This is a genomic window from Peptostreptococcus russellii, assembly GCF_003012055.1.
Taxonomy (GTDB): Bacteria; Bacillota; Clostridia; order Peptostreptococcales; family Peptostreptococcaceae; genus Peptostreptococcus; species Peptostreptococcus russellii.
Map to the genome: position 1 here is coordinate 173,015 of NZ_JYGE01000007.1, position 57,671 is coordinate 230,685.

A 57,671-nucleotide genomic window follows, 5' to 3' on the forward strand; every position below is an offset into this window, starting at 1 on the left:
GAAGTAAATGAAGTAAATGAAGTAAATGAAGTAAATGAAGTAAATGAAGTAAATGAAGTAAATGAAGTAGAGATATTTAGGGATATATTGAAATTTGATTATGTAGCATTGGGAAGAAGTGCGTCTATACCAAAATTCTTTAACAGAATAGAAGTAGATGACTTTAAAAATAGGGGACATCAATTTTTAAAAGTTGAAGATAATCAAAAGGTATACACTCCAGAGCACTTAGGAGAAGCTGCAAAAAATATTATAAGACACGTTCAATTTGAGGAATTCAGATATAATGTTATAGAACTTAAAAATAACCCAAATGCAAAGATAGAGAGAAAACAAAATACTGTTCTTTTCTATTATGATATTGACAAAATTTTTGAGAAATCAAAAGCATTTGCAGTGAAAATATAAGAGATAAACTTAAATATATAAAAGTATTTAAAAAAGAGTTTGAAAAAGAAACAATAAAAAACTATTTAATTTAAATAGAAACTATATAAAAGTTTTGTTTTTAGGTGGAATAGTTGTTTTATAAAAAATATTGAAGTCAAAGGTGATTTTACTAAAGAAAATAATTGTAAAAAATGATGTTACAGTTATAGAGTGTTTGGGTATACTCTTATTAGCCTCGACTTCATTTAATGAGTTAGACTATAAATTGAAAGAAGGAAATTATATGAAAAGTAAAATAGAAAAATATATATTGGATAAATCTGAGGAATTGGTTTTTATCACTATAGATAAAGAAGGAGATATTGATCTAGAAGGATATGTACTTCCAGAAAATGGATTAAAAGTACCTATAAAAAGCGATGTTTTAGTCAAAAATATAAAGGATAATACAGCACAAGAGTCATTAAATATGATGTCTATGGTAGATGCAATGCTTTATATTCAAGGTATTGACTCTAACTTTGCATTTAATACTGAATATGATAAATTTATAGATGCATTTTCTAAAAAAGTAAAGTTTGATTACTTCCCATACTTGGGTTATATGTCAAATAAAAGCTATCAAGAAGGTGAGACTAGAGATGCACTTGTCTATATTAAATCATTTTTAAGGAGAAATCCAGACGATGTGATGGCACTATATCAATATTCAATAATATGCCAAGAATTAGCTTTAAGATATCAAAAAGACGGAGATTTACAGGCGACAAATGACTTTTTAATGGAAGCATTAGCGAGCCTAGAACATATTTTAGATATAGATGATGAGTTTTCTTTGGCCTACTATCAGCTAGGATTTCATTATTCAAATCAAAATCAGTATATCAAGGCAAAATATATATGGGAAAGAGCTTTAGAGCTAGGTATTGATGATGATATGCTTGCAGAAATTCAAGAAAATCTCAACAATATAGATTTTAAAGTAAGGTATGAAGAAGGTTATAATTTGGTGTTTCAGGGAAAGGCAGATGAAGGCTTAAAAAAGCTATTAGCAATTGAGGAGGAGCATCCTGATTGGTGGAATCTGTTATTCATCATAAGTCTAGCATACAAGTCATTAGGTGAAATTGGAGAGGCGAAAAAATATCTAGAAAAGATACTTATAATTAGACCTACACAGGTAGATACTTTAGTAGAAATGGCTCTTTGCCTTGCAGAAGAAGGAAATCTTGAAGGTGCAATAAGTTATTTATCAAAGGCTGCTAAGATCAGAAAGGATGATCCTGAAATTCTTTGTAACCTAGGAATGGCATATTTAAATAATGGAAATCTAGATGATGCAAAGTACTATATAGAAAGAGCCTATGAGATAGATCCAATGGATGAAGTGACTATAGCTTGTATGAAACAGTTATAGAATATATAAAGTAGCTAAAAAGTGTAGTTCTCTTAGTAGGTAAAATGAGAGGATGTGGGCGATATAAATTCATTAGGATTGGCAAGTAGTATTAGTTTTGTGATGGTATTTATAGAGGGATTGGTGTCGTTTTTTTCACCTTGTGTAATACCCTTGATACCCTTATATATGGGATATTTGGCAGGTGGAGCCAAGGTAGTTCAAGAAGATGGAAGTGAAATTTATGAAAAAAAGACAGTAATATTGCATACGGTATTCTTTGTATTAGGAATATCAGCAGCATTTTTTATACTAGGTCTTGGATTCTCATCGCTGGGATCAGTGTTTAGAGAATATAGAGATATAATGGCTAAGCTTGGTGGAGTATTGATTATAATACTTGGCTTAAATCAGATGGGTTTATTTAAAATCGCATTTTTAAATAAACAAGTGAAAATTAGCAATAAAACATCGGGCAAAAAAATGAATCCACTAGTAGCTTTTGTAATGGGATTTGGATTTAGTTTTGCTTGGACACCTTGTGTAGGACCAGCTTTAGCTTCTGTTTTGATAATGGCATCAAATGCAAGTAGTGTTTTGGAAGGTAATTTATTGGTTCTAATATATGCACTTGGATTTTTGATACCATTTGTAGTTTTAGGAATTTTTACGGGTCAAACATTGAACTTTATTAAGAAAAACCCTAAGATTATGAACATTATTGTAAAGATAGGTGGAGTAGTTCTAGTTGCTATGGGGCTTATGCTTCTTTTAGGAACTTTTGAAAGATTTGAGTCATTATTTAATGGCAATCAGTCACCTCAAAAAGTGGAAGAAAGTATAGAAGAATCTCAAAAAGAAAGTGAAGAAAATAAATCTAGTAAAGAAAAAGCAGAAGAAAAAATTGAAGATAAGGAAGAAGCTTCTGGAGAAAGACAAAAGATGCTTTCAATTAATTTAGAGGATCAAAATGGTAATACAGTAAATGTAGAAGATTTTAAGGGAAAAGTAGTATTTATTAATTTCTTTGCAACATGGTGCCCACCTTGTAAAGAAGAAATTCCTGATATAGAAAATTTATACAAGGAAAATGGTTATAATAAAAATGATGTAGTAGTTATAGGTATAGCCGCTCCGAATCAGGGCAGGGAACAAGATGAAGAAGGAATAAAAAACTTTATAAAAGAGTACAATATTACATATCCAGTACTAATGGATAGGACTGGAGAAATATTTGGACAGTACGGTGCTTATTCTCTTCCAACTACATTTTTAATAGATAAAGAAAGTAAGGTCTATGGTTATGTATCTGGTGCAATAGCAAGGGATACAATGGACAAAGCGATAGAAGACACTAAAAACTTAAAATAAGAAATTTTATAAAAATTTAAAAAAAGGCTTGACACTTTATTGAAAAGTTACTATAATAAACTCAATCGAATAATTACTGTTGACGAAGAGAGTAACTCAAATGAATTTTCAGCGAGCTAGAGTATGGTGTGAGTCTAGTATTGAAGTTTGAAGTGAAAAGAACTTTCGAGGTTGCTGGAGGAAAGTAAGTATTCTAGCAGGTTTCCCGCCTTAAGGGTTTAAGAGGATAGTCTATACTATCAATAAGAGTGGTAACGCGGAATTTTCGTCTCTTGAGCAATTTGCTCAAGGGACTTTTTTTATATCTAAAAATCAATATAAATTATAGTTAATTTATTTAAGAAGTTAGATATAAAATTTGCATACAAAATTCTAGTATCAGGATTATTTTGTGTTTTATAGATTATCAATAAGAGTGGTAACGCGGCAATTCGTCTCTTGGATATATATCCAGGAGACTTTTTTATTGGAAAAATAAGTGCACATATTTTATCCAGAAAATTGGCAATAATTAAAAAGTATTTAAGGGAAAAATTAAAAATCTAGATGAAAAGTTATTAATTAATAGTTTTATTTTTGCTTTTTCAAATAAGAAACTAAAAATAAAATTATAAAAGAAAAATACTAGTATTTTAAAGATTTTTTAGAGTTAAAAGAAATATCAAAAATTAAGAAAGAAATATCAAAAATTAGGAAAGTATAACTACAGAGTTTAAAGATTATGAGTATTAGGGGGTATATCAAATGAATTATTTATTAAATAAAAAAAATAAATCGATATTAAAAAAAATATCAGTGCTTGCTATAGTAATTTTATTTGCAGGTGTAAGTATGGCTTGTAGTAATAAAAAAGATTCTAATAAAACGACAGAAGTTGATAAAAACATAGATGTTTTGGATGAAATAAAAGAAAGTGGAAAAATAAGAGTTGCTACAGCACCGGGCTATCCACCTTTTGAATTTGTACAAGCTAAGAACGGAAAGAGTGAAGTTTTGGGTGCTGATATAGATCTAGCAAAGAAAATTGCTGAAAGGCTTAATCTCGAACTTGAGATAAAAACAATGGATTTTGATGCTTTACTACCAGCATTGCAAGCAGGGAAAGCTGATATTGTAATAACAGGTATGACACCGAACGAAAAAAGAAAAAAGGCAGTTGATTTTTCTGATATTTATTTTACAGGTGTAAATTCAGTAATTGTTAAATCAGATTTTGATAAGGAAATAAAGACGAGTGATGACTTGAAAAAATTTAAGGTAGGACTTCAAAAGGGATCTACTCAGGAAGAATATGTAAATAATATACTGAAGGCTGAAAATAGCAAATCTCTGACTTCTGTTCCTGACTTAATAACAGATTTAAAAAATGGAAATATAGATGCGATACTTACAAGTATGACAGTAGCCAAGATTAATGAAAAACAAAACACAGGAATTAAAGTTATAGAGGATGTTGATCTTAAAGGGACTGCCAGTGAAGAAACAGCAGCAATTGCCATAAAAAAGGGGAATAATAAAAGACTTATTTCTGAAATTAATTCTCTGATAAAAGAGTTAAAAGATAGTGGCGAGTATGAAAAAATATTAAATAAAAATATAGATTTGGCAAGCAAATAAGCTAAATCTATAAAATATAAAAATATACAGAAAAGGTAAAGATATTAGCAATAAGTATATAGAAAAAATAAAATTTAGAAAAGATATGATTAATAAAAATATAGAAATGATATAGATACAGAAAATATAAAAAAGTATCTAGTTTAAAAAATATAAGCTTATTGAATAGTAATATCAATTAAATAAAGGAATAAGTCTTATTTACCAAGTAGAGACTTATAGAGTGAATTATATAAAAAAAGATAGCAATAAAAATTATATTAATAAATAAAAATAATGGGGGAAAAATAAATGAAAAAAATAGTATTAGCATATTCAGGTGGATTGGATACTTCAGTAATTATACCTTGGCTAAAGGAAAATTATGAAGGATGTGAAGTAATAGCAGTGTGTGGAGATGTAGGTCAAGGAGATGAGACTGATATTGTATATGAAAAAGCAATAAAAAGTGGTGCATCAAAATGTTACATTGTTGACTTAAAAGAAGAGTTTGTAAAGGATTGTGTGTGGCCTGTAATAAAGGCAGGTGCAGTGTATGAAGGTAAATATCTATTAGGGACAGCAACGGCAAGACCTTTAATAGCAAAGGCATTGGTAGAAGTAGCTGAAAAAGAAGGAGCAGAATATATTTGTCATGGTGCAACTGGAAAAGGAAATGATCAAGTTCGTTTTGAGTTAGGAGTAAAAGCTTTGAATCCAGATATTAAAATAATAGCACCTTGGAGAATGTGGGATATTAAATCGCGTGACGAGGCTATAGATTATGCAAAGGCTCATAATATAGAAGTGCCAGTAACAAAGAAACGTCCTTATAGTATGGATAGAAATGTACTTCATTTAAGCCATGAAGGTGGGGATTTAGAAAACCCTGCAAATGAGCCAATTGAAGATCTTTGCTTAATATGTTCTAGTCCTGAAAAAGCTCCAGATATGGCAGAATATGTAAGCATAGCATTTGAAAAGGGCAATCCTATATCAATAAATGGAGTAGAAATGTCACCTTTAGAATTATTAGAAAAGGCCAATGAAATTGCGGCAAAAAATGGTGTAGGCATACTAGATATGGTGGAAAATCGTCTAGTAGGAATGAAGTCAAGAGGTGTGTATGAAACTCCAGGAGGTACTCTTCTTTTGGAAGCCCACAAAGCTTTGGAGAGTTTAACTCTTGATAGAGATACTCTATCTTATAAGTCTCAGGTATCACTAAAATATTCAGAGTTGGTATATGATGGATTATGGTTTACTCCTTTAAAAGGGGCATTGGATGCATTTGTTGAGACTACTCAAGAAACTTGTACAGGTGAAGTGAAGATGAAACTTTACAAGGGAAATTGTCATTCAGTAGCTATAATGTCTCCATTTTCACTTTATAGCGAAGAGTTGGCAACTTTTGGTGAAGATAGTATCTATGATCAGAAAGATGCAGAAGGATTTATAAACTTGTTTGGACTTCCTCTAAAGGTCAATGCAAAAATGAAGGCGAAAAACAATTTATAAAGTAAAAAAATTTAATAAATAGAGGATAGTATTTTATTTGTTAACTGAGGGATTTATAATCTTAGAGATGTAAGTTTTTATAAAAATAAATAAAAAATAAAAATAATAGAATTTAAGTTTAAAGTCAAAAAATCACAAAAGTTGATATGAAAATAAGAATGAATTATAGATATATAAATATAATTTTAAATTGGGAGGATAGATATGGAAAAATTGTGGGGTGGTCGATTTCAAAAAGACACAGATGAGTTGATGGAGGATTTTAACTCCTCTATTGCCTTTGATTCAAAGCTCTATGCCTATGACATAGAGGGAAGTATAGCACATGCAAAGATGCTTGGAAGTACTGCTATAATTGAAATGTCTGAATCTAAAAGTATAATAGATGGTCTAAAGGAGATAAAAGAAGATATTGAGGCTGGAAAAGTAGAGTTTAGTAAGAAGCATGAAGATATTCATATGAATATAGAGTTTTTACTTATTGAAAAAATAGGAGATACTGGGAAAAAACTACATACTGCAAGGAGCCGTAATGATCAAGTAGCACTAGATTTAAGATTGTATGCAAGAGACTCGGTAATGGATCTAATGGAACTTACAAAAAACTGGATGAAGGTTTTAACTGATTTAGCTGAAGAAAATCTTTATACAATAATGCCTGGATACACACACCTTCAAAGAGCCCAACCAATATCTTTTGCACATAATTTGATGGCTTATGCAGAGATGGCTAAAAGAGATTATCAAAGACTAGAAAATTGGTTAAAGATACATAATATTATGCCACTTGGAAGTGGAGCTTTGGCTGGAACAACATTTCCTATAGATAGAGAGATGACTGCAGGCTTACTTGGATTTGATGGACCATGTATGAACTCACTAGATGGTGTTAGTGATAGAGATTATATAATTGATTTATTAAGTGCTGCCAGTACTGCTATGATGCATATGAGCAGATTATGTGAAGAGATAATACTATGGTCAAGCCAAGAGTTTAGTTTTATAGAGCTGGATGATGCATATAGTACAGGAAGCTCTATGATGCCACAAAAGAAAAATCCAGATGCAGCAGAGCTAGTTAGAGGAAAGACTGGTAGAGTATATGGTGATTTAGTTTCAATTTTAACTACTATGAAAGGAATACCTCTGGCTTACAATAAAGATATGCAGGAAGATAAAGAATGTTTATTTGATGGAGTAGATACTTGGTCAAAATGCTTAGTTATAATGACAGCAATGATGAAAACTATAAAAATCTGTAAAGACAATATGCTTGAAGCGAGCAAGGGTGGCTTTACCAATGCCACAGATTTAGCAGATTATCTAGTTAAAAAGGGTCTGGCATTTAGAGATGCCCATAAAATTACTGGTGAAATAGTATTTGATTGTATTAAAAATAATATATCATTAGATGAGTTTCCACTAGAAAAGTATAAGAGTTATAGCCAGCTAATAGAAGAGGATATCTATGATGAAATTGATGTTAGACACTGTGTTCAGTATAGAAACTCAATTGGTGGACCAAGTGTAAATCAAGTTCAAATATCAATAGAAAACATAAGGGAGAAATATTTAAAGTAGACTATTTGTAAAGAGATATCATAAGAATCTTAAAAACATATAAGTAAATAAGAGCCTTAAAATATTAATAGTAGATAAAAGCAGTTATAGAAATATAGCTGCTTTTTTATTGTATAAAAATAATATAAGAATAAATAGGAAAAGTAGTATCAGTAACAAATGACTCGCTATGAAATAAATCCGACTCAAAAACTAATTGATAATCTTTATCAAAAATATATTGACTTTGATAAAAAGACTTGTTATAATGAAAATAAATAATTGATGATAATAAATATCAATAATAAAAGCGAAATGGAAAAAATAGAAACTCTTTTATATTTCTGTTATATTTCTATGAAATTATGCTTAATTATTGATAGCTATTCTATAAAAATTCAGATAAATGATAGGGATTAAATCCTTATCATATTTTGAAAGGAAGGTAACTATATGACAAATTCAAGGTTTGAAAATATATTGGCCACGTTTTGCTCGCCGGCTCTTATGGGGAAAAAAGTTTCAAATTTAGTGTCAGTTTCAAAGGAAGAAGTTCCAGAAGTTTCTACTTTAGTAAATTCTTACAATCAAAAACTGAACAGGCACGATATTAAAATAAAAAAAGTTTGTGAATGTGGAGAAAGAATATTATTACTTGTATATAGAGAAGAGTTACTTAGAAATCATTTACTTACTAGTGAAATTAGAGAAATTCTAATGAATTATGGATATTCAAAATCGAATACAATAGATGAAGATCTAGAAATTTTAAGCAGGAAAATGCAAAAGATTAAGTTTCCTCATGAAATTGGTGTATTTTTAGGTTATCCATTGTCTGATGTGCAAGGTTTTATAGAAAATAAAGGACGTAACTACAAATACTGTGGTTACTGGAAAGTATACAAAGATACACAAGAGGCTCAAAAGATATTTTTAATGTACGATGATTTGAAAAATTTTATGATATCAGAGTTGGATTATGGCAGAAATCTGGATAATATAATAGGCCAGTTTCAAAATATAAACATAGCATAGGAGGATTTAGAAATGAAAAAGGTTGGAGTATTTTATTGGAGTGGATCAGGCAATACAGAGGCAATGGCTAATGCAGTTGGGGAAGGACTTTCAAAGGCAGGTGTTGAATTTGATCTTATAAACATTTCTGATGGTTTAAAAGATGTAAAGGAATATGAAATGTTGATGTTTGGTTGCCCTTCAATGGGAATGGAAGTCTTAGAAGAGGCAGAGTTTGAACCATTTTTTGAAGAAGCCGAAAAGTCTATATCAGGAAAGAAAGTAGCTTTATTTGGATCTTATGGCTGGGGCGATGGAGAGTGGATGAGAAACTGGCAGGACAGAGTAGAGTCTGCAAATGCTGATTTATTTAATGGAGAAGGATTGATAGTAAACGAAACTCCTGATGATGAAGCTCTATTGAACTGCGAAGAGCTTGGAAAATCATTTGCACAGTATTAATTTATAAAAAGATATATAAGTAAGTGAATAATAAGTGAGTATGTAAATAAAATAATAAATATAAATTTATATAAGACAATCAAAGGGACTAAAAATTTAGTCCCTTTTTTATTGACTTATTTAGAAAAGTATTCTATACTATAAATATAAATATTCAAAACAATGTTCGTTATAACACGAATATTATTTCAAAAAAAGATAAAAAATAATAATATTTTAGCCTTTCGAAATAATTTATATGTCGGACTAGGAATTAAATTATTATAGAGTTTTAGTCTATTATTTCTAGTATTGAGTCTATAAAAATCGTAATAATGTGCTAAAAAGTTTAGGGGAGGTTCAAATGGGATTTAAATCAGATATTGAAATTGCTCAGGAAACAAAAGCTAAGGATATAAGAGAAATTGCCGATAAAATAGGTCTATTAGAAGATGATATAGAACTATATGGAAAATATAAGGCAAAAATAGATTATAATGTATTGGACAGAATTGAAGATAAAAAGGGAAAGCTTATACTTACTACGGCTATCAACCCAACTCCTGCAGGAGAAGGAAAGACAACTACTTCAATAGGGCTAGCTGATGCTTTTACTAAGCTTGGTAAAAATGTAATTACAGCTCTTAGAGAACCATCTATGGGACCAGTCTTTGGTATCAAGGGTGGAGCAGCTGGTGGTGGATATGCTCAGGTAATACCTATGGAAGATATTAATCTACATTTTACAGGAGATATGCATGCAATAGGAGCTGCAAATAACCTTTTGGCGGCTATGCTTGATAATCATATATATCAGGGTAATCAACTCAATATAAATCCAAAGAGAATAACTTGGAGAAGATGTGTTGATATGAATGATAGACAACTAAGAAATATTGTAGATGGCTTGGGGAAAAAGATAGACGGTGTAACAAGAGAAGATGGATTTGACATTACTGTTGCTTCTGAAGTTATGGCAACATTTTGCTTGTCAAATAATATCTCTGAACTAAAGGAAAATTTAGGTGACATAGTAGTAGCTTATAGTTATGACGGAAAAGCTGTTACTGCAAGAGATTTGCAGGCAAATGGTGCTATGGCAGCAATACTAAAGGATGCACTAAAGCCAAATTTAGTACAAACATTAGAGGGAACTCCTGCAATAATTCATGGTGGTCCATTTGCAAATATAGCTCACGGATGTAACTCAGTTATAGCTACAAAGATGGCTATGCATATGAGTGATTATGTAGTTACAGAGGCTGGATTTGGTGCAGATCTTGGTGCAGAAAAATTCCTAGATATTAAGTGTAGAATAGCAGATATAAAGCCAGATGCAGTAGTTATAGTTGCCACTGTAAGAGCTCTTAAATATAATGGTGGAGTAGCAAAGGATCAGTTGGACTCTGAGAACTTAGAAGCTCTAGAAAAGGGTATTCCTAACCTTTTAAAACATATAGAAAATATTACAAAGGTATATAATCTACCTGCAGTAGTTGCTATTAATAGATTTCCACTAGATACTGAGGCAGAATTAAAGTTTATAGAAGAAAAGTGTAATGAACTAGGAGTTAATGTTGCACTTTCAGAAGTATGGGCAAAAGGTGGAGAAGGCGGAATAGATTTAGCAAATGAAGTTATAAAGTTGATAGAAAATGGTGAAAATAACTTTAGATATTGCTATGAAGAAAATATGACTATAAAGGAAAAGTTAGATGCAATAGCTAAAAATATATATGGAGCGGATGGAGTTGATTATTCTTCTGATGCAGAGAAGCAGATAAAGGAAATAGAGGACTTAGGCTTTGGTAAATTACCTATATGCGTTGCAAAAACACAGTATTCACTATCAGATGACCAAAGTAAGCTAGGAAGACCAACAGGATTTAGAATAAATGTAAGAGATTTGAAGATATCTGCAGGTGCAGGATTTATCGTAGCACTTACAGGTGCTATTATGAAGATGCCAGGATTATCTAAGAAGCCAGCAGCTCAAAGAATAGATGTAGATAAAACTGGTAAAATATCAGGTTTATTCTAAAAAAATTAAATTAAGTAAAAATAAAAAAACTAGATACTTTTTTATGTTAAATAGCACTGATATTTCAGTGCTATTTTTTATATTTTATGATTTAAATCATAAAAAAATAAATATTTTTATTGAAAAACTAGTATTTGAATATATATTTAATGAGAAGAATATATATTCGAAATACTTTAGAAAAATAAAAAAATATAGTAATAAATTTATAAAAAAGATTTTAATTAAGCTTAGTTACATTTATGAATTAATTAAGTTGTTTTTAAGTAAAGTTTTAAGGGTATAGATTAAAAAACAAGATTTTAAATTTCTATTTATGAATTTTTTATTAATAAAGATTTAGTAAAATTTCTAATAGCAGATAAAATTAATGATATTAAATAGGCTGAAAGGGGGAGATTAATGAAAAATAAAAAATTAAAATATCTGATATAAATGGAGAAAAAAAGCTTATAAATTCAGAAGATTTTGAAAAAGAAGGAATAAAGTTAGTACCTAAAAAAGATACGAAACTATCAGATGGAGTAAAATTTATTGAAGTAATAAAATTAGAAAATGAAAATATAATATCTGATAGGGTAGAAATAGAGATTGAAAGTAAAAATGAAAGAGAGAAACAGCTATTAAAGGCAACTTTGGAAGTAAAAAAAAGAGAAAATAAACTCTTGATAAATAATATTGATCCAGATGGCAATAAGATAATAATAAAATATGGAAAAGATTTGGAAAATATTAATAAAGAGTTGCTTACTGTAATAGATAATACGGGTATATGGATGCAGGAAAAGGAAAATGTAGTTCATAGAATAAAGAAAAGCATAGTATCTTCAATAACTACAGTTGATGCAGTAGACCATATATTAAGTAAAGAGGAAGACTGTGAAGAATGTAGTGTAGAGCTTTTAGATGACTATAGAATGAAAATACATATTCCAGACTCCAAGGTTAAAAGTATAGAGGGCAACTATATTCAGGTAACTGTAAAAAATAGACCTATTCTTTCAAATGATGAAGTAAAGACAGAAAGTGTGTCTGAAGCTGTACTTTGGAATAAAAATGGTAAGAAGGAAGTTAAAGCGAATAACTCAAAACTAGAAAAAAATAAAAATATAGAAAAAACATCGATATTTAAGGAAGAAGATAGGATATGCGGTGATGATAGAATTGGGACAGCTGTAAAGTTGAGTAAAAAAACTCATAGATTTAGATCAAAATCAGCTCTTATTGTGAATAAGGATAAATTTTCAGATGCACTTGTCTCGATACCGCTGGCTCATCAACTAGATGCCCCAATATTGTTTACAGGATCAAGGGACTTACCAGAAGCTACACTTGAAGAAATAGAGAGGCTAAAAGTAAAAGATGTATATCTAGTTGGATCGAATCAATCAATATCAAAGTCTGTTGAGAGTGTACTTTCATCTAAGGTAGAAAAAATTTCAAGATTTGCTGGTGATGATAGATATGATACAGCAAGGTTAGTAGCTGAAAAAGTAAGAAGAAGTGGAAATAAAAATACTATTCTTATAGCATCAGGAGAAAACTTTTCAGATGCCTTGTCTATATCATCAGTAGCAACTAAAAAAGATGCAGCAATTTTGCTATCAAAAAAAGATGATTTAAGTAAATCTACAAAAAAAGCCATTGCAAGTTGGAAGCCATTGCAGGTAATTATTGCAGGTGGCGAGAAAAGTGTATCTAATATAGTGGAGTTTGATATAAAGTATGGATTTGATACAGGCATAGAGCATTTATCAAATGAAGTGTATAAGGGAGCAAGAGAAATAAGAAGATTATGTGGCAAAAATAGATATGAAAGTTCTGTTGAAATAGCAAAGTATCAGTATCCAAATGCGACTCTGGGAATATATGTTAGTGGAAATAATTTTGCAGATTCGATATCGGCAGGAACTTATGCAGCTAGCAGAGATCTTCCTATATTATTGATTAAGAAAGATAAGCTTGATGACTCAATAGAAGATTATGTTAAAAGTTCTAATATGAGAAGATTTACAGTTATTGGCGGTGAAGAAAGTGTATCAAATAGACTTATAAAGTATCTCAAAGAAGAGTTAAAACTTGCATAGTCTATAAAATATAGTAAATAAAAGATTAATGTGAAAGGGGTGTTGCGATGTAAAATGAATAGAAATAAAAAAGATATATAAACATCAAAGTCTCACAAAAATATATTGCGTTAATTTAAGAAATGACAAATAAGGAAAAGAAAGAAGAGAAAGAAAAGGTGGGAAAATTTAATAATCAGTACTAAAGGGCTAATGGATCAAAATATCTATTAGCCCTTTTAAATTTACATTTAAGTTGATAAGGCTTAGTTTCAAAAAAAGTACAATAGAAAGAGTAAAACTCCTATAAAAAAACTGAAAATTATGACTATATGTTACTTTTGCTGGAAAGATGGGTATAATACTAATAAGTAGTAAAATATAATTAAGATTAGTTTATAAAAGAGATTAGTAATATTTTAATACAGTATTTTTATATACTTTTAAAATATTGTGATAGGAACATTGATGTATTGCTTGGAGAGGCACAAAATAAGACAAGGATTGGTGATTGCGATGTAGAATTCAAGTCAAGATTGTATTGATTTTAGAGTGAACTTTACGCACAAGAGAAAGATGATATTGAGTACAACATCTTAATTTTTAGATAAGGAAGCTGACAAATTTGTTGGCTTCCTTTAATTTTTAATCAAAAAATGGTATACTTTTAATTACTGACGATTTTTTTACTTTTGATATAGGGGGGCAAATATGAAAACAAAATATATTGATATGACTATGCAAAATTATGCAAAAGAGCTTGCATCAAATAAGAGTATGCCTGGTGGTGGAAGTGCAGCAGCTTACTCACTTACTCTTGCAAACTCTCTAGCATCTATGGTTGCTAATTTTACTACGGGTAAAAAGAAATATGCAGAATATGAAAGTGATATAGGAAATATACTTGAAGAAACAGATAAGTTATTTTTAGAGATACTTTCTATGGTAGACGAAGATGCAGAAGCATTTTTGCCACTAACAGCTGCCTATAAGATGCCAAAAGAAACAGATGAGCAAAAAGAACTAAAGAATATCGAGATGCAAAGGTGTTTGAAAAATGCTTCTATTGTACCTATGAATGTGATTAGAAAGTGCTCTCAAGTAGTAAATATCCACGAAGAGTTATCAACAAAAGGTTCTAAGATGTTGATAAGTGATGTAGGGGTAGGAGTTCAGATGATAAAATCAGCTGCATTAAGTGCAAAATTAAATGTTCTTATCAACATAAAAGATATAAAAGACTGTGAATTTGTGGATAATATTTCAAAAGAGATGGAAGAATTATTAGAAGAAATCTGTAAAAAGTGCGATAAAATATATAGTGAGGTGTTAGAAGATGTTAGATAAAAAATTACTTTTAGGGAAAAACGTTGCTGATTCTATCACAAAAGACGTTGTTAAAGATGTAGAAGATCTAAAGAGCAAGGGTATAAATCCTACTATTGCAATGTTGAAGGTCGGAAATAGAGAAGAAGATGCAGCCTATCAAAGAGCTGCAAGCAATAGATGTTCTAAGTGTGGAATAGATGTAAGAATTATAGAACTCGATGAAAATTGCTCTGAGGAAGAATATATAAAGGCCTTGAACAGTTTAAATACTGATGAATCTATACACGGCATACTTTGCTTTAGACCTCTTGCAAAACAAATAAGAGAAGAAATAGTAGCAGATACAATCAATCCAGTGAAGGATATTGATTGTTTTTCTCCAATAAATATGGCAAAACTAATGTCAAATGATAATACTGGATATGCTCCTTGTACAGCAAAAGCAGTGATAGAAATATTAGATTTTTATGATATTAATATAAAGTCTGAGAATATTTCTGTATTGGGAAGATCATTAGTAGTTGGAAAACCTCTAGCCCTACTTCTTATGAATAGAGATGCAACAGTTAGAGTGTGTCATTCTAAAACTAAGGACATAGAAAAAATAGCTAGTGACAGTGATATTTTGATTTCTTGTATGGGAAGAGCAAAAATGCTAGATAGCAGATTTGTTAAAGAAGATGCAGTTTTGATAGATGTAGGTATAAATTTTGATGAAGAGGGAAATATGTGCGGTGATGTTGACTTTGATTCTGTTATAGACAAGGTAGGCAAAATTACACCAGTACCAAGAGGAGTCGGATCAGTAACTACATCTGTCTTGGTAAAACACTTAGTAAAAGCTTGCAAGAGTTTAAATAATTTATAATAGATCTATAAAAGAGTAAGAAATTTATAGAAAAATAATAAGATATTTATAAAAAACATACTTAATAATTGTTATATATAGATAAATTCATCAAAACTTGACTATAAAATTTTAGTCAAGTGTAGTTTAAGGAGGTAGTATGTTTTCGTGGTTGAAAAATAGTAAGGATGAAAATGTTACAAATATTCTTAAAGATAATCATGGCTTAAAATATAAAATGATAATCCATTCTTTAATTATAGGGCTTGTGAGTGGTGCAGTTATAGTTTTATATAGGATTTTAGGTCAGTATTTGCTAGGTCATTTTGTAAGTATATATGATTATGCCCACGGTAAACCATTGATAATAATGGCTGTTTTTGCTGTTTTGATTTTAATGTCAATGTTTGTAGCGTTTTGTGTAAAACAAGAGCCAAATATTTCGGGATCTGGTATTCCACAAGTTAAGGGAATAATGACTAGAAGGATTCAAGTTAACTGGTTTAAAGTACTCATATATAAGTTCTTTGGAGGAATAATGTGTTTGGCAGCTGGATTGTCTGTAGGTAGAGAAGGTCCATCTGTGCAAATGGGGGCAGCAATAGGTGAAGGTATTTCAAAAAAGAGCAATAAGATGGATTATGAACATAAGTATTTAATTACTAGTGGAGCATCTGCAGGCTTAGCTGCAGCATTTAATGCACCTTTGGCTGGTGTTATGTTTGCACTGGAGGAGATTCATAAGAATTTTTCACCTATAGTTCTTATGTCTGCTATGATATCCGCTCTTAGTGCAGATATATTAAGTAAATTTGTGCTTGGAATCAATCCAGCTCTTAGGTTTAATATGCTCAGTAAGATGCCGATAAAATATTATTGGTCTTTAATACTACTTGGAGTCTTGGTTGGACTAAGCAGCTATATATTTAATAAAGGATTACTGTATACTAAACACAAGTACAGGGATTTAAAAATTAAGACTGAGTTTAAAATAATGATTCCATTTATATGTTCAGGAATTATAGGTATGGTATTTCCAGTACTAATAGGTGGAGGTCATAGCTTAATAATGAGTCTGGGAACAGTTCATATGAGTATTTTGATGATGTTTGTAGCACTAATTATAAAATATTTATTTACATTTATATCATTTGGCTCAGGAGTTCCAGGCGGAATATTCTTCCCTTTATTAGCACTAGGGGCTTTGATAGGTGGAATATGTGGTACTATATGTATTAAATATCTAGGAATCCCAGCAAATTTTTTAGTTAACTTTGCAATTTTGGCAATGGCAGGTCATTTTGCAGCTATAGTAAAAGCACCTATTACAGGAATCATACTTATATTTGAAATGACAGGGTCTTTTGAGCAGTTGTTGCCGCTTTCAGTGGTTGTTTTTATAGCTATGCTAGTATCTGATATGCTAGGTGTAAGGCCTGTTTATGATGATTTGCTCGATGATATATTGGAAAAAGAGCATATTGAATATGAAGGCGGAGAAAATAAAAAAACATTAGTAGAACTTTCGGTTCATATAGGAAGTGAAGTAGAAGGCAAAAAAATATCAGAAATTAATTGGCCACAAAATTGCTTGTTGGTCGCCCTATATAGAGGTGAAAAAGAAATAATACCTAGGGGAAATACAAAAATGTTAGAGGGAGATTTGCTTTTAGTAATGGTAAATCAGACTGAATCGGCTGATATGTTGGATTATTTAACTGATCTAACAACATCTTCTATTGAATAATCATTAAATAACAAATAAGACCAAGGGATATCCTTTGGTCTTATTTATTATTTAAGCTAAAGATATATCTTATTTTAGGATAAAATGGCTAATTTTAAGTCAATCTTATAAGAGATGTGATAAAATGGTATAGATTATACTATGTAAAATAGATATTAAATAAATTATACTTATTAAATATATTAAAAAATATAGCTTTTTAAAAAGCATATAAAGATAAGTTGTAGTTTTTAAATAAAAGCAAGTTATGTTTTTTAAATAAAAGCAAGTTATGTTTTTTAAATAAAAGTAAGTTATAGTTTTTAAATAAAAGTAAGTTATAGTTTTTAAATAAAATATATAATATAAATAAATCAATAAAATATAAATAAATTAATAAAATATAAATAAATTAATAAAATATAATAGCTTTATTAAAGATAAGTGAAATAAAGTCAGCTAAAAGCAAGTTATACTTGTCAATAAAGTTTGAAATAGAAGTAAAGCTGGGTTTTATAAAAGAATGACTAAAAATTTTGATTTTAGAAATAAAACTCAAGAAGGGAGATATTATGGAAGAATTAAATAATAATCAAAAATTGGCTGTGAATTATATAGATGGAGCCTGTTTAGTTTTAGCGGGGCCTGGATCTGGAAAAACTAGGGTTATAGCCCATAGAATAGTAAATATGATAGAAAATCATAATATAGCAGCGACTAGGATACTAGCAATTAGCTTCACAAAGGCATCTTCTGTAGAGATGAGAAAAAAGACCTTGCAGTTGTCAAATAATGACAATATAAAAAAAGTAAACTTTGGAACATTCCATTCATCTTTTTTCAGGATTTTAAGGAGATATGCTGGAGTTAAGATAGAAGATTTAATATCGGAATCTGATAGATTCGCTCTTATAAAGAGTATTTTAAAACACTTAAAGATAGTGAATTTTAATGACGATGATGTAGCAGATGTTTTGTCAGAAATATCTCTTGTAAAAAATGAACTTATGAATCCACTTGAATTTGAATCACAGGGTTTTTCAAATGAGGAATTTCAGGATATTTTTAGACTATATGAAAAAGCAAAGAGGTCTGCAAACAAAATTGATTTTGATGATATGCTGATACTTGCATATTCTTTACTCAAAAAACAAGCAGCAGTACTAAATATTGTGAGGCAGGTATATAAATATATTCTAATAGATGAGTTTCAAGATATTAATAGGGTACAGTTTGAAGTAATCAAACTAATAGCCCATCCAAATAACAATGTATTTGCTGTAGGAGATGAGGACCAGAGTATTTATGGATTTAGAGGAGCAAGACCAGATTTTATGATGGATTTTGAAAAACACTTTGAAAATGCAAAAAAAATAACTCTAGATACAAATTATCGTTCCAAAGAAAATATAGTAGAAACATCTCAAAATTTAATAAAGAATAACAAAAATAGATATGAAAAATCTATAGTTTCAAAATCAAAGGAAAATGGAGAAATAAGGTATATCTCGCCAAAGGATACAGATGATGAGGCTATAATTATTGCTAAAGAGATAAAGACTCTTGTGGAATCAAAAAATAAATATTTGGATAAAAATAAGAAGGATAATAGCAGTGATTTTGATTATAGTGATTTTGCGGTCATGTATAGAACGAATAGGCAGGCAAGAGCATTTGTAGATGTTTTTATGGACTATAGAATACCATTTGTATTGAAGGATTTGGCAAAGAGTATATATGATCATTGGGTGAGTTTAGATATAATATCTTATATGAAGATAGCGGCAAATATAGCTACAAATAACGATTGGGCTAGAATTATAAACAAACCATTTAGATACATATCTAAATATGCTATAAAAGAGGCAAGTGAATCTAAGGATTTTTTCGAATCATTAATGGATAATGAAGATATAAAATCTTTCCAAAAAAAAGATCTTGAAGACTTAAATGATGATTTATACTATATAAGGGGACTTGCTCCAGAGTATGCAATATCATATATTAGAACGACATTAGATTATGATAGATATATACTAGAGTATTGTCATAACAGAAAAATAAAGGCAAAACAAATAGTAGATATTTTGGATGAATTAGAGACATCGGCAAAATCATATAAAACGCTATTTGAATTTTTTGAGCATATTGAACTTGTTAGAGAAGAGATGAAAAAAAGAACGGATAAGAGATCAAATTCAGCAAAAGATATGATGAATGAAGGAGTTGTACTATCGACTATGCATAGTGCAAAAGGCTTGGAATTTAACAATGTTTATATAAGTGGTGTAAATGATTCTGTTATTCCATATATAGCTTCAGATGAAGAAGAGATAAAAGATGAAAACTATGAAGAAGAAAGAAGACTTTTATATGTGGGAGTAACACGTGCAAAAAATAATTTAGTGATTTCTAGCCCATTAAAAAGATATGGAAAGAGCATATCAAAATCTAGATTTTTAAATGAAATGAAAAATGAAAAAACTAATAGCAAGAAAACTAAAAGCAAAAAAGCTAAATAGAAATAAAATGTAATATAAGGGTTAAAAGTAGAATAGCTAGATTTTCTATAAAAAGGCCAAATAAAAAGAATTTTAAAATATATTTAGAAAATTGCTTGACATTTAAAATATCTCCTCGTATAATAAGTATTATAACATAATATAAGCCGATGATAAAGAGAGTAGCTTAAATGAATTTACAGCGAGTTGGGGTTGGTGTGAGCCTGATATTGGATTTTACAGTGAAGAGAGCTTTGGAGGTTACTAGAAGAATAGAGTATTTTAGTAGGTTGCCCGCCTTAAGGGTTTGAGAGGACAGTATATCTGTCAATGAGAGTGGTAACGCGGAATTTTCGTCTCTTGGTCTTTGGACCAAGGGGCTTTTTTTTATATAAAGATCTCATTGATAGTAATAAAAAATAGATAAATTATAAGATATATGTATGTATTTCTTTTTTATTAATTTATATTTTTGATATTTAATTTACTCAGTAAATGATATTTAAAATTCTATTTTGAAAAGTTATATTTAATTGCTGTCAATAAGAGTGGTAACGCGGAATTTTCGTCTCTTGGTCTTTGGACCGAGGGGCTTTTTTTGTATCAAATTATAATATTTTAAAGAGAAGGAGAATGAAAAATGAAGTTTGGATTAAAAAAATTATTAGCATTAGGTTTAGTAGCAGTAATGGCGGTTGGAGCTGTAGGATGTGGCAGTAGTAAAGATTCTGACAAGGCAGCTTTGGATCAGATTAAAGAAAAAGGAACAGTTGTAGTAGGTACATCTCCAGACTATCCACCTTTTGAATTTGCAATATCAGAAAATGGTAAAAGCAAGATAGTTGGTGCAGATATAGATCTTGCACAGAAGATGGCAGATAAGATGGGAGTAAAGCTTGAGGTTAAGGCAATGGATTTTGATGCATTAATTCCAGCTCTACAAGCAGATACGGTTGACATGGTAATTACAGGAATGTCTCCAGATCCTACTCGTGAGAAATCAGTGGACTTCTCAGACATTTATTTCAAGGGAGAAAATGGAGTACTTGTAAAGACTGGAGATAAGGAAAATATAAAGTCAGAAGATGAATTAAAGAAGCTAAAACTTGGGGTTCAAAAGGGTTCTACTCAGGAAACATATGTAAGAGATGGACTTAAGAAAGATGATTACAAGGCTTTGGCAGCAGTTCCAGATTTAATTACAGATATGAAAAATGGAAATGTAGACGCTGTTGTATTAAACAATAAGGTTGCAAAGATAAATGAAGGAAAATATGATGGTATTAAAATGTTAGAAGGATTAAAATTAACAAGTGGTGGCGATGAGGAAGCAATGGCTATTGCAGTTAAAAAGGGTAATAATAAAACATTTATAAGTCTTTTAAATGATGAGATAAAAGAGTTAAATTCTAGCGGTGAGTACGATAAGATTCTTTCTAATGCAGTTGACTTAGTATCAAAAGAAGAAAAATAATAAGAGAGTATCAAAAAATAATAAAAAAATAGTATTAAAGTAAAAGAAAGAAGAAAAAATATACGCCACTTAAATTATAGTGGCGTATATAAATTAAGTTTATTAAATACTACAAAAATAATTATTAGTTAATAGTTATTCTTGCAGTATTTAATAGAAATTATAATATATAAGAAAGAGGAGATAAAATGGGATATATAGGAGATTATTTTGGCTCTTACCTATCAGGTACGGGCGTAACAATATTGATATCTTTACTAGCTCTAGTAGCGGGCTTTATACTGGGATTAGTAATATGTATAGCAAAGATATCTAATTCTAAGGTACTAAAAGTAATATCAGGAGTATATATAGAGATAGTTAGAGGAACACCTTTGCTAGTTCAGATAATGATTATAGCATATGCACTTCCTCAAGTAGGAGTTCAATTTCCAAGCATACTTGGTATGGGAACTGAATTTACAGGTGGTTTAGTCGCTCTTACATTGAATTCAGCTGCCTATATAGCAGAAATTATGAGATCAGGAATACAGTCGATAAATAAGGGGCAGATGGAAGCAAGTCGTTCTTTAGGATTTAATTATTGGCAGGCGATGAGGTTTATAATAGTACCTCAGGCTGTAAAAAATATACTTCCAGCACTTGGAAATGAGTTTGTAACTTTGGTTAAAGAGTCTGCAATCGTATCATTTGTAGGAATAGCAGACATTATGTTTGTTGCAAATACAGTGAAAAATTCTACATATAAAGCTTTCGGGCCATATTTATTTGCAGCTTTGATATACTTTATAATAACATTTACTTTGTCTAAGGCAATTGCTTTACTAGAAAAGAAAATGACAGTAGATAAATAAAAGTAGAAGTTGATAAAGGAGAATAAAATGAGTGAAAATAATACACTATTGGAAATAAAGAATCTACATAAATCATTTGGAAATTTAGATGTAATAAAAGGTGTAGATTTAGAGATAGATAAGGGAGATATACTAGTAATTGTAGGACCTTCTGGCTCTGGAAAAAGTACTGTGCTAAGATGTATGAATTTATTAGAGACACCTACATCTGGAGATATTATATTTGAAGGCAAAAGTATACTAGATAATAAAAAAGAAATAGATAAGGTAAGAGAAAAAATAGGTATGGTATTTCAAAGTTTCAACCTATTTCCAAATAAAACTATAATAGATAATATAATTTTAGCACCTATGAAGGTAAAGGGAAAAAGCAAGGAAGATGCTATGAAAAAGGCTGAGGAATTATTAAATAGAGTTGGCTTAATAGATAAGAAAGATGCATATCCTACACAGCTTTCAGGAGGGCAGCAGCAACGTATAGCTATTGCTAGAGCCTTAGCTATGGAACCTGATGTGATGTTGTTTGATGAGCCTACATCAGCTCTTGACCCAGAAATGGTCAATGAGGTATTGGATGTAATAAAAGAACTTGCAAAAGAAGGTATGACTATGGCAATTGTAACTCACGAGATGGGATTTGCAAAAGAAGTGGCAGATAGAGTTATATTTATAGACGAGGGTAAAATAGTAGAAGATGGAACGCCAGATGATGTATTTAATCACTCTAAGAGTGATAGAGCGAGGGACTTCTTTAAAAAAATATTATAAATTTAATGCAAAAACAGCCGACTGTCATTATGACTTATAGTCGGTTGTTTTTCTTTTTATATCTATATATATTTATAAAATTAAATTGGGTGTTTCTAATTTATATAAAATCGTATATAATAGTGGTAGTTGACTTTTTTTGGGAAGGGAATAGAAGTGTTTTAATTAGAGGGATACACTCAGATAGATAAGTTTCCAAATAAACTATACCGCCAATGTCACTATTTATTTGTGACTTATTTTTATTATTAAGAAAGGGAGAACTACTTATATAATATGAAAAGATTTTATCCATTAATAAAATTTGTAGTCTTTCTGACGGTACTTATATTTGCATTTGTAAAGATAGATCCATTTTCTAGGCTTGAAAATGATCCAGTAGATATTTTGAATCAGGATAATTTAGCTAAGAATGTTGATATTGATACAATATCACCTAGCTCAATTAAATATTCAGAGCATCTAAAGGATAAGCATGGCTCAGTAAATAGGATTGTATTCAATGAAGAAAAAGGAATACTAAGAATAGTGTATTATAGTACTTCTCATACAGAAGGACAGACAGAACTTAGGAATTTTGCCTACCAAAGTTCGGATATTTTAGAAAATTTAAGAAAAAACCCTAAAATTGATTCAATTGAATTTAGTCAAGAAATCAGTATGGGAGATGGCAAGACTGTTGAAAATGCTATATATGCATATTTTGATAGGTCAAATTTTGATAGTATTAACTATTTAAAGTGGAAGGAAGATATAAGAGAAAAAGATAATTTTATGTTGTTTTTTAATAAATCAAATAAATATATGGTAGATAGTGATTTGATTAGAGATTTGAAAGAAGATGCAGTTAAGATTATGGATTACAAAAACATGATGAAGTAAATTAAATAAATTTATAAATACATCTATCAGAATTATTCTGATAGATGTGTCTTGTTGTGTATACATTAGACAAAAAAGATAAGAGGTGTTGGTTTTGGAAAATTTTATGTTTGCATTAAATGCAACCATGCCAGTTTTTTTAATTATTGTTTTAGGAAAGTTTTTAATAAAAAGGGGTATTATAACAGAAAAATGGACGAAGGTTACTGATAAATTTGCTTTTAGAGTAGCTCTTCCTATCACTTTATTTTTAGATATAGCAGATATGCATATGGATCCTAGAAGCAATTTGAAATTGGTAATATTTTGTATGTTAGTGACTACTATTATGTTCTTTTTAACTTGGTTACTGTCATATATATTTTTAAAGGATAAGACTATGGTCGGTTCATTTACTCAAGGGTCTGTTAGAGGAAGTGCAGCCATACTAGGCATTCCTTTTGCAATGAATGTGTATGGAAGAGTTGGTATGGTTCCTTTGATGATTTTGGCGGTGGTTCCACTCTTCAATGCATATTCTGTAATTATATTAGCTATTTCTTCAAACTTTAGAAATAAGAAAAAAGACATTAAAGAAGTAAGTGATAGAGATGATTTAGAAGACAATAAATTGAGTGTTTTAGATAAAGAGGAAGATGAGAAGGCTATAAAGTTGAGTTTTGGAAAAGTATTAAAATCTATTGTAAAAAATCCTTTGATAATTGGTATAGCACTAGGGTTTCCATTTTGTATTTTTAAAATAAAGATACCATTTATAATTCACCAATCTCTCTGTCGTGTAGGTGACACAGCAACGGCATTGATGTTAATATCTATAGGAGCGGGCTTTGAGATTAAAGATTTAACAGCTAAATTTAAGCATTCTTTTATTTCGACATCTATTAAGCTAGTAATACTTCCCTTGATATTTATGCCAATAGCAGTATCTATGGGATTTAGAAATGATTCCTTACTTGCAATACTTATTATGCTTGCCTCACCAGCTGCTATATCTGCTTACGTAATGTCTAAGAGTATGAATAATGATTATGTTTTGATGTCAAATACAATAGTAATGACAACTTTATTCTCGGCGGTTACATTTACATTTTGGGTATTTGGACTAAAGTGTATGAATTTAATTTAGCTTAAGAGAAAGAAAAAATAGATTTAACTTATTTGAGTTTAGGTCAAATAAATATGGTGCTATTAGAAAAAGTCTAGTGGCACCATATTTATTTTATAAAAATTGATAGATAAAAATTGATAGATAAAAATGAAAATATAATTCTATTAAAATATTTAATACTTGGAATATCTGTGGTATAATAAAGTTTTGTAAAGGGGTTGATCTGATGAAGGTCTATTTAGACAATAGTGCAACTACAAAGCCATATAAGGAAGTTGTAGAAGAAATGATAATTTCATTGACAGATGATTTTTCTAATCCTTCTGCTGCGTATAGAGATGGATTTGAGATAGAGAAAAAAATAAAACAAATAAGAAAAAATATAGCCAGAACTCTTGGCGTTGAAGATAAATCTATAATATTTAACTCTGGAGGCACTGAAAGCAATAATTCAATAATTAGAAGCGTTGCCTCACTCAATAAAAAGAGAAAAAATCATATTATCACTACTGCAATTGAACACCCTGCAGTATTAAACACAGTAAAAAGTCTGGAAGATGATGGATTTGATATAACTGTTTTAGATGTAGATAGTAAGGGATATATAAATATAGAAGAACTAGAAGCTGCTATTACAGAAAAAACTTCTTTGGTCAGTGTAATGTTTGTAAACAATGAAATAGGTTGCATTGAGCCAATAAAGGAAATAGGAGAACTATTGAAAAAACAAAATCATAAAATATTTTTTCATGTAGATGCTGTTCAGGCTTACGGGAAAGTAGACTTTAAATTAAGCGATATGAATATTGATTTTATGAGTGTTAGTGGGCATAAGATCCACGGACCAAAGGGAATAGGCTTTATGTATATAAAAGATACCAGCAAATTCAAGCCACTTTTAGAAGGTGGTGGACAGGAGTTTAACCTTAGATCAGGAACAGAAAATGTTCCAGGGATATATGGAATTGGAAAAGCTGTAGAGATAGTATTTTCAAATCTAGAAGAAAATATATCATATATAAACAATTTGAAGAATTATTTATGGGAAAAGCTATCAGAAAATATAGATGACATAAAGTTAAATTCGGATTTAGAAAAAGGAGTATGTCATATACTAAATGTATCTTTTGCTGATGTAAAGGGAGAAGTTCTTCTTCACTATTTAGAAGGAGATAATATATCAGTATCTACTGGTTCAGCTTGCTCTGCTAAGAAAAAAGGAAGTCACGTTTTAAATGCAATTGCTTTGAGTCCAAATGAAATAGAAGGTGCTGTGAGATTTAGTCTTTGTGATATGAATACAAAGGAAGAAATAGACTACACTGTAGAAAAAATAAAGTCTCATGTGGAAATGATTAGACTTTTATCTAAAAGAAAAAGAAGATAGTAGCTCAAAACAGAGCATAAATTAAAGGGTAGAATTGAAAGGGAATGAGAAATGTACAATATACTAATAGCTAAGTATGGTGAAATAGGAGTAAAGGGAAAGAATAGATATATATTTGAAAATAAACTTATAAGAAATATTAGAAATATGCTAAAATCAATTGGTAAATTCAATGTTTATAAGGAATACGGAAGAATATATATAGACGTAGATGATAGCAATTATGAAGAGGTAATGAATGAAGTAAGAAAGGTATTTGGTGTAGTTGGAGTTTGTCCTGCTATGAAGAGAGAAAAAGATTACCAAGTATTGAAAGATACTGCACTTTTGATGCTTGAGGAAAAAGTGAAAAATGGAGCAAAGACTTTTAAGATACAGTCAAAAAGAGGAGACAAGAGCTTCCCAATGACTTCACAAGAGATGAGTATAGATATAGGTGGTTATGTACTTACAACTTTAAATAACCCTGATGTAAGTGTAGATGTTAGAAATCCAGAAGTCAAGATAACTTGTGAATATAGAAATGAACATACATTGGTATATGCAGATTCAGTAGAGGGTTATGGTGGCTTGCCTATTGGAACAAATGGAAAAGCAATGACTCTTTTATCTGGTGGAATAGACAGTCCAGTTGCATCTTGGTTAGTTGCCAAAAGAGGTGTAGATATAGAGGCTGTACATTTTCATTCTTATCCTTTTACAAATGAAAGATCTCAGGAGAAGGTAAGAGAACTTGCAAAAATACTTTCTAAATATTGCGGTCCAATAAAATTACACATGGTAAATACTTTGAATATACAAAAGGCTATAGCAGAAAATTGTAATGAAGAAGAAACAACAATATTATCTAGAAGATTTATGATGAGAATAGCCGAAAAGATAGGTCAGAGTAGATATTGTGATGCTATAATAACTGGAGAAAGTATAGGTCAGGTAGCATCTCAAACAATGCAGGGTCTAGTTTGTACAAATGCATCTGTATCTGTGCCTGTATTTAGACCTTTAATAGCAATGGATAAGATAGATATCATAAAAATTGCAGAAGAAATAGGAACATATGAAACTTCAATAATACCTGAGGCAGATTGTTGCTCATTATTTTCTCCTAAAAAGCCAGTTACTAAGCCTAGGTTAGAAAAAATAGAAAAATCAGAAGAAAAGTTAGATGTAGAAGCCTTAATAGATTCAGCAATAGAAAAATCAGTTGTGGAAACTATATCATATGAATAAATTTATTTTAAATTAAGGATTGTGCATTATAATTAAAGATTATAGTGCGCAATTTTAATATATATGGAGGTATTTGTATGGAGTTAGAAAATAATGTTAAAAATACAGCCTTAATATTTGAGGGTGGAGGAATGAGAGGTGCATTTACAGCTGGTATAGTAAATACACTTTTAGAAAATGAGATATATATTGATTATGTGGCAGGAATTTCAGCTGGTACTACTGCAACATTAAACTATCTATCTAGAGATAAAAAAAGAACATGGGACTCTTTTATAGAATTGGTTGATGATCCGAACTTTGGTGGTTGGAAATCTTTTTTTAGGGGAAATGGATTCTTTAATAGTGAATATATATATGAAGAAATTGGAAGACCTGGAGAATGGTTGGAGTTCGATTATGAAACTTTTTTAGCTAACCCAGCAAAGTATAGAATAGTAGCCTATGATGTTGAAGAAGATAGAGCAAGGAATTTTACAAATTCAGATGTAAACTCTCTTGAAGATATAATGAAAATTGCTAGAGCATCTTCGTCTTTACCAATTTTGATGCCATCTACAATAATTGATGATAAAATATATTATGATGGTGGACTTACTGGTGGAATAGCATTAGATATTGCTATAGAAGATGGTTTTGATAAATTCTTTATTGTTAGAACTCAAGAAAAAGATTATAGAAAAAAAGCGGTGAAACATCCGAAGTTTTATAGAAGACATTTTAAGGACTATCCTGGAGTTGCCGAAGCCCTTATAAATAGATCTCAAGTATATAATGAACAATGTGACAAAATAGAAGAACTTGAAAAACAAGGCAAGGCATATGTAGTATATCCGGAAGAAATGAATATAACAAATAGAGAAACAAATAAAGAAAAATTAGCATCTATATATAATCAAGGTTATGATATAGGGAATCGTGATATTGAGAAGTGGAAAGAGTTTTTATTTAAATAAGATTAAAAAGCATTTAGATCGATTAACAATCTAAGTGCTTTTTAATTTTAGTAGTTAGATTTAGGAGAATACTTTCTATAGATAGTATAAAATGATATATATCTAATATAAGTAATTTAAAATAAGTCGAAGGAATAAATATAATTTTCTGCTAAATGTAAAAAAATAATTTATAGAGTATATTAAAGTATTTTTAACATAATAAAAAGATTTTCTTGAAAATTTTTTTATAGTGTTAAATAAAAGATTATAAAATCTTTAAAAAAATAGTTTGCAAAAAATGTATTTTGCAAGTATAATAAATAGGTATTGTAAAGGAAGGAAGTTTTATGGAAATAAATAATTTTAATGAGTTAGAAATAAGAAAAGAAATAAAAATGGCGGTTGAGGATTTAGGTTACGAAAAACCATCTCCAATACAGGCAAGAGCGATTCCTACTATGTTAGAAGGAAATGACGTTATCGGTCAGGCTCAGACAGGAACAGGAAAAACAGCAGCATTCAGTATTCCTATTCTTGAAAAAATTGATGTAAGTGATAAAAAAGTTCAGGCTATAATTTTATGCCCGACAAGAGAGTTGGCTATTCAGGTTTCAGAAGAAATCAAGAAGCTAAGTTCACATATGCGTGGATTAAGAACTCTTCCAGTATATGGTGGACAGCCAATACAGAGACAGATTAAAGCTCTAAAGAGCGGGGTTCAGGTAGTAATAGGTACTCCAGGTAGAGTAATAGACCATATAAATAGAAAGACATTAAAGTTGTCTAATATAAAAATGGTAGTATTAGATGAAGCAGATGAAATGTTGGATATGGGATTCAGAGAAGATATAGAAACTATATTAACTAATGTTCCAGAAGAAAGACAAACTGCATTATTCTCAGCGACTATGCCAAAGTCAATCTTGGATTTAACTAAGAAGTATCAAAATGATCCAGTTCATATCAAGGTAGTAAGAAAAGAGCTTACAGTTTCAAATATCAAACAATTCTATATAGAGACTAGAAATTCAAACAGATTAGAAGTTTTAACAAGAGTAGTAGATGTGTATGATCCAAAGCTAACAGTTATATTTACAAACACAAAGAAGGGTGCAGATGAATTAGTATCAAACCTTCAGGCTAGAGGATACTCTGCAGACTCTCTTCACGGAGATATGAAGCAGGCACAAAGAGATATTGTAATGGAAAAGTTCAGAGCGTCAACTATAGATATACTTGTTGCTACAGATGTTGCAGCTAGAGGTATTGATATTGATGATGTAGAATGTGTTATCAACTATGACCTACCTCAGGACGAAGAATATTATGTTCATAGAATAGGTAGAACAGGCAGAGCTGGTAGAGAAGGTATAGCATTTTCTTTTGCATTTGGAAGAGATATGAGAAGACTAAGAGATATTGAAAGATATACAAAGTCTAAGATAGAAAAGCATCCAATACCAACAGTAGCAGATGTAGAAGGTAAGAAGATTAGCCAATTCTTTGATTCTATAAAGGAAACTTTAGAAGAAGGAAAGATGACTAAGCAAGTACAGTGGGTGGAAGAATTTTGCGAAAAAGAAGAGTATTCTTTGGTAGAAATCTGTGCTGCAATCGTTAAAAATAGCATCGGCGATGAAGAAAAAATGGAAATAAAAGAAGAAAGATCTAGAGATAACAATAACAATGGTAGAAACAATAGAAGAAAAAACCGTAGTGCTGCAGATATGACTAGATTATTCTTAAATGTTGGTAGAAAACAAAAGGTTCAAGCTAAAGACATATTAGGTTCAATAGCTGGAGAAACTGGTGTCAAAGGTAGTCACATTGGAAATATAGATGTGTATGATAAATATACATTTGTAGATGTTGATAAGGATATGGCCAAGACAATAATAACAAAGATGAAAAACAGAAAGATTAAGGGAAATAAACTTAATATTGAAAGAGCCAACAGAAAATCTAAGTAATAGCGTATATTTATAACTTAATAAATATAAATGAGATGACAGCATAAAAAGGAGGAATTCTTTAATTGCTGTCTTTTTTTTGCAAAAAATAAGAATTAATGTAAGATAGATATTAATAACTGGAAAAATAATGGAATTATAAAATTATAATATAAAAAAAGACGACATAACATGTCGTCTTTTTATTTTGATTTTAATAGCCTTGTCCTTGTTGAACATTTCCAGTATTAGCTGTTCCTGTTCCTGTGCCAGCGCCTGTTCCTACACCAGCAGTATTGCCTGTAGCACCACCAGTGTTAGCAGTGCCTGTATTGTTAGTAGTGCCTGTACCTTGGTTATAGTTGTTATATGACTTTCTAGTATAACCTGTATTTCTTCTATAGTTAGTAGTGCTCTTCTTTTGATAATATCCTGCACCTGAACTATATCTGTCAGGAGAAGTAGCATCTAAGAATGCAGCCATTACACCATAAGAAGCACGTCCTCCATCTATAGGGTTTATACCAGTCATGTAAACTCCATCTGGCTTTTCAAATTTCTTGTATTCTAAGTTTTCGTGTACTGGATTCATAATCTTTGCCCAAAGTCTTGAAGATGACATAGATCCACCACCTTCTATAGATCTTCTTTGCATAGTTGAACCATCATCATTTTTAATACCAGCATCATCACCAATATACACACTTCCAACATAGTATGGAGTATATCCAACAAACCATGTATCTAGATAACTATTAGTAGAACCAGTCTTACCAGCTACTGGAATTCCAGAGTTTAGAGCTGCGTTCTTACCAATACCTTCTGTAACAACTGCTTGTAGCATATCTGTCATAACATATGCCACTGCAGGATCTACAACTTTGTGAGTTTGAGGAGTATTTTTAACTATAAGCTCTCCGTTATATGTAGTAATAGTAGTAAATATTTCAGGTTCTACATAAACACCGCCATTGGCAATTGTACCAAATGCTGCAGCCATCTGAAGAGGTGTAATACCCTTAGTTAGACCACCAAGTACTAGTGAGTTGAAATGTCTATCACTTCTTTGCATACCAGCTTTATTTTCTTCCTTAAAGTCAAGGATAGTTGTGATACCAAAGTTTCTTAGGTAATCGATCATAACATCAATAGAGTCTTCATATGTAGGTCCTAATAATTCACCAGTTTTATAGGCAATAGTATTAGAAGATAGAGCCATACCGTGTCTCAATGACATAGATCCATATCCTTGTGTAGTTGTATTAGGATTATCCTCTCTATTTTCCTTAAATCTATAGCCGCCTCTTGCATCTGACATAAGAGTTGACTGAGTAACTTTTCCTGTATCAATGGCAGGAATATAAACAGATAAAGGTTTTATAGTAGAACCAGGCTGATAAGGTGTTAGAGCTCTATTTAGAGTCTTTCTAGCCTTAATATTACGTCCGCCAATTAATCCCTTGATATTTCCAGTTTTATAATCTATTACAACAGAAGCAGATTGAGGCTGACTTAAACCATTGTCTGCAACAGTATCATTAGGGAAGTTATTTCCGTTTTCATACTGTTTTTCTATTGATTCTTGTATTTTTGGATCGATAGTTGAGTTTATAATCAAACCGCCATTATAGTACATATTTCTTGCTTCTTCTTCAGTCTTACCTTGTTCCATCAAAGCATCTATAACGTCATATTCAATTAAACTCTCAACTGAGTTTGCAACTTTTTCTTTTGAATCTGGGAACTGAATACTGATAGGCTCATTTACAGCCTCTACATATTGTTTTTCAGTAATAACATTAAGTTCTCTCATTTTCTTAAGAACAGTTTCTTGTCTAACCTTTGCATCTGGGTTATTAATAGCCTTTCTTACTAGAAGCTCTCCACTTTTAAGTTGCTTATAAGTATCTTCATCTATTAAATCCCATTCATATAGATTTTCATACATATCTTTTTCAGCCTTATTTGCCTCTGCTAAACCTTCAGTAGGTAGGAAAAATAACAGTTTATGATTTAAGTCTGTCTTTGTTTCATCACCTGTTATTCGAGCAGTTGTATAAGGTGCATACTTCGATGGATTTCTTGTTACACCAGCGAGCATTGCAGCTTCTCCAAGTGTTAAATCTTTATTGTGTTTGTTGAAGTAGCCCATTGAACCGGCTTCAGCACCACAAAGACCCTTACCAACGAAATAATTATTTAGATATGTTTCTAAAATTTTATCTTTGCTTACTGTCTTGCTCATTTCAAGAGCATAGTATATATCCTTGATTTTTCGGCTAAGCGTCTGATCACTGCTAGTAAGTAGTACTTTTGAAACCTGCATAGGTATTGTACTACCACCCTGTCTCTTGCCAAGTAGTGTTTTAACTACAGAACGTCCTAGTCCCCAGTAATCGACACCACTGTGCGAATAAAAACGCTCATCCTCTATAGATACAATAGCCTTTCTTAAATAAGGCGACATATCACTTAGTGGAATAGGAGTCTTTTTATAAAGAGTTGGTGCAGTAGACATTGTCTCACCGTTTGAGTATTTAATAGTAGTTGTTTGATGAGTCAATTTATCTAAGAGATTTTCATTGACGGGTTTGATGTCTTTCAAAGACGCGAAAACAAACCCCAAACCTAGTGCAAAACATACTATTAAGGCAGCTATTATGCCACCGACAACTTTTCTCTTTCTTCTACTTCTGACTTTTTTCTGTAAAGCCTTTGAACTGCCTCTAGTAGCAGAGGAATTGTTTCTATTTCTCTTACTATTTTTATCATTTCTATTTACTTTACTAGAGTCTTGTTTTTTATTTTTTGAAACACTTACAGCCCTAGTTTTTGACGAAGGGTTCGTAGATGTAGAAGATTTCCTTGAAGTTGATGTAGGTCTAGACTTTTTTTGTGTGTTAGAACTTGATTTCTTTCTCTCTGAAGGAAGAGTAAAGTTTTTTCTAGCACTCGATCTAGAATCTGAAGAATTACGGGGAGATCTGCTATTAGAACTAGCCGATTTTCTTCTTATTTTATTTTTAGCTTCAGGATTATCTTTTTTCATTTCAGTTTTTACCTCCTTACTGTTTTTAATTATACATTAAAAATGTGTATATTACAATAATTAAGCTGATAAAAAGGCCTATCTTACAAAATTGAGAGATTGGAGAAAATAGCTATAATTAATTGTTTATATTTTAAAAATAATAATGTAATTTATACATAATATGCTATAATATTTTAGTATGTAGATTTTAAATAATCATTCTAGAAAATAAGTATGGATATGATAAATTTATATTAAATATTCACACTGGATGTGAGTGATATTAATAGAGATTTGTCTCTAAAGTTATGCAATATATAAAAATAGACAAATAGCACTGTATTTATATGAGATTTTGAGCAGAATTTTATATTTGCTAATTAATATATATAGAAAAACACTGAGAATTAAAGAAGTGATATTAAAGAAGTGATATTAAAGAAGTGATATCTAAAGAAATGACATTAAAGAAGTAATAGCAAAATTAATAATCAAGGAATAATTAATAGCTTAAAGAAAATTATGTAAATGGAGGAAAGTATGTTAGTAGTAGAAAAAGTAAGTCATGGATTTGGCTCGAGAACAATATTGGAAGATGTGTCTTTTAGAATAAGAAAAGGTGAGCATATAGCACTTGTGGGACCTAATGGAGAAGGTAAGTCGAGTTTTTTAAATATAATCACAATGAAGTTAATGCCAGACGCGGGTAGTATAAAGTGGTCAAATAGAGTAACGGTAGGCTATTTAGATCAGCATACTGTATTGGAAAAGGGAAATACTATAAGAGATATTCTTAGAGGAGCCTTCAATAATATGTATGAACTTGAAAAAGAGATGCTAGAAATATACGATAAAATGGCCGAAGCTACTGAAGAAGAGATGGAAAAGTATATGGAAGATACTGCAGATATACAGACTATGCTAGAACATAGTGGATTTTATACTATAGATGCAAAGATTCAGGAAGTTGCAAATGGTTTGGGATTAGGAGATATTGGTCTGGATAAAGATGTAGCAGACTTATCTGGTGGACAGAGAACAAAGGTACTTTTAACGAAGCTTTTACTAGAAAATCCTACTATATTAGTTTTAGACGAGCCTACAAACTATCTTGATGAAGAACATATAAATTGGTTAAGAAGTTATTTACAGGATTATGAAAATGCATTTGTTCTTGTATCTCATGATATACCTTTCATTAATGACACTTGCAATGTTATATATCATCTTGAAAATGGAGAGCTTAACAGATATAAGGGTAACTATGACGAATTTGAAAGATTAAATGAAATTAAAAAACGTCAAGAAGAGCAAGCTTATGAAAAACAGATAGAAGAAAGAAAGAAGTTAGAAGATTTTATTGCTAGAAATAAGGCTAGAGTAGCAACTAGGGGAATGGCAAATTCAAGACAAAAGGTACTAGACAAGATGGAAGTACTTGAAAGACCTAGAGAGAAGATAAAACCAGAATTTAATTTTAAAACTGCAAGAACATCTGGAAAAGTAGTATTTGAAAGTAAGGATTTAGTACTTGGATATGATGAAGCTCTAACTAAGCCTCTAAACTTTAGGCTAGAAAGAGGCAATAAGATTGCACTTAAGGGAATGAATGGTATTGGTAAGTCAACGTTATTGAAAACTCTATTAGGAATTGTTAAGCCTTTTGATGGGGAAGTCCATCTAGGAGATTATCTTGAAGTAGGATACTTTGAACAAGAAAGTTCTCACGAAAATACTAATACAGCTCTTCAAGAAGTATGGAATGAGTTTCCAGGTCTTGATAATGTAGATGTAAGAAGAGCACTAGCCAAGTGTGGGCTAACAAATGATCATATAACTAGTCAGATGAGAGTATTATCAGGTGGTGAAGCTGCTAAGGTTAGACTATGTAAAATAATGTTAAAGGAAATAAATTTCTTGGTTCTAGATGAGCCTACAAATCATTTAGATGTTGAGGCAAAGGATGAACTAAAAAGGGCTATACAAGACTTCAAGGGTACTGTCTTATTAGTAAGTCATGAGCCAGAATTCTTTATGGACATAGTAAATGATGTGTGGAATATAGAGGATTTTACAACAAAAATAGTATAAAAATTTAAAGAGAGGAGATTCCTCTCTTTTTTGTTTTAAAAGAATTTATAGTTATGTACTTTGATTTAACCTTGAGTTATAATTAAAAACAAAAAAAGGCACGGAAAAAAACCATGCCTAAATATTTTATTTATTTTTCAATTGACCAATCATCAAACCATCCAGAATCAAGTTCTGATAATACTTCTGAAAATTGACTTTCATTTGCTATCTTTAAATCTGCATTTTTCTTATAAAGATTTACCGTAGCAGTACTTTTATTTACTGGCTGAATTGTACCTGTACCAGCAACACATCCACCCGGACATGCCATACCTTCTAGTAGGTAACCGTCTCTCTTACCAGCTTTGGCCATAAGTAACATCTTTCTACAATCCTTTAGACCATCAGCACTATCTATTTTCATTTCTCTATCAGGATCTATCTTCTTTATAACATCGACAACTGCGTTTGCAACTCCGCCAGAAACAGCGAAACCTCTACCTGCACCTGTACCTAAGTTAACTTCTTCAGATGGTTCTATAGCTTCAAGGTCGATATTCTTTGCTTGGAACATACCCATTACTTCTTCAAATGTAAGAACATAGTCTACGTGGCTCTTTACAGAGTTTCTAGTAGCTTCTTGCTTCTTTGATACACAAGGTCCTATAAATACAACCTTAGCATCTTTATGTTCTTGCTTTATAAATCTGGCAGTAAAGACCATAGGAGTCATTGCCATTGAGATATTATCCTTAAATTCCGGGAATAGTTTTTTAGCCATTACAGACCATGCTGGACAACAAGATGTAGCCATAAAGTCTATTTTATTTGGGACTTTTGACAAATAATCTTCTGCCTCTTCTATAGTACATAAGTCTGCACCGATTGCAACTTCTACTACATCATGGAAACCTAACTCAAGAAGAGCAGTTTTTAACTTTTCAGGAGTAACCTTAGCTCCAAATTGACCTGCAAAAGCTGGTGCTATTTCTGCAATCACTTTTTTGCCTGATTTTATTGATTCTATAATTTGGAATATCTGTGTTTTATCTGCTATAGCTCCAAACGGACAAGATGATATACATACACCGCAAGATACACATTTGTCATAATCAATTATAGCTCTACCAAATTCATCAGATGATATTGCATCCATTCCACACGATGCCGCACAAGGTCTTTCCATTTTAACAATAGCTGAGTATGGACAGACAGATTTACATCTACCACACTTAATACACTTTGACTGATCAATAAAAGATTTTCCATCAACCATGGAAATAGCATCCTTTGGACAGACCTCCATACAAGGTCTTGCCAAACATCCTCTACAGATATCAGTAGTTTTATAAACATTATCTGGACATGAATTACATGCAAACTTTATAATGTTTACAAAAGGAGCCTTATATATTGTATTTTTTACAGAACTCTCATCTATACCAGTAGATAGTGGTGCATGTTCATTCACTGTTCTCAGTGGCATCCCCATTGCTAGTCTCACTCTTTCTCCTACTATAGCTCTTTCTAGAAATATACTTTCTCTAAAAGATGCTATTTCACCAGGGACAATATTGTATGGAATTTCTTCCAGTTTATTGTAATCTTCATCCCCTTCATATGCGAATCTAGCAACCTCTGTAAATACGTCACGGCGAACCTTTGCAATCGCGGTAAAAATACCCTTTAAGCTCATTGAAATACCTCCTAAATTTACCTTATAAACCGTATTTTAAACATCATTCTTAACAACCGTATTTTAGTATATCACAGAACATTAATAAAATAAATATGGAAAATATGTTTTTGAAATATTTATTAAAGAATGATAATAAATAACAATGGCATATTTTTGAAAATTGCTTATATTATTTTTAAAAACTAGGAAAACGCTTTACTTTATTCAAAAAAGAATAGGAAAACATAAGAAGTTTTTAAAAGATGTAATTCTATAATAAAAAAAAATAATTTTTTATTTAAAATTAATTATAGATAAAAGTAATAAGAATCTATTTATATATTTAAAAAATGTATAGGTAAATCCATAGTAAAGTGTCTTCGTGTATAATGAAGTTTAAATAATTAATGGTATAATTATATTTGATAATTAATATGTAATAATATTTATATTTAAAAGGAGGTATTTATGAAATATTTAGCTAAATTTTCAGCACTATTTTTAGCAGCAGCATTAACTCTTACTGCTTGTGGATCAAATAGTAATGAAAAAGAAACTGGCGATAATCAGGATCAAAAAATAACAGAGCAGTCTTTTGATGATATTCTAAAGGCTTCAAAAGGAACTACGGTAACTATCTATGGATGGGGTGGATCAGATCAAACGAATAATTGGATAGACCATTATCTAGGAGATAAGATGAAGAAGGATTACGATATTACTGTTAAGCGTGTAGGTATGGATATTGATGAAGTATTAAACAATATGCAAAATAGTGTACAGGCTAAAGAAGAAAAAGGTAATATTGATGTTGTATGGATAAATGGAGAGAACTTCTACACTGCAAAGGAAAACAATCTTTTGTTTGGGCCTTTTGTAGATAAATTACCTAATATGGATAAGTATGTAGATAAGACTTCAGATGAAGTGAAGTACGATTTTGGATATGAAACAAAAGGATATGAAGCACCATTTGGAAAGGCACAGCTAGTTATGGTTTATAATTCTGACAAGTTGCAGCCTATTAAGAGTGCAGATGATTTACTAAAAGCAGCAAAAGAAAATCCGGGAAAAATAACATACCCAGCCCTACCTGATTTTACAGGTTCAGCATTTGTGAGAAATATAGTGTATGAAAAGGTTGGATATGAAAAATTAAAAGATATTGATCCAAAAGATGAGAAAGCTGTAAGAGAAGCAGTTAAGCCAGCAATGGATTATTTAAAGGAGCTAAAGCCATATCTTTGGAAAGAGGGTAAGACTTACCCAACGGATTCTACTCAGCTAGACAATATGTTTGCAGATGGAACAGTTTATTTTGATGTAAGTTATAATCCGAATTTTGCATCTAATATGGTGGAAAAGGGAACTTTCCCAAAAAATACCAAGACTTCTGTATTTGACAAGGGTACAATTGGCAACACTCATTTCTTAGCAATAGCAAAAAATGCACCTAATAAAGAGGGAGCAATGGTAGTTATAAATGAGATTCTTAACTTTGAATCACAAAATGAGAAGTATAAACCAGATGTTTGGGGAGATCTACCAGTAATAGACAACTCAAAATTAAGTGAAGAAGAAAAAAAGGAAATAGAAAGTGTAAAGCTAGGAAGTGCAACTCTTACTCAGCAAGAACTTTTAAAGAAGAGACAGCCAGAGCTTCCAGCGGATATTGTTCCAGTAATAGAGAAGATATGGCTAGAAGAAATACCTAGTAAGTAGGAGAAAATATATGGCAAATAAAAAAAAGTATAAAGTATATTTGGAGATTTTTCCAGTTATGTTTATTTTATTATTTGTCTTACTAGTAGGGATATTCGGGGCTCTAATTCAGAGTCTCGGATATTTTCCTATTATGGGGATGAATGATATAACATTTAAATACTATATAGATATATTTCAGCAGGAATCATTTATAGAAAGTTTGTTATATACTCTTTATATCACAACAGTTTCATCTACTATAAGTGTTATTTTAGGAGTTTTGCTAGCTAGAATGATTTTACACTTAGAAAGAAAAAAATTGCAAAAGTTAGGATCAAAAGTAAGTATTGACATCATTTATAAGTTGGTAATAATGCTACCTCATATAATAGTAGCATTATTTGCAATTACATTTTTATCTGATTCGGGGATAATTTCAAGAGTGCTTTATGGATTGGGAATAGATAATGCACAGGATATATTTTCTAATGTACTTTTCAGTTCAAATGGAGTTGGGATTATTATCTCTTATATTTGGAAAGAAGTTCCATATATATTATTGACTTGTTTGGCAGTGATGAGAAGGATAAGTTTAAAGCACGAAATGATAGCAATAAATTTGGGAGCAAGCAAATTATACGCATTTATGAAGGTCACTCTTCCTATGTTGCTTCCAACCATTTTATCTACATTTACAATAGTTTTTTCCTTTTCTTTTGGTGCATATGAACTTCCAATGTTGTTGGGAAGCACACTTCCTAAAACTTTACCAATAAAAGCATTTATAGAATATCAAAATCCAATAATGTCAAATAGACCATATGCAATGGCTATGAACATGGTAATAGTTGCCTTTTGTGTTTTTTTTGTAATATTCTTTAACTACATAATTAAGAGATTGATACTTGGAAAAAATTATGTGGAATAGGTATATAAAATCTAAATAACTCTGCTTAAAATAGATGTTCTTGTATGGAAATACTATTAAAGTCATATTTATGAAGTAATACTCATAAGATTATATTTAAAAGGTGATTTTGATAAATAAAAGTAGCAAAATATTACAAAAATTACTATTGATGGTTAAGACTGTTAAATTGACATTCAAAAAGTGATTTTTACAAGTGCTATTTTATAAGCAAGATTTATAAAATGATTTTAATAGATAAGTCTAGTGAAGTGATTTTGTAAGCAAGGTTCATAAGATGATACAAAAAGTACTCTTGTTAAGCAATATTTGAAAAGTGACGTTCGAATAAGATAGTTATAATAATAAATAATATTGAAAGGCAGATTGAGATGAATAAGTTTAAAAATATTTTGATAAAGGCAATTATAATAGTGTCGCTAGCAACAATAGTACTGCCTATTGTAGTAATGTTTATATGGTCCTTTACAAATAATTATAGATGGCCAGATATATTGCCTTCAAATTTTGGTTTGAGAGGATGGAAATATGTCTTTTTGAATAATTCTAGGATTTTAAATTCTTTGAAAAATTCCGTATTTATATCTACTATGACTACTATAATTACCGTATTAATTTCTATACCTTGTGCCAAAGCATTGGCTTTTAATGAATTTAAGGGGAAAAAAATAGTTGGATACATTGTATATTCTCCAATAATAATTCCGGCAGTATCTATTGGAATGGGCTTAAATATACAGTTTATAAAATTAGGTCTAGCTAGAACATACTTGGGGGTAATTCTTGTAAGTATAGTTCCATGTATACCATATGCTGTTAATATGATTAAAGATGTATTTTTAATTACTGGAAGGGGATACATAGATCAGGCGTATATACTAGGTGCTGGCAGACTAAATACGATAAGGTTTATAGTATTACCGATGATTATGCCAGGGATAATTTCTGCAGCAATAATGTGTTATATAGTTTCATTTAGTCAGTATTTCTTGGTATATTTAATAGGCGGAGGAAGGATTATTACATTTACTATGGATATGTTTCCCTTTATACAATCTGCTGACAGAATGATGGGATCTGTATATGGAGTAATATTTTTAGTGACTACAATTTTTCTTTTATTTATTATGGAAGCATTTTTAAAGAGAATTTATAAAAAAGAATTAGATGATTATATGTTTATATAGCAGTTGAAGGAGAAAATAGTGTATAAGTTAGAGATGAAGGGAATAAATAAAAGTTTTAGAAATAATAAAGTATTAAAAAATATGAAGCTATCTTTATTTGAAGGTGAAAGATTAAGCATATTAGGACCATCTGGATGTGGAAAGAGCACAATGTTGGGAATAATGGCAGGAATTGTGGATGATTTTGAAGGGGAAATACTTTTAGATGGAAGAGATATAAGCAATCTTGCTAGTAACAAAAGAAATATAGTCATTGTAAGTCAAGAAAATCTCTTATTTCCGCATATGAATGTATATGATAATATAGGATTTGGTCTTAAAATTAGAAAAAAGGATAAAAAATTTATAGAAGAAAAAGTTAAGATCTTGCTTGAAGAGATTAAATTAGTTGGCTATGAGAATAAAAAAGTAAGTAAACTTTCAGGTGGAGAAAAACAAAGAGTAGCATTGGCTAGAGCATTGGCTGTAGAACCAGAGCTCTTGCTTTTAGATGAAGCTTATTCAAGTCTAGATACACATTTAAGAGAAAAAATGAGAGAGTTGACAATAAGGCTTCAAGAAAAACATAATATTACAACAATATTAGTGACTCATGATAAGCAAGAGGCACTTCTTTTTAGCGATAGAGTTGGAGTTATGCTAGATGGAGAAATAAAACAAATCGATACTCCTCAAAAGATTTATGAAAAACCAAATAATTTTGATATTGCTAGTTTTATGTTAGACGATAACTTTATAGAAATTGAAGGCAAGAAGCTTTTTATTAAGCCAGAAGAAATAAAAATACTTGAAAGTGATAAAAAAGAAGATTTGGATTTGCTAGAAAAAAAACAAAAGTTCATAGAGTCAAGAGAAGAAAAAAATAGTGAAATCAACAACTCTATCAGAATAAATTATATAGATGCTATATTAGAAAGTTCGAATTATTCAGGGGTGAGTGTAAAACATATTGTAAAAGTAAATAAAAGAGATTTATATCCATTTATTGATAAAGAAGATTCTTTGCTTTTTTCTAATAATAGAAAAATAGACTTTCCTATAAAAGAATTAATTGAAGAAGAAAATAGGGATTTTGAAGAGGAATTTATAAGTCTTAAAGTAGAAGATTTTTCAAAGAAAACATATGAAAAAGGTGATAGCATAGTGTTGAAGATAGAAAATTTTATTATCTATTAATGAAATAAAAAATTAGATTATATCCGATTTATAATAATATCTATATTTATACCAAAGTAAAAATGAAAAGTAGTATTGATTTTGAATTTAGATTTATTGATAAAATTAAAGGTTAGCTTCTATGTGATTTATAATAATATCAATATTTATTTATATTGAAGAAAAGCCATAGCTAAATGGATAGCGGTATTGATTTTAAATTTAAACTTTAATGAAATGAAGGAAAGCTCTATCTTATTTGATGAGAAAAGCTGTGTTTATCTCTCTAAAATGATAAAAATTATAAAATAAAAGAGAAATATACTAGCAAAAAATATGAAAATACAAATAAAAAAGTATAATGATATAAAGAATTCATTCCCAAAGTTAAAAAGTATGCTTTATATTATTAAAAAAATAAGCTTTTAAAGTAGAAAAAAGGCATAAATATATAGATTACAGGATAATTTTAAAATATAATATGTTAATTAGAAACTTTGTGGAGATTTATGTATAAATAATATATAATATATAGGGGAATACGTTACTAAAAGAAATTTAATTTTACATTTAAATAAAACTTTGGCGTATTTGAGGCTATAAAATTTTGATATATTAAATTTTAGGATATGCTTGTGTATTTTAGATTTTATATGGAGTCTAAGCAATTCAGGAGAAGAAAATTTCATCTGGAATTTGGAAAGAAACTTGTTATAAATATAAATAGCTAGATAGATTAATTTTCATATAAATACACAACTATAAATATAAAATAATTATCAGGATACAAAATATAAGCCTATATGATAGATAGGTGTTTATACATAGAAAGGTGTAAAAATGAAAAAAGTAATATTTGATTGCGATAATACAATGGGTATAGACAATAGAGATATCGATGATGGTCTAGCCCTTCTTTATCTTATCAATAATCCAGACGTAGAACTTTTGGGAGTGACTTGTACTTATGGAAATGAGAAACTAGATTATGTTTATAATCAAACGCTTGACCTAGTAAAAGAAATAGGGGCAGATATAAACGTATATAAGGGTAGGGGCGGATACACTATGCACGATTATTACGCTTCAAAATATGAAAATAATACAAATATGGAAAAAGAAGAAGTTAAAAAAAATGATGCAGCCAATTTTATAGTATCAATGGTAAACAAGTATCCAGGTGAAGTAGATATTCTAGCAACTGGATCGATGCAAAATTTATTAGATGCTGGGATAATTGACACTAGTGTAATAGCACATACAAGACAAGTGGTTTTAATGGGAGGAATTACAGAAGCTCTTAAGTTTGGGGATAAAACAATGAAGGAATTGAATTTTTCAGTTTGCCCAGAGGGAGCTTTTGAAGTTTTAACACAGTATTCAAATGTTTCTGTTCTAACAGGAAATAACTGTATGGATGTAGAATTTTCCTTTGATGAATTAAATGACTTGAAGAATAAATTTGCTGTAAAAAATCATAATCTTAAAAATGAGTTTCTTATTAAAAAAATAGAAAAATGGATGAATGAGTTCAAAAATGAATACAATCAAGATTCTATAGTTCTCTGGGATGTAATAGCTGCAATCTATCTTACAAATCCAGAGTTATTTGACGAGCAATTTGTTGGAATAAAGTCAAAACTAAGTGACTTTAATAATGGTTTTATAAATATTGCTGAAAGAAGAATAGAAAACAAAAGAATAACTAGTGAAGATATATTTAAGATGATAGAAACACAAGAGAATTCTTTTGAAGAGCTGAGAAGTAATGTAATAAATATACCTACTGCTATTGATTCAGCTATTATTAATAAAAAAATGATTGAAGTAGTTCATGGTTAATAAAAGAAGATAAAAATTGATTTACAAAAATAAATAGCGAAAAAACTAAAGATATTTAGTTATTGTCATATATTTTTTTGCTTGAGATATAAATTATATAATATAGATATTGCAAACTTAATATTTTTATTATATAATCTATACATTGAACAAGTTTAAATTTAAAGACTCAGACAAAGAGGAGTAAATTTACAGGATTTCCCAGAGAGAAAATCAAAGGTGTGAGATTTTCAATGAATGTATTTTGAAGGTAGCTTTGTAGTTTGTCGCATGAAGTGTTGATGTGTAGTGCGATACGGTTAGTTTCGTTAAAGACTTCAAAGAGCCAGACTTGTCTGGAATTAAGGTGGTAACGCGAGCTTTTCGTCCTTTGTGGATGAAAGGCTCTTTTTTATTACAAATATCTTTATATTTAAATTTATAAAAATTTCAAAGAAAATAATATTAGTGAATATTATATGATATTTAAGAGTATTTTAAAAGGAGGAAATTATGGAAAGAAATTTACCTAAAAATTATGATCCAAAGGATTTCGAGGACAGACTGTATCAGGAGTGGCAAGACAATGATTGCTTTAAGTCAGAAGTAAACAAAGACAAAGAATCATTTACAATAGTAATGCCTCCTCCAAATATCACAGGTCAGCTTCATATGGGGCATGCACTAGATGATACATTACAGGATATATTAATTAGATGGAAAAGAATGGATGGATTTGAGGCTCTTTGGATACCTGGAACAGACCATGCATCAATTGCTACAGAAGTAAAGGTAGTAGATAGAATAAAGAGTGAAACTGGAAAGACTAAGTATGAAGTAGGAAGAGAAGAATTTTTAAGACGTGCTTGGGACTGGAAAGATGAATTCGGTGGTAAGATAGTAAATCAGGTTAAAAAGCTTGGTGCATCATGTGACTGGGATAAGGAAAGATTTACAATGGATGAAGGCTGCAACAAGGCAGTAACTAAGTTCTTTGTAGAACTTTACAAGGAAGGTCATATATACAGAGGAAACAGAATAATAAACTGGTGTCCAGATTGTAAGACTACACTTTCTGATGCAGAGGTAGAGCACGAGGATCAAGAAGGAAACTTCTGGCACATTAAGTATCCTATCAAGGATAGTGATGAATTTTTAGAAATTGCTACAACTAGACCAGAAACAATGCTAGGAGATACAGGTATAGCTGTGCATCCAGAAGATGAAAGATATACTCATCTTGTAGGTAAGACTGCAATACTTCCTTTAGTAGGTAGAGAATTAATAATAGTAGCAGATGATTATGTTGAAAAAGATTTTGGAACTGGTGCTGTAAAGATGACTCCAGCCCATGATCCTAATGACTTTGAAGTAGGAAAAAGACATAATCTTGAAGAAATAAATGTAATGAATGATGATGCTACTATGAATTCTTTAGCTGGCAAGTATGAAGGTATGGATAGATATGAGTGTAGAAAAGCAATAGTAGAAGACTTAAAAGAAGAAGGCTACTTAATGCACATCAAAAAGCATGATCACGCAGTAGGTACTTGCTATAGATGTCACTCAGTTGTAGAGCCTAGATTATCACTTCAGTGGTTCGTAAAGATGGATGAGCTAGCAAAGCCTGCAATAGATTTATTAAAGGAAAATGAACTTGAATTTGTTCCTGATAAATTTGATAAGACATATCTTCAGTGGCTTGAAAACATCAGAGACTGGTGTATATCAAGACAGCTATGGTGGGGACATCAGATACCAGCATATTATTGCCAAGACTGTGGAGAAATAATGGTATCAGAAGAAGCTCCTACTCACTGTAGCAAGTGTAACTCTACAAACATAGAACAAGATGAAGACGTTTTAGATACTTGGTTTTCATCAGGACTGTGGCCTTTTGAAACTCTTGGATGGCCAGAAAAAACTGAAGAGTTAGATTACTATTATCCAACAAGCGTTTTGGTAACAGGCTATGACATAATATTCTTCTGGGTAGTAAGAATGACATTTAGTGCAATGTTCTGTATGAATGAAAAGCCATTTAGCCATGTATTGGTTCATGGACTAGTAAGAGATGCAGAAGGTAGAAAGATGTCAAAATCTCTAGGAAATGGTATAGATCCACTGGAAGTAATAGATCAGTATGGAGCAGATGCTCTTAGATTTACTCTTGCAACAGGAAACTCACCAGGAAATGATATGAGATTCTATACAGAAAGAGTAGAGTTCGCTCGTAACTTCAATAATAAATTATGGAATGCATCTAGATTTGTATTTATGAATCTAGAAGATGAGTCTCTACTAGAGAATTTAACAAGAGAAGCTGTGCAAAAAGATTTCACTCTTGCAGATAAGTGGATAATATCTAGAGCTAATGGGGTTGTAAAAGAAGTAACTCATAATATGGATAAGTTTGAACTTGGAATGGCACTACAAAAGGCATATGAATTTACTTGGTCAGAATACTGTGACTGGTATATAGAAATGGTAAAACCAAGATTATACGGAGAAGATAGAGATGCAAAAAGAGCAGCTCTTTATACTCTAACTTATGTTCTTGAAAAGATATTAAAGCTTCTTCATCCATTTATACCGTTTATCACAGAGGAAATATACTCATATCTTCCAACAGTAGAAGGCTATATTATAAGAGCAGAATATCCACATTATGATGAAAAAGATGATATGCAATTAGAAGAAGAAAAAATGAACTTAATAATGGATGGTATAAGAAGTGTAAGAAATGTAAGAACTGAAATGAATGTACCGCCATCAAAGAAAGCAAAGACAATAATAGTTCCTACTGATGAAAAAAGAGAAGCTATGGAAGATGGAAAAGAATACTTTAAATCTCTTGCATCAGCTTCAGATGTTGAAATCAAAGATGATAAGACAGGAATACCTGAAGATGCTGTGTCAGTAGTTATAGATGGAGTTGAGATATTTATACCACTTGATGAACTAGTTGACTTTGAAAAGGAAAAAGAAAGACTAAATAAAGAAAAGAAAAAGGCAATCTCTGAAATTAAGAGAGTTGAAGGTAAGCTAAATAACCCTGGTTTTATGAATAAGGCACCAGATAAGTTGATTGAAGAGGAAAAGCAAAAGAAAGAAAAGTTTGAAGAAATGTTAAAAACAATCGAGGAAAGACTAGCTAAATTCAACTAATATTTTATAAAAAATAGAGATATATTAAAATCTAGATAATAATATATAAGAAAATGAAAAAAAGCACTGCTATGTAAATGGCGGTGCTTTTTTAATTTTAAAATATAAAGACTAGATATTTTATAGTTACTTTCAAGTAGCTTTATAAACTATGTAAAGAATATAAGAATTTATATTAATAATTAAAAATATAAAAATGTAATATATACTTGACAAAGAGACGATTATAAATTACTATATAGAATATAGATTTGAGTATTAAGTAAAAATATACTTAAATTAATTACTATAATAAGCGGAGGTATAGTATGGAACATAATAATGCTTTTAATATGGGAATCTTTTTAGGGGTATTGATAGTTACAGTCCTAGGTCTAATCTATAAAAAGAAATTCTCAAAGGGAGAAGTTAAAAAATATGATGAACGTCAGGAATTAATCAGAGGTAGAGCATATAAGCACGGATTTAAGTCGATGGTAATTAGTATTTTATTATTACTTTTTGCAGAATTTTTAGTTGGAAGAGCTTTTTTAGATAAGTGGGTCTATTCATTAATAATTATAATTGTAGGTTCTTGTGTTTTTGCAGTGTATACAATTGTATTTGATGCATATTTTTATATATCTATGAATAGAAAAAAGTATATAAGAGTATTGGTCATTGCAACAGTAATAAATATTATTTGTGCGATACTTATGGTATTTTCAGGTGGATTAGTTGTAAATGGTATGCTGACAATAAAGTCAATAAATATATTTGTTGTATTGATGTTACTAGTTGTTATGTTTGCAGTTAATTTTAGAGCAAAAATTGATGATCAACTATCTAAGAGAGAGGATGAAGATTAGTGAAAAATCTAAAGATGAAATCGGCTAGAGCGGCTAAAGATTTATCTCAAAAAGAGCTAGCAGACTTGGTAGGAGTATCTAGACAGACAATTATTGCCATAGAAAAGGGCGATTATAATCCTACAATCAATCTTTGTGTATCTATATGTAAAGTTTTGGATAAGACTCTTGATGAACTATTTTGGATAGAAAGTTAGTATAGAGTGAATATATTAAGATGCAATTTTAAATAAAGTTAAATAAGATTATTTAAAAAGGGTTGCCAATAAATTGGCAACCATTTTGTTTATAACTATATTATTTTATTACTTTATTACTTTAAGTTAGCAAGTAAGCTCTTTGTAAATTCCCAAACTCTTTGAACAGATGATATACTCATATTTTCCTTAGGAGTATGAGCATCTCTTATCTGAGGTCCGTAACTTAACATATCAGTGTTTGGAAGTATACCCTTTAATAGTCCACATTCAAGTCCTGCATGTATTGAATGAACCTTAGGTTCTTCACCGTACTGCTTAACAAAAGTTTCAATAGCAATATCTCTTAACTTTGAATCAGCTTCATACTGCCAAGCTGGATAAGCTGCATATTCTCTAGAAGTAGCACCAAATCTGTTTGCTATTATAGCAAGCTGATCTAATATTTCTCTTAGAGAGCTAGTAGAAGCAGAACGAACAGAAGTTATAAGCTTAAGCTTTCCATCTTCTTCTGCTATTATAGCGTTATTTAGAGATGTCTGAACAAGGTTTTCTATATCCTTACTCATATACTGAACTCCATCAGGAAGAGCCATTAAGAATTCTATAATATCATTACTTAAATTCTTTTCATAAGCATCCTTTGCTTCAGTTTCCTTTACAGCTATTGTAAGACCTGGATCTTCAACTCTATATTCTTCCTTTAAGTCAGCAATCATAGAATTGATAGTTTCTTCTATTTTTGTAAAATCATCAGTAAAGAATACAGCCTTTGCATAGCTAGGAACAGCATTATGCTTGATTCCACCTTCTATAGAAGCTAGTACTACATCATTTTTTATAGCATTTAATATTCTTGTAGCCATCTTTATAGCATTTGCTCTTTGCTTGTGTATTTCTCCACCTGAGTGACCGCCCTTAAGACCAGAAACAACTATTTCATAAGCTTTTCCACTAGCAGATTCTCTCTTTACATCGAAAGTCATATCAATGTTAGAACCACCTGAACAGCTTACCAAAAATTCCTTCTCTTCTTCAGTATCAATGTTTAATAAACGTGTACCAGTAAGGTGTTCAGCAGTTAGAGCCATAGCGCCATCCATACCAGTTTCTTCGTTTGTTGTAACCAATAATTCTAGTGGAGGATGTGGAATATCGTCAGCGTCTAATATCGCTAGTCCGTAAGCAACTGCAATACCGTCATCTCCACCTAGTGTAGTGTTGTTAGCTGTCATTATGTCGCCGTTAACTACCATTTCTATAGGATCTGTGTCAAAGTTGTGATCAGAATCATCAGTCTTTACACAAACCATATCCATATGCCCCTGAATTATTAAAGTTTCAGAGTTTTCATATCCTGGAGTACCTGGCTTCTTTATTATTACATTTAAGATATCATCCTGATAAACTTCAAGCCCTCTATCTTTTGCAAATTTAACTAAGAAATCACTTACTTCTTTTTCATTTCCTGAACTTCTTGGGTGCTGGTTTATTTCATAAAACCACTTAAAAACTTCCTTAGGTTCAAGATTGCTAATATTGTTCATTTTCCAAACCTCCTAAAATAAATAAGATTAAAAAAATCTTAATACTGTATAGCCAAAAAAATTAAGGCTTTATTTTATAAATAAGGATCAAAATATACTTTGTCCCTTATTTATCATACAATATTTGTGCAAAAATTACAATAATATTGAATTAATTTATTATTATTTTAATTGCATCTTTTTTATAAAATGCTATATAAAAATAATATTGATTTATATTATATATTTACAAAAAAAAGAAAAGAATAAATCTATACAAATAAAAAAATAAAAAATTATGAGTGTTTATTGTTAAAACTATTTTAAATATTCTTAGATTTTTTCTTAATTCTATAAAATGTATGTTTATAAACATACAACTTAGAATAACGCTTCCTTTACCTTTGAAACGAAATCATTTATATGTTGTAGAGAACTTTGTTCAGCAGCAGATTCGTCTTGATTTTCAATGGCTGTTATAATTCCATTAAATCTTTTTGTAAAGATACTCATATCTGTAAAGTATTCATTACAATAGTGCCACAGTCTTTCAGTATGAAGATGAAGAGACTGAAGAGTTGATGTTAGCCAAGAGTTTCCACAGGCATCCATTATAATAGAATGGAATTCTTCATCAAGATCTATTGCCTTTTGATAGTTGTCTGCAGCACAGAATGTTTCCAACTCATCTGTTACTTCCTTTAATCTTTCAAGATTTTTAGGTGTAATATTTTTTACAGCTAATCTTGTTGCCATAGGATCAAGTACACTTGTCAACTCAAATAGAGCCTTCATATTTGTAAAATCTATAAAAGATACCTGAACACCATATCTAGGAACAATATTTAGAAGCTTATCCATTTCTAATCTTTGGAATGCACTTCTTACAGGAGTTCTACTAATGTTAAATTCTTTAGAAATCTCTATCTCATTTAAAACATCTCCAGGCTTATATTCATTTCTAACTATTCTTTTTTTTAATTCTTCGTAAATATCAATCTTTTTCATTTTTACCTCCTACAATTACAATGTCAATGAAAATATTTAAATATATTTTTAGCTAAGCACTAAGTTTATTGAGTGAAAAATTCAAATTATATGTATAATCATTATCATAGTGCATTAAAAGTCTACTTTTATTTTAAATAAACTATTAAAGTTTTTTTATAAAATCATATATATAAAGCTATTTATAAATATCTAATAATATATGAGAGTATCTATTGAATAAAAATCTAAAAAAATTAGCCTAAAAAATTATAGCAACATTTTAGAATATCAGTAATAATATACAAACTATAGACACTTAATACGATTATAAAATAATAATATTACTTTATATGTATTTATATACAATAAAAAAACTTTAAAAGTTATTCAATTTAAATTAAAATATTATATCCAACAGTATGATTATACCCAGTTTTTCACTAAAATACAATACAAGAATGAAATAATAATAAAAAAGCATTCAATTATCTGTAATATTAGATTAAGCTTATTACATTTAAAATTATTTATTAAATAAATTCATAAAAAGCATTCAGAAATAAAAATAAAATGCAAAGAAGGATCTACTTTTTAAGGGGAAAAATACCTATTGAAAGATATATAGATTTTTCAATATAAGTAAAATGAAGCTATAAAATATATCTATTAATAAAAATATAAAAAAGAAAAAACATAAACAGTAGTAAAAATATATAAAAAATAATAAAAAAAAGTAAAAATATAAACTGTAGTAAAAATACTTAAAAAAATAATAAAAACACTAAAAAAATAATAAAAACACTAAAAAAATAATAAAAACACATAAAAAAGTAGTAATAAAAAAGTAGTAATAAAAAAGTAGTAATAAAAAAGTAGTAATAAAAAAGTAGTAATAAAAAAGTAGTAATAAAAAAGTAGTAATAAAAAAGTAGTAATAAAAATAGACTTAGTAGGTAAATATCAGCAAAAGTCCAATTACTAGTAAGAGAAAAAAGAAGGTAAATATAAAGAAGAATTATAAAAATAGCAATAAAGTACTAATAAAAAGAAGAGTAATAAAAACAAATAGATTTGCTAGGCAAATTACTAATAAAAGTACAATAATTAGCAAAAGAAAAAAGAAGATAAATAAAAAAGTGAAAAAGCAAAAAATAATATATAAATCGGGCAGTTGCATAAGAAGGGATAAATATAAAAAATAATAAACTTTAAAAATTATAGATTATATGTATAATAGTAAGTGTAAATAAATCGAAGGGAGCACAGATTTTATCTGTTTTAAAATGAATTATATAGAAGCAATAGATTACATACACGGTGTGGATAGATTTGGAATGATTTTGGGCTTGGATAGTATTAGAGAGTTATTGAGAAGGCTAGATAATCCTCAGGATAATCTTAATATTATTCATATAGCAGGTACAAATGGTAAGGGGTCAACTGCATCTTTTATATCAAGTGTATTAGTGGAAAGTGGATATAAAACTGGACTTTATACATCACCTTTTTTAGAGAATTTTAATGAGAGAATTAGAATCAATGGAGAAGAAATAAAAGACGAGGATCTTGCTCAGTGTGTCACAGATGTAAGAGAAAAGGTAGAAGAGATGATAGCTGATGGACACAATCACCCAACAGAATTTGAAATTGTTACTGCTACAGCTTTTTATTTCTATAATAGAGAAAAGGTAGATGCCCTAGTATTAGAGGTAGGCCTTGGAGGAAGATTTGATGCCACAAATGTAATAGATAACTCACTTGTAAGCGTTATAGCATCTATAAGTAAGGATCATATAGGCATATTAGGAGATACAGTAGAAAAAATCGCCTTTGAAAAGGCAGGAATTATAAAAGAAGATGGTCAAGTGATACTATATGGTCAAGATGGTCAAGAAAAAAATGTTGAAAAAGTGATTGAGGATATATCAAAAGAAAGAAATGCAAAGCTCATAGTTACTGATAATGTTAATATAGATATAAAGAAGTCAAATTTGAATAATCAAGTATTTAGCTTTACTGATTATCTAGGTAATAGATTTGAAGATATAAAAATAAGAATGATAGGTGAGCATCAAATAAGAAATGCTGTTTTGGCCATAAATACAATATCATATCTTAGAGAAAATAATATATTTACCAACATTACGGAAGAATCTTTGAAAAAGGGATTATTAAACAGTAGATGGGCAGGCAGACTAGAGCTTATTTCTGAGAAGCCAATATTTATTATAGATGGTGCACATAATGTAGAAGCTGCTCAACTTTTAGCCAATGAGATAGATAGATTATTTAGTGATGAGTGGGATAAGACTCTTATACTAGGTGTATTGGCTGATAAAGAAGTAGATGCAATAGTAAAGATTTTAATTCCAAAGTTTGATAGAATTATTATAACTTTGCCTGATAACCCAAGGGCAATGAAGGTAGATGAGCTTGCCTATAGAGTAGGAATGTACAGTGAGGATATAGTCTGTATAGAAGATGTTGACTCTGCTGTTGAGTACGCACTGGACACTGTAAAAGAGTTGGATAAAGAATCAAAGACAAATATAAAGTCAAAATCAAAGAAGAAAAAGGGAAGTAAGGCTACCCTTAAAGATTCAAAAAATACTTTGTCAAAGAAAAAAGCAATATTTGCGGCAGGTTCACTCTATCTAGTAGGTCATATAAGAAGCTTTATAAAAAACAAATAAGAAGTTTTATAAAAATAAATAAGAAATTTTATAAAAATAAATAAGAAGTTTTATAAAAATATATAAGAAACTTTATACAAATAAACACATATTAAATAATTATTAGAAAACTATATATAGATACTGCTTTGATAAAGCTATTGAAAAAAAATATATATATGGTTCTCAGAACTAGTAAGTAAATTTATGGTTTTTTATAGCTAAAATATAAGCCAATAAAGTTTCAAAAATATTAAGTTCGTTGCATCTGCAACGGACTTTTTTATTTATCTAGAATATAATAATAATTAAGATAAAGAAAACAAGTTAAGACAATAATTACTGGTTGAATTCTTTATAAAAAATGCTTGCTTGTGTTTATATGGGTTTAAAAAGGGTATATTATAAGAATATGCGGAAAATTTAGAAAACAACATTTTACATATAAAACATAATATAGCAATCAACTAGTCAAAAATTTTGGCTAGAAATATAAAAAGAAGAGGAGAATAGTTATGAAGGAATTAAATATGTTTTGTTTTCAATGTCAGGAAACAGCAGGAAATTCAGGATGTACAGTAAAGGGAGTATGTGGAAAGTCTTCAGAAGTTGCTAGAATGCAGGATTTATTGATGTATGCGACAAAGGGACTTTCAGAAGTAACAACTAAGCTAAGAGCAGAGGGTAAGGAAGTTTCTAAGGAAATAAATCATCACATCACTCTAAATTTATTTACAACTATAACAAATGCAAACTTTGACTTTGATGTGTTTGTAAATAGAGTCTATCAAACTTTAGATATAAAAAAGGATTTACTAGAAAAGCTTGACAATAAGGAAAACCTTGGAGAAGCTGTTCTTTGGGATGAGAGAGATTTGGAAAAAATGGATGAAAAATCTAGAAAAGTAGGAGTTCTTGCAACTGAAAATGAAGATGTAAGAAGTCTTAGAGAACTAGTAATATATGGATTAAAGGGATTATCAGCATATTCTAAGCATGCAAATGTATTAGGATTTGACAATGAAGAGGTAGATATATTCTTACAAGAAGCTATGTACAAAACAACTCTTGCATTAAGTGTAGATGAGCTAATAGCTCTTGTACTAGATACTGGTGCAGCAGGTGTTAAGGGAATGGAACTTTTGGACAATGCAAATACTTCAACTTACGGAAATCCTGAAATAACAGAAGTAAATATAGGAGTTAAAAATAATCCTGGAATATTGATATCAGGTCACGACTTATGCGATTTAAAGCAGCTGCTAGAACAAACTAAGGGAACTGGAGTAGATGTATATACTCACTCTGAGATGTTGCCAGCAAATTACTATCCAGAGCTTAAAAAGTATGATAATCTAGTAGGTAATTACGGAAATGCTTGGTGGAAGCAGAAGGAAGAATTTGAAAGTTTTAATGGTCCTATACTTATGACTACAAACTGTATAGTTCCTCCAAAGGATAGTTATAAGGATAAAATATACACTACAGGATCAGCTGGATTCCCTGGATGTAAGCATATAGAAGGATCAACAGGAAGAGAAAAAGACTTTACTGAGATAATTGAACATGCGAAAAAGTGTCAGCCTCCTACTCAAATTGAAGAAGGAAGTATAGTTGGTGGATTTGCTCATAATCAGGTGATATCACTAGCAGACAAGATTGTAGAGGCTGTAAAGGCTGGAGATATTAAGAAGTTCGTTGTAATGGCAGGATGTGATGGTAGACATAAGAGCAGAAATTACTATACTGACTTTGCAAAGGCACTTCCAAACGACACAGTGATACTTACAGCAGGTTGTGCAAAATATAAGTATAATAAATTGAATCTAGGAGATATAGGCGGAATTCCAAGAGTATTGGATGCTGGACAGTGTAATGACTCATATTCTCTAGCAGTAATTGCTATGAAGCTTCAGGAAGTGTTTGGATTAGACGACATAAATGAGCTTCCAATAGTTTACAATATAGCTTGGTATGAACAAAAGGCTGTAATAGTATTGTTAGCTTTACTAGCTTTAGGAGTAAAAAATATTCACCTTGGACCAACTCTTCCAGCATTTTTATCTCCAAATGTAGTAAATGTTTTGGTAGAAAACTTTGGTATAGCGGGAATTGGAACAGTAGAAGATGATATAGAATTATTAATAAAATAACAAGTTGATAAAAATATTTTATTTTAAAATAAAGTAGGCGGCCTTTGGTCGCCTTTCTTTGTTAATAAAATAAAGTAAAAAAAAGAATAGTGAAAAAGTTTTGAAAACATTCGATAAAAGACTATAAAAATATTGTTAATTATTGTATAATAGAAAGAAGTAGAGAAAATGTTTTCACATACAATGTTAATTACAAAAAATAAATACATAGGATATTTATAGAAAAGGGTATTATAATATATAAATTAATTTTTTAAGGTAGAATGACTTCAATAGTAAAGTGTAAGAATATAAAAATTGTGAAGATATTATCGCGTACAAACTGATATAGATAAAAGTGCAGTTTGAAATATTGAGATATAGGGGTGTAGATTATATGATCGAGAAAAATAATAATGAATTTAAAAAAAGTTATAGAAGAATACTTCAACAGGAGCAGTTTGTTCAAGCAGTAGTAAAGGTGGCAAATGAGCAGCTGCCAGATATGAATTTAGGAGAAATACTTGACGAAAAATATGGAAAAATAGAAGACTGTAGCATAGCAATAACTCACGATGGTGATGTAAAGTGGTGGGAAAAGACACTAGGCAAGGTTGAAAATAGATTTGCCTATTCAGTAAAGAGAGTAGTTGGAGAAGATGAGGGCTTGTTAGATCATCTAAAAGAGGAATTATACAAATTAGGGCAAGAAATAAATGTGGAATATGAGAACCGTCCAGTGATATATATGTATTATGTAATTAGAAATCTACTATTAGATGGAGGAGTTACAGAAGAGTTCAATAAGATAATGAGTGAGAGCTTTGATGAGGTAGTTTGGACAAGAAATAGACCAACTACACAGAAGTATTGGACTTACTTAGATGTAGATTTTAATAAGTATTATATTCCTCTAAGAAGAAGTTTTATATATGGTTTATTAGAAAAAACGGATATAAAGTTTAGCACATTAGACGATACAATATTTGTGCTTGCTAGAAGATAGATTTGTAATATTTAATATTGCTACTTAGATTTGAGTTTCTATTAATAAGTTTAGGGGGGATTGATAGTCTTTCAAAGTTTAAAGTAGTAATTTAATCTTATAATACTTCCTAATTATTATAAGATTTTTATTATAGATCATCTAATTTGAAAGAGCTATTGGCATATGCCAATAGCTCTTTTGATTTAAATTGCTATTTAAGTGTAAATACTGGATATTCTCCTGTAGAGTTTACACCCTTGATTTGATTTTTTAATGCTCCAAAGTATAATCTGATCTTAGAAGTAAAGGACAAATCTGAGACATTCATATATATATCAGATTTTGTAACAATATTATCATACTTGTCTGTAACAACTAACTCTCCAATTGGCTTTTTCTTAGCATCTTTTATACTTATTTTTTTATAATTTATTTTTTCCTTAAAGTTTTCATCCACCCTCTTCAAAGTTTTTACATCTTTCTTTGCAAAGACCTTTGCATTCAGTCTATCAGAATCATTTAAGTTTGTAGTAGTAATTTCCTTGTCCTTTTCATAAAGAATTTTAGTCTTATAATATTGATTAATAAAGACAAGTGAATTATAAGCTGAGCTTTGTCTATCTCTTTCTGTACCAGCTCCCATAGTTACACCTAGAAGCCTATTAGAGTCGTCATTTCCATCTCCTTTATCAGTCTTCATAGAATAGGCAAGACAGTAGCCAGCCTTACTTGTAAAGCCAGTTTTCAAGCCATCAACATTTTTGATTAAAGGTAGCAGAGGATTTGTATTTTTCTCATCAATCTGTTTTTTACTATCTACTAATTTTTCTTGATTGGTAATTTCTGTTAGCTCTTTTGGATAGTGAGCATACATCCATTTAGAAAGAGTTAAAACATCTCTAGCTGTAGTAGTGTTTTCTGTAGAACTACCGTCAGCATTTATTTTATATGGTAGGCCATTAGGATTGTAGAAAGTAGTATTTTTCATTCCAATTTCCTTTGCCTTATTATTCATCATCTCATTGAACTTTTCATAGCTTCCTCCAACGTGGCGGGCTATGGCAAGAGCTGCATCATTTGCAGAGACGATCATCATACCATCCATTAGTTTTTTTAATGTTATTTTTTCGCCTTTTTCTAGCTTTATATTTGTACCTTCTCTGTTCACATCACTTTCTTCGATAGTG

General features: G+C 30.2%; 40 protein-coding genes and 3 other annotated features (2 of these 43 running past the window's edge). Of the genes, 35 read left to right on the top strand and 5 right to left on the bottom strand.

From position 1 onward, the window contains the following. From UF10_RS08640 to UF10_RS08750, 23 genes are all read left to right on the top strand, one after another. Window positions 1-408: the end of a B12-binding domain-containing radical SAM protein gene (locus tag UF10_RS08640; RefSeq protein ID WP_106777399.1), read on the top strand. The gene continues 1,614 nt to the left of window position 1, outside the view; only the last 408 of its 2,022 coding nucleotides appear in the window; the start codon falls outside the window, past its left edge; its stop codon occupies window positions 406-408. Window positions 409-673: 265 nt separating this feature from the next. Further along, window positions 674-1,807, top strand: a complete 1,134-nt coding sequence (locus UF10_RS08645) for a tetratricopeptide repeat protein (RefSeq protein WP_106777478.1) — start codon at window positions 674-676, stop codon at window positions 1,805-1,807. A gap of 78 nt (window positions 1,808-1,885) precedes the next feature. Beyond that, the gene (locus tag UF10_RS08650) at window positions 1,886-3,157 is read left to right on the top strand and encodes a cytochrome c biogenesis protein/redoxin (protein WP_242969088.1); all 1,272 of its coding nucleotides are present in this window, start codon (window positions 1,886-1,888) and stop codon (window positions 3,155-3,157) included. Window positions 3,158-3,227: 70 nt separating this feature from the next. Next, window positions 3,228-3,433: a binding site (T-box leader), on the top strand. 468 nt (window positions 3,434-3,901) lie between these two features. Then, the gene (locus UF10_RS08655) at window positions 3,902-4,774 is read left to right on the top strand and encodes a transporter substrate-binding domain-containing protein (RefSeq protein ID WP_106777400.1); all 873 of its coding nucleotides are present in this window, start codon (window positions 3,902-3,904) and stop codon (window positions 4,772-4,774) included. Window positions 4,775-5,065: 291 nt separating this feature from the next. Next, window positions 5,066-6,271 carry an argininosuccinate synthase gene (locus UF10_RS08660; protein WP_106777401.1) on the top strand — a complete coding sequence of 402 codons (1,206 nt, stop codon included), beginning with the start codon at window positions 5,066-5,068 and terminating at the stop codon, window positions 6,269-6,271. 204 nt (window positions 6,272-6,475) lie between these two features. Then, window positions 6,476-7,852: an argininosuccinate lyase gene (gene argH / locus UF10_RS08665; RefSeq protein WP_106777402.1), complete on the top strand. Its 1,377-nt coding sequence runs from the start codon at window positions 6,476-6,478 to the stop codon at window positions 7,850-7,852. A 432-nt stretch (window positions 7,853-8,284) separates the two neighbouring features. Then, complete coding sequence (locus UF10_RS08670; RefSeq protein ID WP_106777403.1) at window positions 8,285-8,866, top strand: DUF3793 family protein; 582 nt, start codon at window positions 8,285-8,287, stop codon at window positions 8,864-8,866. A gap of 12 nt (window positions 8,867-8,878) precedes the next feature. Further along, window positions 8,879-9,307, top strand: a complete 429-nt coding sequence (locus UF10_RS08675) for a flavodoxin (protein ID WP_106777404.1) — start codon at window positions 8,879-8,881, stop codon at window positions 9,305-9,307. 343 nt (window positions 9,308-9,650) lie between these two features. Continuing rightward, the gene (locus UF10_RS08680; protein ID WP_106777405.1) at window positions 9,651-11,327 is read left to right on the top strand and encodes a formate--tetrahydrofolate ligase; all 1,677 of its coding nucleotides are present in this window, start codon (window positions 9,651-9,653) and stop codon (window positions 11,325-11,327) included. Between the two features lie 635 nt (window positions 11,328-11,962). Next, a complete protein-coding gene (locus UF10_RS08685) occupies window positions 11,963-13,414 on the top strand; it encodes a cell wall-binding repeat-containing protein (protein ID WP_106777406.1) in 1,452 nt (483 codons plus the stop codon). A 690-nt stretch (window positions 13,415-14,104) separates the two neighbouring features. Next, window positions 14,105-14,740 carry a cyclodeaminase/cyclohydrolase family protein gene (locus UF10_RS08690; RefSeq protein WP_106777407.1) on the top strand — a complete coding sequence of 212 codons (636 nt, stop codon included), beginning with the start codon at window positions 14,105-14,107 and terminating at the stop codon, window positions 14,738-14,740. Then, window positions 14,730-15,590, top strand: coding sequence for a bifunctional 5,10-methylenetetrahydrofolate dehydrogenase/5,10-methenyltetrahydrofolate cyclohydrolase (locus tag UF10_RS08695; protein ID WP_106777408.1), 861 nt, complete (start codon window positions 14,730-14,732; stop codon window positions 15,588-15,590). The genes UF10_RS08690 and UF10_RS08695 overlap by 11 nt, the downstream gene beginning before the upstream one ends. 139 nt (window positions 15,591-15,729) lie before the next feature. Beyond that, on the top strand, window positions 15,730-17,316 hold the full coding sequence (locus UF10_RS08700) for a ClC family H(+)/Cl(-) exchange transporter (RefSeq protein ID WP_207654589.1): 1,587 nt from the start codon (window positions 15,730-15,732) through the stop codon (window positions 17,314-17,316). A gap of 551 nt (window positions 17,317-17,867) precedes the next feature. Beyond that, window positions 17,868-19,817: an ATP-dependent helicase gene (locus UF10_RS08705; RefSeq protein WP_106777409.1), complete on the top strand. Its 1,950-nt coding sequence runs from the start codon at window positions 17,868-17,870 to the stop codon at window positions 19,815-19,817. A gap of 140 nt (window positions 19,818-19,957) precedes the next feature. After that, window positions 19,958-20,160, top strand: a binding site (T-box leader). Between the two features lie 276 nt (window positions 20,161-20,436). Next, the gene (locus UF10_RS08710; protein WP_106777410.1) at window positions 20,437-21,270 is read left to right on the top strand and encodes a transporter substrate-binding domain-containing protein; all 834 of its coding nucleotides are present in this window, start codon (window positions 20,437-20,439) and stop codon (window positions 21,268-21,270) included. A 188-nt stretch (window positions 21,271-21,458) separates the two neighbouring features. Next, entirely contained in the window at window positions 21,459-22,124 is a 666-nt protein-coding gene (locus tag UF10_RS08715) for an amino acid ABC transporter permease (protein WP_106777411.1), read from the top strand. 27 nt (window positions 22,125-22,151) lie between these two features. Continuing rightward, on the top strand, window positions 22,152-22,892 hold the full coding sequence (locus UF10_RS08720) for an amino acid ABC transporter ATP-binding protein (protein WP_106777412.1): 741 nt from the start codon (window positions 22,152-22,154) through the stop codon (window positions 22,890-22,892). A 276-nt stretch (window positions 22,893-23,168) separates the two neighbouring features. Then, a complete protein-coding gene (locus UF10_RS08725; protein WP_106777413.1) occupies window positions 23,169-23,774 on the top strand; it encodes a hypothetical protein in 606 nt (201 codons plus the stop codon). 85 nt (window positions 23,775-23,859) lie between these two features. After that, on the top strand, window positions 23,860-24,900 hold the full coding sequence (locus tag UF10_RS08730) for an AEC family transporter (RefSeq protein ID WP_242969089.1): 1,041 nt from the start codon (window positions 23,860-23,862) through the stop codon (window positions 24,898-24,900). 208 nt (window positions 24,901-25,108) lie between these two features. After that, entirely contained in the window at window positions 25,109-26,269 is a 1,161-nt protein-coding gene (locus tag UF10_RS08735; protein ID WP_106777415.1) for a cysteine desulfurase family protein, read from the top strand. Between the two features lie 51 nt (window positions 26,270-26,320). Further along, window positions 26,321-27,499, top strand: coding sequence for a tRNA uracil 4-sulfurtransferase ThiI (thiI, locus tag UF10_RS08740; RefSeq protein WP_106777416.1), 1,179 nt, complete (start codon window positions 26,321-26,323; stop codon window positions 27,497-27,499). 77 nt (window positions 27,500-27,576) lie between these two features. Further along, window positions 27,577-28,455 carry a patatin-like phospholipase family protein gene (locus UF10_RS08745; RefSeq protein ID WP_106777417.1) on the top strand — a complete coding sequence of 293 codons (879 nt, stop codon included), beginning with the start codon at window positions 27,577-27,579 and terminating at the stop codon, window positions 28,453-28,455. 329 nt (window positions 28,456-28,784) lie between these two features. Further along, a complete protein-coding gene (locus UF10_RS08750; RefSeq protein ID WP_106777418.1) occupies window positions 28,785-30,407 on the top strand; it encodes a DEAD/DEAH box helicase in 1,623 nt (540 codons plus the stop codon). Window positions 30,408-30,600: 193 nt separating this feature from the next. Here the strand turns inward: UF10_RS08750 and UF10_RS08755 are convergent, their stop codons facing one another. After that, entirely contained in the window at window positions 30,601-33,435 is a 2,835-nt protein-coding gene (locus UF10_RS08755; protein ID WP_242969090.1) for a transglycosylase domain-containing protein, read from the bottom strand. Between the two features lie 522 nt (window positions 33,436-33,957). Between UF10_RS08755 and UF10_RS08760 the strand changes: the two genes are divergently transcribed. After that, the gene (locus tag UF10_RS08760) at window positions 33,958-35,508 is read left to right on the top strand and encodes an ABC-F family ATP-binding cassette domain-containing protein (protein ID WP_106777419.1); all 1,551 of its coding nucleotides are present in this window, start codon (window positions 33,958-33,960) and stop codon (window positions 35,506-35,508) included. A gap of 130 nt (window positions 35,509-35,638) precedes the next feature. Here the strand turns inward: UF10_RS08760 and UF10_RS08765 are convergent, their stop codons facing one another. Further along, entirely contained in the window at window positions 35,639-37,186 is a 1,548-nt protein-coding gene (locus UF10_RS08765; protein WP_106777420.1) for a 4Fe-4S dicluster domain-containing protein, read from the bottom strand. Window positions 37,187-37,636: 450 nt separating this feature from the next. Between UF10_RS08765 and UF10_RS08770 the strand changes: the two genes are divergently transcribed. The 8 genes from UF10_RS08770 to UF10_RS08805 all read left to right on the top strand — a co-directional run bounded on the left by UF10_RS08770 (window position 37,637) and on the right by UF10_RS08805 (window position 48,176). Beyond that, window positions 37,637-38,890: an ABC transporter substrate-binding protein gene (locus tag UF10_RS08770; RefSeq protein ID WP_106777421.1), complete on the top strand. Its 1,254-nt coding sequence runs from the start codon at window positions 37,637-37,639 to the stop codon at window positions 38,888-38,890. A gap of 10 nt (window positions 38,891-38,900) precedes the next feature. Further along, window positions 38,901-39,800: an ABC transporter permease gene (locus UF10_RS08775; RefSeq protein WP_106777422.1), complete on the top strand. Its 900-nt coding sequence runs from the start codon at window positions 38,901-38,903 to the stop codon at window positions 39,798-39,800. A 371-nt stretch (window positions 39,801-40,171) separates the two neighbouring features. Next, window positions 40,172-40,987, top strand: coding sequence for an ABC transporter permease (locus tag UF10_RS08780; protein WP_106777423.1), 816 nt, complete (start codon window positions 40,172-40,174; stop codon window positions 40,985-40,987). Between the two features lie 18 nt (window positions 40,988-41,005). Then, on the top strand, window positions 41,006-42,163 hold the full coding sequence (locus UF10_RS08785) for an ABC transporter ATP-binding protein (protein WP_207654590.1): 1,158 nt from the start codon (window positions 41,006-41,008) through the stop codon (window positions 42,161-42,163). A gap of 819 nt (window positions 42,164-42,982) precedes the next feature. After that, a complete protein-coding gene (locus tag UF10_RS08790; RefSeq protein WP_106777424.1) occupies window positions 42,983-43,984 on the top strand; it encodes a nucleoside hydrolase in 1,002 nt (333 codons plus the stop codon). Window positions 43,985-44,145: 161 nt separating this feature from the next. Then, window positions 44,146-44,358 (top strand) — a binding site (T-box leader). A gap of 118 nt (window positions 44,359-44,476) precedes the next feature. Further along, window positions 44,477-47,131 (top strand): valine--tRNA ligase, encoded by a 2,655-nt coding sequence (locus UF10_RS08795; protein WP_106777425.1) that lies wholly within the window; start codon window positions 44,477-44,479, stop codon window positions 47,129-47,131. Window positions 47,132-47,439: 308 nt separating this feature from the next. Then, window positions 47,440-47,979: a hypothetical protein gene (locus UF10_RS08800; protein WP_106777426.1), complete on the top strand. Its 540-nt coding sequence runs from the start codon at window positions 47,440-47,442 to the stop codon at window positions 47,977-47,979. Beyond that, on the top strand, window positions 47,979-48,176 hold the full coding sequence (locus tag UF10_RS08805) for a helix-turn-helix transcriptional regulator (protein ID WP_106777427.1): 198 nt from the start codon (window positions 47,979-47,981) through the stop codon (window positions 48,174-48,176). The genes UF10_RS08800 and UF10_RS08805 overlap by 1 nt, the downstream gene beginning before the upstream one ends. 116 nt (window positions 48,177-48,292) lie before the next feature. Here UF10_RS08805 and UF10_RS08810 read toward each other — a convergent pair whose 3' ends face one another. Together UF10_RS08810 and UF10_RS08815 are read right to left on the bottom strand one after the other, a co-directional pair. Then, on the bottom strand, window positions 48,293-49,723 hold the full coding sequence (locus tag UF10_RS08810; RefSeq protein WP_106777428.1) for an aminoacyl-histidine dipeptidase: 1,431 nt from the start codon (window positions 49,721-49,723) through the stop codon (window positions 48,293-48,295). A 360-nt stretch (window positions 49,724-50,083) separates the two neighbouring features. Then, the gene (locus UF10_RS08815) at window positions 50,084-50,710 is read right to left on the bottom strand and encodes a GntR family transcriptional regulator (RefSeq protein WP_106777429.1); all 627 of its coding nucleotides are present in this window, start codon (window positions 50,708-50,710) and stop codon (window positions 50,084-50,086) included. A gap of 1,265 nt (window positions 50,711-51,975) precedes the next feature. Here UF10_RS08815 and UF10_RS08820 point away from each other — a divergent pair. From UF10_RS08820 to UF10_RS08830, 3 genes are all read left to right on the top strand, one after another. Further along, on the top strand, window positions 51,976-53,385 hold the full coding sequence (locus UF10_RS08820) for a bifunctional folylpolyglutamate synthase/dihydrofolate synthase (protein WP_106777430.1): 1,410 nt from the start codon (window positions 51,976-51,978) through the stop codon (window positions 53,383-53,385). Window positions 53,386-53,879: 494 nt separating this feature from the next. Then, window positions 53,880-55,517 carry a hydroxylamine reductase gene (hcp, locus tag UF10_RS08825; protein ID WP_106777431.1) on the top strand — a complete coding sequence of 546 codons (1,638 nt, stop codon included), beginning with the start codon at window positions 53,880-53,882 and terminating at the stop codon, window positions 55,515-55,517. Window positions 55,518-55,893: 376 nt separating this feature from the next. Then, window positions 55,894-56,502, top strand: coding sequence for a hypothetical protein (locus UF10_RS08830; protein WP_106777432.1), 609 nt, complete (start codon window positions 55,894-55,896; stop codon window positions 56,500-56,502). Window positions 56,503-56,695: 193 nt separating this feature from the next. Here UF10_RS08830 and UF10_RS08835 read toward each other — a convergent pair whose 3' ends face one another. Beyond that, window positions 56,696-57,671, bottom strand: partial view of a D-alanyl-D-alanine carboxypeptidase family protein gene (locus UF10_RS08835; protein WP_106777433.1) — the 3' portion only. 263 nt of this gene lie beyond the right edge of the window; the window shows 976 of its 1,239 coding nt (coding positions 264-1,239); its start codon lies off the right edge, out of view; its stop codon occupies window positions 56,696-56,698.

Bases quoted from the DNA above. Each gene is read 5' to 3' on its own strand.
- UF10_RS08645 (WP_106777478.1), top strand. From the start codon at position 674: ATGAAAAGTAAAATAGAAAAATATATATTGGATAAATCTGAGGAATTG.
- UF10_RS08790 (WP_106777424.1), top strand. From the start codon at position 42,983: ATGAAAAAAGTAATATTTGATTGCGATAATACAATGGGTATAGACAAT.
- thiI (WP_106777416.1), top strand. From the start codon at position 26,321: ATGTACAATATACTAATAGCTAAGTATGGTGAAATAGGAGTAAAGGGA.
- UF10_RS08770 (WP_106777421.1), top strand. From the start codon at position 37,637: ATGAAATATTTAGCTAAATTTTCAGCACTATTTTTAGCAGCAGCATTA.
- UF10_RS08830 (WP_106777432.1), top strand. From the start codon at position 55,894: ATGATCGAGAAAAATAATAATGAATTTAAAAAAAGTTATAGAAGAATA.
- UF10_RS08690 (WP_106777407.1), top strand. From the start codon at position 14,105: ATGAAAACAAAATATATTGATATGACTATGCAAAATTATGCAAAAGAG.
- UF10_RS08780 (WP_106777423.1), top strand. From the start codon at position 40,172: ATGAATAAGTTTAAAAATATTTTGATAAAGGCAATTATAATAGTGTCG.
- UF10_RS08775 (WP_106777422.1), top strand. From the start codon at position 38,901: ATGGCAAATAAAAAAAAGTATAAAGTATATTTGGAGATTTTTCCAGTT.
- UF10_RS08795 (WP_106777425.1), top strand. From the start codon at position 44,477: ATGGAAAGAAATTTACCTAAAAATTATGATCCAAAGGATTTCGAGGAC.
- UF10_RS08750 (WP_106777418.1), top strand. From the start codon at position 28,785: ATGGAAATAAATAATTTTAATGAGTTAGAAATAAGAAAAGAAATAAAA.
- UF10_RS08675 (WP_106777404.1), top strand. From the start codon at position 8,879: ATGAAAAAGGTTGGAGTATTTTATTGGAGTGGATCAGGCAATACAGAG.
- UF10_RS08655 (WP_106777400.1), top strand. From the start codon at position 3,902: ATGAATTATTTATTAAATAAAAAAAATAAATCGATATTAAAAAAAATA.
- UF10_RS08800 (WP_106777426.1), top strand. From the start codon at position 47,440: ATGGAACATAATAATGCTTTTAATATGGGAATCTTTTTAGGGGTATTG.
- UF10_RS08725 (WP_106777413.1), top strand. From the start codon at position 23,169: ATGAAAAGATTTTATCCATTAATAAAATTTGTAGTCTTTCTGACGGTA.
- UF10_RS08745 (WP_106777417.1), top strand. From the start codon at position 27,577: ATGGAGTTAGAAAATAATGTTAAAAATACAGCCTTAATATTTGAGGGT.
- hcp (WP_106777431.1), top strand. From the start codon at position 53,880: ATGAAGGAATTAAATATGTTTTGTTTTCAATGTCAGGAAACAGCAGGA.
- argH (WP_106777402.1), top strand. From the start codon at position 6,476: ATGGAAAAATTGTGGGGTGGTCGATTTCAAAAAGACACAGATGAGTTG.
- UF10_RS08700 (WP_207654589.1), top strand. From the start codon at position 15,730: ATGTTTTCGTGGTTGAAAAATAGTAAGGATGAAAATGTTACAAATATT.
- UF10_RS08695 (WP_106777408.1), top strand. From the start codon at position 14,730: ATGTTAGATAAAAAATTACTTTTAGGGAAAAACGTTGCTGATTCTATC.
- UF10_RS08680 (WP_106777405.1), top strand. From the start codon at position 9,651: ATGGGATTTAAATCAGATATTGAAATTGCTCAGGAAACAAAAGCTAAG.
- UF10_RS08705 (WP_106777409.1), top strand. From the start codon at position 17,868: ATGGAAGAATTAAATAATAATCAAAAATTGGCTGTGAATTATATAGAT.
- UF10_RS08670 (WP_106777403.1), top strand. From the start codon at position 8,285: ATGACAAATTCAAGGTTTGAAAATATATTGGCCACGTTTTGCTCGCCG.
- UF10_RS08810 (WP_106777428.1), bottom strand. From the start codon at position 49,723: ATGAACAATATTAGCAATCTTGAACCTAAGGAAGTTTTTAAGTGGTTT.
- UF10_RS08710 (WP_106777410.1), top strand. From the start codon at position 20,437: ATGAAGTTTGGATTAAAAAAATTATTAGCATTAGGTTTAGTAGCAGTA.
- UF10_RS08715 (WP_106777411.1), top strand. From the start codon at position 21,459: ATGGGATATATAGGAGATTATTTTGGCTCTTACCTATCAGGTACGGGC.
- UF10_RS08660 (WP_106777401.1), top strand. From the start codon at position 5,066: ATGAAAAAAATAGTATTAGCATATTCAGGTGGATTGGATACTTCAGTA.
- UF10_RS08755 (WP_242969090.1), bottom strand. From the start codon at position 33,435: ATGAAAAAAGATAATCCTGAAGCTAAAAATAAAATAAGAAGAAAATCG.
- UF10_RS08760 (WP_106777419.1), top strand. From the start codon at position 33,958: ATGTTAGTAGTAGAAAAAGTAAGTCATGGATTTGGCTCGAGAACAATA.
- UF10_RS08735 (WP_106777415.1), top strand. From the start codon at position 25,109: ATGAAGGTCTATTTAGACAATAGTGCAACTACAAAGCCATATAAGGAA.
- UF10_RS08820 (WP_106777430.1), top strand. From the start codon at position 51,976: ATGAATTATATAGAAGCAATAGATTACATACACGGTGTGGATAGATTT.
- UF10_RS08815 (WP_106777429.1), bottom strand. From the start codon at position 50,710: ATGAAAAAGATTGATATTTACGAAGAATTAAAAAAAAGAATAGTTAGA.
- UF10_RS08720 (WP_106777412.1), top strand. From the start codon at position 22,152: ATGAGTGAAAATAATACACTATTGGAAATAAAGAATCTACATAAATCA.
- UF10_RS08765 (WP_106777420.1), bottom strand. From the start codon at position 37,186: ATGAGCTTAAAGGGTATTTTTACCGCGATTGCAAAGGTTCGCCGTGAC.